32 protein-coding genes and 1 pseudogene are annotated in these 42,189 nt (G+C 60.1%); 9 read left to right on the top strand and 24 right to left on the bottom strand.

Annotation, left to right across the window (positions count from 1 at the left end):
* A pseudogene (locus VIG90_RS16075) lies at window positions 1–208 on the top strand (hypothetical protein); the annotation flags it as partial.
* Between the two features lie 674 nt (window positions 209–882).
* Here VIG90_RS16075 and VIG90_RS16070 read toward each other — a convergent pair.
* The 14 genes from VIG90_RS16070 to VIG90_RS16005 form a co-directional block, all read right to left on the bottom strand.
* Window positions 883–1,488 carry an RES family NAD+ phosphorylase gene (locus tag VIG90_RS16070; protein WP_331594534.1) on the bottom strand — a complete coding sequence of 202 codons (606 nt, stop codon included), beginning with the start codon at window positions 1,486–1,488 and terminating at the stop codon, window positions 883–885.
* The gene (locus VIG90_RS16065; RefSeq protein ID WP_331594533.1) at window positions 1,466–1,975 is read right to left on the bottom strand and encodes a hypothetical protein; all 510 of its coding nucleotides are present in this window, start codon (window positions 1,973–1,975) and stop codon (window positions 1,466–1,468) included. The genes VIG90_RS16070 and VIG90_RS16065 overlap by 23 nt, the downstream gene beginning before the upstream one ends.
* A 1,168-nt stretch (window positions 1,976–3,143) precedes the next feature.
* Window positions 3,144–3,542, bottom strand: a complete 399-nt coding sequence (vapC, locus tag VIG90_RS16060; RefSeq protein ID WP_331594532.1) for a type II toxin-antitoxin system tRNA(fMet)-specific endonuclease VapC — start codon at window positions 3,540–3,542, stop codon at window positions 3,144–3,146.
* Window positions 3,542–3,775, bottom strand: a complete 234-nt coding sequence (gene vapB, locus VIG90_RS16055; RefSeq protein WP_331594531.1) for a type II toxin-antitoxin system VapB family antitoxin — start codon at window positions 3,773–3,775, stop codon at window positions 3,542–3,544. The genes vapC and vapB overlap by 1 nt, the downstream gene beginning before the upstream one ends.
* A 236-nt stretch (window positions 3,776–4,011) precedes the next feature.
* Window positions 4,012–5,205: a TetR family transcriptional regulator gene (locus VIG90_RS16050; RefSeq protein WP_331594530.1), complete on the bottom strand. Its 1,194-nt coding sequence runs from the start codon at window positions 5,203–5,205 to the stop codon at window positions 4,012–4,014.
* Between the two features lie 140 nt (window positions 5,206–5,345).
* The gene (cofC, locus tag VIG90_RS16045) at window positions 5,346–5,996 is read right to left on the bottom strand and encodes a 2-phospho-L-lactate guanylyltransferase (RefSeq protein WP_331594529.1); all 651 of its coding nucleotides are present in this window, start codon (window positions 5,994–5,996) and stop codon (window positions 5,346–5,348) included.
* The gene (gene cofD / locus VIG90_RS16040) at window positions 5,993–6,922 is read right to left on the bottom strand and encodes a 2-phospho-L-lactate transferase (RefSeq protein ID WP_331594528.1); all 930 of its coding nucleotides are present in this window, start codon (window positions 6,920–6,922) and stop codon (window positions 5,993–5,995) included. The genes cofC and cofD overlap by 4 nt, the downstream gene beginning before the upstream one ends.
* Window positions 6,919–7,680, bottom strand: a complete 762-nt coding sequence (gene cofE / locus VIG90_RS16035) for a coenzyme F420-0:L-glutamate ligase (RefSeq protein WP_331594527.1) — start codon at window positions 7,678–7,680, stop codon at window positions 6,919–6,921. Before cofE ends, cofD begins: the two co-directional genes overlap by 4 nt.
* 103 nt (window positions 7,681–7,783) lie before the next feature.
* On the bottom strand, window positions 7,784–8,464 hold the full coding sequence (gene npdG, locus VIG90_RS16030; RefSeq protein ID WP_331594526.1) for an NADPH-dependent F420 reductase: 681 nt from the start codon (window positions 8,462–8,464) through the stop codon (window positions 7,784–7,786).
* Window positions 8,461–10,749, bottom strand: coding sequence for a 5-amino-6-(D-ribitylamino)uracil--L-tyrosine 4-hydroxyphenyl transferase CofH (gene cofH, locus VIG90_RS16025; protein ID WP_414695515.1), 2,289 nt, complete (start codon window positions 10,747–10,749; stop codon window positions 8,461–8,463). The genes npdG and cofH overlap by 4 nt, the downstream gene beginning before the upstream one ends.
* Window positions 10,750–10,811: 62 nt before the next feature.
* Window positions 10,812–11,684: an LLM class flavin-dependent oxidoreductase gene (locus VIG90_RS16020; protein WP_331594524.1), complete on the bottom strand. Its 873-nt coding sequence runs from the start codon at window positions 11,682–11,684 to the stop codon at window positions 10,812–10,814.
* Window positions 11,685–11,808: 124 nt separating this feature from the next.
* Window positions 11,809–12,837: a zinc-dependent alcohol dehydrogenase gene (locus tag VIG90_RS16015; protein WP_331594523.1), complete on the bottom strand. Its 1,029-nt coding sequence runs from the start codon at window positions 12,835–12,837 to the stop codon at window positions 11,809–11,811.
* Between the two features lie 55 nt (window positions 12,838–12,892).
* The gene (locus VIG90_RS16010; protein WP_331594522.1) at window positions 12,893–13,423 is read right to left on the bottom strand and encodes a VOC family protein; all 531 of its coding nucleotides are present in this window, start codon (window positions 13,421–13,423) and stop codon (window positions 12,893–12,895) included.
* 91 nt (window positions 13,424–13,514) lie between these two features.
* Window positions 13,515–14,984, bottom strand: coding sequence for an FAD-binding protein (locus VIG90_RS16005; RefSeq protein WP_331594521.1), 1,470 nt, complete (start codon window positions 14,982–14,984; stop codon window positions 13,515–13,517).
* A gap of 242 nt (window positions 14,985–15,226) precedes the next feature.
* On the opposite strand from VIG90_RS16005, the gene VIG90_RS16000 reads away from it, so the two are divergent.
* Window positions 15,227–15,883, top strand: coding sequence for a TetR/AcrR family transcriptional regulator (locus tag VIG90_RS16000; RefSeq protein ID WP_331594520.1), 657 nt, complete (start codon window positions 15,227–15,229; stop codon window positions 15,881–15,883).
* A 113-nt stretch (window positions 15,884–15,996) separates the two neighbouring features.
* Here the strand turns inward: VIG90_RS16000 and VIG90_RS15995 are convergent, their stop codons facing one another.
* A complete protein-coding gene (locus tag VIG90_RS15995; RefSeq protein WP_331594519.1) occupies window positions 15,997–17,166 on the bottom strand; it encodes an NADH:flavin oxidoreductase in 1,170 nt (389 codons plus the stop codon).
* A 601-nt stretch (window positions 17,167–17,767) separates the two neighbouring features.
* On the opposite strand from VIG90_RS15995, the gene VIG90_RS15990 reads away from it, so the two are divergent.
* Window positions 17,768–18,388 carry a lasso peptide biosynthesis B2 protein gene (locus VIG90_RS15990; protein ID WP_331594518.1) on the top strand — a complete coding sequence of 207 codons (621 nt, stop codon included), beginning with the start codon at window positions 17,768–17,770 and terminating at the stop codon, window positions 18,386–18,388.
* A 9-nt stretch (window positions 18,389–18,397) separates the two neighbouring features.
* A complete protein-coding gene (locus VIG90_RS15985) occupies window positions 18,398–20,212 on the top strand; it encodes an asparagine synthase-related protein (protein ID WP_331594517.1) in 1,815 nt (604 codons plus the stop codon).
* A gap of 448 nt (window positions 20,213–20,660) precedes the next feature.
* Here VIG90_RS15985 and VIG90_RS15980 read toward each other — a convergent pair whose 3' ends face one another.
* Complete coding sequence (locus VIG90_RS15980) at window positions 20,661–23,906, bottom strand: S8 family serine peptidase (RefSeq protein ID WP_331594516.1); 3,246 nt, start codon at window positions 23,904–23,906, stop codon at window positions 20,661–20,663.
* 107 nt (window positions 23,907–24,013) lie between these two features.
* Window positions 24,014–26,674, bottom strand: a complete 2,661-nt coding sequence (locus tag VIG90_RS15975; RefSeq protein WP_331594515.1) for a TonB-dependent receptor plug domain-containing protein — start codon at window positions 26,672–26,674, stop codon at window positions 24,014–24,016.
* Window positions 26,675–27,670: 996 nt separating this feature from the next.
* On the opposite strand from VIG90_RS15975, the gene VIG90_RS15970 reads away from it, so the two are divergent.
* From VIG90_RS15970 to VIG90_RS15960, 4 genes are all read left to right on the top strand, one after another.
* Entirely contained in the window at window positions 27,671–27,889 is a 219-nt protein-coding gene (locus VIG90_RS15970; protein WP_331594514.1) for a type II toxin-antitoxin system HicB family antitoxin, read from the top strand.
* Window positions 27,886–28,020: a hypothetical protein gene (locus VIG90_RS19915; protein WP_414695514.1), complete on the top strand. Its 135-nt coding sequence runs from the start codon at window positions 27,886–27,888 to the stop codon at window positions 28,018–28,020. The genes VIG90_RS15970 and VIG90_RS19915 overlap by 4 nt, the downstream gene beginning before the upstream one ends.
* Window positions 28,021–28,510: 490 nt before the next feature.
* The gene (locus VIG90_RS15965; protein ID WP_331594512.1) at window positions 28,511–28,849 is read left to right on the top strand and encodes a hypothetical protein; all 339 of its coding nucleotides are present in this window, start codon (window positions 28,511–28,513) and stop codon (window positions 28,847–28,849) included.
* Window positions 28,850–28,894: 45 nt separating this feature from the next.
* Entirely contained in the window at window positions 28,895–30,742 is a 1,848-nt protein-coding gene (locus tag VIG90_RS15960) for a type II toxin-antitoxin system HipA family toxin (protein ID WP_331594511.1), read from the top strand.
* A 219-nt stretch (window positions 30,743–30,961) separates the two neighbouring features.
* On the opposite strand, the gene VIG90_RS15955 is transcribed toward VIG90_RS15960, so the two are convergent.
* The 7 genes from VIG90_RS15955 to VIG90_RS15925 form a co-directional block, all read right to left on the bottom strand.
* Entirely contained in the window at window positions 30,962–32,443 is a 1,482-nt protein-coding gene (locus VIG90_RS15955; RefSeq protein WP_331594510.1) for a DUF3482 domain-containing protein, read from the bottom strand.
* 2 nt (window positions 32,444–32,445) lie between these two features.
* On the bottom strand, window positions 32,446–33,942 hold the full coding sequence (locus VIG90_RS15950; RefSeq protein WP_331594509.1) for a DUF2868 domain-containing protein: 1,497 nt from the start codon (window positions 33,940–33,942) through the stop codon (window positions 32,446–32,448).
* 338 nt (window positions 33,943–34,280) lie between these two features.
* Window positions 34,281–36,566 (bottom strand): TonB-dependent receptor, encoded by a 2,286-nt coding sequence (locus VIG90_RS15945; RefSeq protein ID WP_331594508.1) that lies wholly within the window; start codon window positions 36,564–36,566, stop codon window positions 34,281–34,283.
* Between the two features lie 162 nt (window positions 36,567–36,728).
* Window positions 36,729–38,459, bottom strand: a complete 1,731-nt coding sequence (locus tag VIG90_RS15940) for an N-acyl-D-amino-acid deacylase family protein (protein WP_331594507.1) — start codon at window positions 38,457–38,459, stop codon at window positions 36,729–36,731.
* Window positions 38,456–39,661: an amidohydrolase family protein gene (locus tag VIG90_RS15935; RefSeq protein WP_331594506.1), complete on the bottom strand. Its 1,206-nt coding sequence runs from the start codon at window positions 39,659–39,661 to the stop codon at window positions 38,456–38,458. The genes VIG90_RS15940 and VIG90_RS15935 overlap by 4 nt, the downstream gene beginning before the upstream one ends.
* A gap of 105 nt (window positions 39,662–39,766) precedes the next feature.
* Window positions 39,767–40,732 carry an AraC family transcriptional regulator gene (locus VIG90_RS15930; protein WP_331594505.1) on the bottom strand — a complete coding sequence of 322 codons (966 nt, stop codon included), beginning with the start codon at window positions 40,730–40,732 and terminating at the stop codon, window positions 39,767–39,769.
* Window positions 40,733–40,978: 246 nt separating this feature from the next.
* On the bottom strand, window positions 40,979–41,848 hold the full coding sequence (locus VIG90_RS15925; protein ID WP_331594504.1) for a DMT family transporter: 870 nt from the start codon (window positions 41,846–41,848) through the stop codon (window positions 40,979–40,981).
* 157 nt (window positions 41,849–42,005) lie between these two features.
* Here VIG90_RS15925 and VIG90_RS15920 point away from each other — a divergent pair.
* A partial coding sequence (locus VIG90_RS15920; protein WP_331594503.1) for a winged helix-turn-helix domain-containing protein occupies window positions 42,006–42,189 on the top strand: 184 nt, incomplete at its 3' end.

The raw sequence follows: 42,189 nt of genomic DNA, 5'->3' as shown, positions 1-42,189 counted from the left end.
CGCCAACCGCTTCGGGACCGCCTCGTTCGGGTCGATCATGGGACTGATGGTGCCGCTGCAGATCCCGCTGAATATTGCCGCGCTGCGTTATGTGGGCGAGGCCTATGACCAGGCTGGCACCTACGATACGGCGTTTCTGGTCTTTCTCGTCATTCTGCTGCTCGCCGCCCTGATCATTCTGCCGGTCCGGCGGCGTGCTGGCGACTAATCGGCCGCCCCTTCAGCGCCAAACAAAACCTCGAAGATCCTGACCGCCTCCTGGTCCAGGAAGGCGCGGCCCTCGGAGGGCGGCACGTAGCACGGCACTGATTTTTCGCAGCCTGAACAACAGGGATGGGATGGCCACAGACCTCTTGGCCAGCGCTACTTCGTGTCCGCTCGCTGCGAAGGCCTAGATCCAGTTCTCAACGCGGATGCCCGGCATCTAGACGAACTCCTTCATGTTGCTCGTCACCACGATCAGCACCTCGCTGCGCGCATGAGAGCCGATCTGCATGCCATACCCGAGTAACCAATCTCGGCGGGTAGCATCTCCGTAAACTGCCGGTGTCTGGAGGCCTTGAACCGTGTTCTACTGGAGCCGCTGAGCGAGGCGGACTTCGATCCAACTGTTGGATGTTGCCGACTAACCACTGCAGAGGCTTTCACTGTCCCTCACGTAGCGTACCAAGCCCTCAAATTTCTGTGCTGCAACTGAAGACAATCTCCTCACATGGGTCGGCCAGCGCTGGCGTGGACCATGGGCACATCATGAGCGCGACGATAAAGGCCAGAAGACGATGAGTTAGGCGGCGGCAGTGGATGAAGAACTCTGAGCTGTTCGGGATGAGCGGCAGCATAAGGTTTTTGCTCGTGGAAGATTCCACCGTCGATATTATCGATCTATCCCAGACCAACCTTGTAACGTGCAAGAAGTTTAGCCAATCGGTCGCGGTCCTGTGTCATCGGCTGCGGGGGGACCGCCGGCTCAAGGTGAGCGCTGACGTGCTCAAAGAGCGCGACGCAAATCTCCCCATTGTCGTGGTTAGAGCGGTAGGCAATGCCGTCTGGCGCTCTGGGATGGTCGTGGATGGCTTGCGACCACCGTTGTGCAACGGCATGAGGCCCACTCGTGACGGCCCCTGTCGCGCCGATCTGCGCCAAGCCGGGGCCGTGAAGGGAAACGAGGCGCAGGGGCGCGGTGACCTTCACTTCAGAGAAAGAACGGGCCTCCAGAAAAGACATGGCGACAAAGCGTGCGCCAACGCTGCGCAGGCAGGTTTCCGCGAAGGCGCCCTCAAGCGTCGTCGCAAGATAGCAGACCCCATATGACGTTGTCGGATCATCGAAGCGATTGCTGCCTGTCGAGCCGAAAAAGAGCGGGTCGAGGTCACGCCGATGGATGCGTATAAGGCGAGCACCGTTCGGAATCTCTTCAACAGGGAGGTCGCGACTGGCGAAGTCTGGTGGCGGAAGTGGGCCAGGACTAGGCGGCGCCATGTTCGCCATAAGCCGCCGCCGCCATCACCACGTCATCAATCTTGCCCTTGCGCAGTTCATCGATCGGCCGCTTATTGCCAAGCCGCTGGTCGCCCGTCAGCATGAAATTGACGCGCATCCAAGGGTCATCCACCGTGAAGGCGCCGAGCACTTCCCGAATGCCCGAGAGCAGGCCGTTTTTGCCGATCTGGAAGGCCGGGTAGACGTAACCATCTCCGACGTCGAGCCAGAACACTTGATTGCGCTCCCGCTTGCGGCCGAGACCCTGCGGCGTGATGCCCAAATGCTCCGCAAGTTGTTGTGCGGAGAGAGCGCCGCCTTCCGCCTTCAACATGTCGCGCTTCATCTCAGATCCGCGCAGGAATGCTTCAGTCAGAGCATCGGGCTTGTCGGGCTCTATTTCTGCTCCAATCGCGGCGGTTTCACGCAGAGAGCTGAACAGCACGTCTGTGTCGGTCGAGGCTCCAACGGCGGCCAGCAAACGGTCACGCGGCATCCGCTTTGCAATTCGCGCGAGGGCACGGCTGGTCCGGAGGACGAAGGCCTCAACGAGATCCTCGCTCGGTGCGGGCTCCGAACGGCGGCTGCGCGTAGATGCCGTGGACGTGGCATTACTACCGAAGTGGCTGGCGCGGCTGCGGCGGCGAGTTCCGGATGGAGCTGTGGGCGCCATAATGATGTCCCATGGAATGGTTCAGTTGTCCTATTATTTATATAACATCACAATTGAAAATTCAATTGCGATGCTCATGCCGAGGTGAGATCATCCACATTGTGTGAATCTGCCCTCGTTCTTGGATGAACCGCTGCGCCAGGAACGCCGACAAACGCCCAGGATCGCCGAACTCGTCCAAGAGAATCTCACATAACACACTGATATGACAACGAGTTGGACGTGTGCATGGCTGGCAGGATCAGTTCATCCGCCTTTGATCACAATCACCTATCGCCACGCGCTGGGAGACACGCTCAGGGGCACGCAGGCCGAAGGGTTCGCCTGCGCCTGCCTGATCCTTGGGGCTACCACCATGGTGGGGGACTCAGGCCAGCCTGCAAGGACTTCACGAGTGTCATACTGGATTTGGTCGAGAAGGGCCCGTTTCCGGCGCAAGTAACCGCCGGATTGCATATAAGCTCGCATCGACCGGGAAGGACCGCCGGCTTCTTCCCCAGCCGATCGCCAAAGCTCTCGGCGAGGCGATACTTCAGATTGGTGATGCGGAGACGAGCCGGTCGGAACAACTCGCCAACGGTTTCTCTCGCTCGAGCCTGAACATCCAGCGATCTGAGCAGGCGAGCGCGCTCGTGTTCGCATGCTCAGCCGTTCTCTCGGAAGGCGGGAAAACGCCTCCGCAAACAATTGTCCCTGGTTAATGGAATGCTGCTCCGCGTCGCCTTCGGCTGCGCTGCAATTAAGAGGGGAGCGGGCTCCGCATTGTTGGCGAGCGCTGCTTGGCTGTCCGTTGCGTTACAAGACCCTAAAGATCTCGCTGATTGCCGCCTCACCTTCTAACTCTCTGACGTTCAATGCCATGGCGATCATGGTGCCGGCCCCTTCAGCGCCAAATAAAACCTCAAAGATCCTGACCGTCTCCTGGTCCAGGAAGGCGCGGCGCCCGGAGGGCGGCAGGCAGCACTGCTTCCTGTCTGGTCGCTCCAAAAGCCTAGATCCAGTTCTCGACGCGGACGCCTGGCATTCGGACGAACTCCTTCATATTGTTCGTAACCACGATCAGTCCCTCGCTGCGGGCATGAGCACCGATCTGCATGTCATGCGGGCCGCAGGGTGTCCCGGCGCGCTCCAGTTCAGCCCGAACCTGTCCGTAATGCACCGCCGCCTTATCGCTGAAGGGCAGAACCTCCAGCCGAGCCACGAAATGTTCTATGGCGGTCAGGTTCTCGATCCGTCGGGCCGATTTCTCCGCGCCGTAGTGCAACTCGCCAAGTGTGATGCTCGATATGCAGAGCTGATCCGCCAGCGCATTGAACTTCTCCCGAACAGAAGGCGGGTAGGTTTTCATAACATAGATGCAGATGTTGGTATCAAGCATATAGGTCAGCATTAGAAAGACTCACGTTCTTCCATTGGAGGTTGTACGCGCTCGTCCATGAAATCATCACTGACACGCGGGCCATGTAGGAAGAGATCGTCCCACCGTTTGCCCTGAGGCACAATTACACGGCTTCGACCAATCTTCAGAATATCAACCTGATGCACATCCTCTGGGAATGCGACCGCCTTGGGCAGACGCACTGCCTGGCTCCGGTTGCTGATGAAAACCGTTGAACTCGTCATCGCTGCCTCCGGCTGTTCTGGGATATGCCATAGGGATATACATAACATGAGGGGGCTGTAGAAACAAGATGCTAAGGAGCTAATCGCACCGTGCGCCCGGGAAGTCAGTATGAGGAGGGAACTAGCGCTCCGCCCCTGACCAAGCGCTGCTTCACTATCCGTCCATTTCCAAGACGGTGAAGGCCTGCTGGTTCGAGCGTAACACTATAATTTTCAGATCCATGATTCTAATGCGCTCAAGTCGCGCATTCGGCACCAAACAGGGCCTCCAGAATCCTGACCGTCTCCTGGTCCAAGAAGGCGCGGCGCTCGGAGGGCGGCAGGCAGAGGGCTTCTTCTCCCAGCACCGTCGTTGCCGCCGACCATAAGATACCGTCGAGATGATCGGCAGTGGCGTGCCCATGGGCGCGAAGCCAGCGCATGCCATCGACCCCGCGCACCTGGCGCAGCGTTCTGGCAAGGCCGTCATGGCGGGCCGACCGGATGGCGGCCCGGTTGAGCTCGGTCATCGCCGCCATTTCCCAGCGCTCTTCCCCCGCCTCGTCCAGGAGGATGGAAGAGAGGAACTGATTGCGGGGCCTGTCCGCGCTGATCACGCTGTTCACTGCGACATGCTGCATCTGGAAAAAAGCATCGTCGATCAGGGCATCCTTCGAGGCATAGAAATAGGTTGTCGAGGCCAACGACAGACCCGCCTCGGCGGCAACCTTCCGATGCGTGAGCTGGCTGAGCCCCTCCTGTCCGATCACCCGGATGGCCGCCTCGACCAGCAGCCGTTTGCCCCGCGGCATCTCAGGTGCCCGAGCTTCTCTTACAAGAACGGGATCGGCGCGCACCGCATCGACCGGGCGGCGCGACAGCCGCAGCTCCAGCCGGCGCATAACGGCGGCAATAAGCGCGGTCTGTCGCAGATGCACCCGGTCCAGCAGCACAAAAGGCAGCAGCCCCTCTGCCACCATGGCCCGGACGCGCACCTGTTCTGGAGAAAGACGATGGCATTCAAGCAGCCTCTGCCAGAAGCGCTCCCGCGCCCTGATGGCTGCCATCGGCGGATCTGCTAAAGTTACTGTCTTCCGCATGGCCGCACGGTGCAGGTCCTGCTGCAAAATGACCTGCAGCCCCTGCTCGGCAATCAGGCTCGACAGCGCAGCGACGCTTAGGGCTTCTGCGGACAGCAGCCGCGTGCTTGGGTCGTCCAGCGCCTGAAGCGTCCTCTCTCGCCAAGTCTCCAGCATGCCGGCGACATGACGGTGGACGGCGCTCAAGAGGCCGCCGACCGTCTGGAAATAGTAGATGACAGCAGACGGCGCGACCTTTGCCGCGCTTGCAACGCCGCGGACGGTGATGCCCGCCAGGCCTTCTGCCGAGGCAATGCGGGTCGCACTCTCGAGGATGGCCTGCGTGGCCTCGTTGCCATCTTCCGTTTTCATCGATCCGATGCGTTTTTCTTTGCAAACCGGCATTCTGACGCCTTGGGCCAAATACACAAGTCACGGCGCCAACGGCCAAGCCAGACGGGAGTTGGAACACCGGCTGTCCCGCTTTGCGCGCAACTGGAGGCGCTGTGATATTATGCCTTTACCCCGCACTTGTCCGGCGGATCGAGGCAAGGCCGTGCGCCCTGAGTCAGAGCTATCGCACCCTGATGCTGCCGTATGAGAACCAGGTCCTCGGGCGTATCCAGATCCGTTGCAAGGCCAGCCGTTACCAGCCGTTCGGGCGAGTAGCCCAGCGCGCTGGCCGCCCTGCCAAACCGCGCAAAGCTGTCCTGCCCGAAAAGAAATGGCAGGTTGACCCCAAGGGAGAGCCCGAGCGCGTTCGTGCCGCTGCCTGCCCGATCGGGGCAGAGGACAAAACCGCTTCTGATGGTCGCTCTCACCAGATCCTGCACGTCAGATGCGGTAATCAAGGGCAGGTCCGCGAACAGGACCATGAAGTGCGCATCGGCCCGCCTGATGGCCCGCCCTCTGGCGGCCTCCAGCACGTCGATCAGTGTTTGGCCATCTTCCGCGACCCCGGCGTTTCCTGCCAGCCGGAGGACCTCAGGGCAGCGCGAATGGACCTCGAGCCGCACGTCCGGCGCGCCGGCCCGGACCGTTGCCAGCACATGCAAGAAGCAATTCCGGGCCAGGGAGGCGCGCTCCACCGCCTCCAGCATCGGCGCCAAGCGGCTCTTGCCTTCGGCAAACGGCTTGACCGGCAGGACAAGGGTGCAGGTCATGGCCTCAAGGCGCGGACAAAAACGAGCACGTCCCGGCCAAGCCGCGCCTGCCCGGCAGCATCACGCATGAGCGTGTCGGTTACATGGACCGGGATTGCGGGCAGCGCCTGCTGCGCATCCTGATTGTCGATGACGAGCGCCGTTGCAAAGTCGTCGTAGAGCCTTGCCAGTGCCGCAGGCGTCGGCTCAAGGCCGAGCTCGTGCATGATCTTGGCGGCAGGTCCCTTGACCGCCTGCCCGCCGATGAACGGCGAGACGGCAACAACCGGGCACCCGCGCTCGCGCGCCGCCTGCACTTCCGCCTCGATGCCAGGCACCCTCAGGATCGGAGCAATCGACAGCCAGGGATTGGAGGGACAGACAACAATCGCGTTGGCCTTCCGGATGGCCTCGATGACGCCCGGGGCCGCACGCGCCGCCTCGACGCCCTCGAGCCGCAGACCCTTATAGACCGGGCGGGCCTGCCTGCTGACGAAATACTCCTGGAACGGCAGCTCTCCCTCATCTGTCAAGACGATGGTGCGCACCGGATCATCGCTCATCGGCAGGACGGTGTGCGGGATCGAAAGCTGACGCGCGAATCCTTCCGTCACCTCGGACAGGGTCTGACGGCGCAGGCGCTCGGTGCGCAGGACATGGGTCGCCAGGTCCCGATCGCCGAGTAAAAACCAGTCGGGCCCGCCGAGCTTGCCAAGAGCCTCCATGAAGGCCCAGGTCTCGCCCGACTGGCCCCAGCCCCGGACAGTGTCATTAAGGCCGGCCAGAGTGTAGAGCACGCTGTCGATGTCCGGCGAGATCGCCAATCCCAGATGCTCAAAATCATCGCCCGTATTGACGACGACCGTCAGATCCCCACCGGGCAGGCACGCCGCAAGGCCTGCGGCCATGCGCGCGCCGCCGACCCCACCCGCAAGCGCTACAATCATGGGAAAAGATCCTTCTCGGCAGGGCGTACCAGGTCAGTGGCCCGGCCTGTTGGCGCCACTGTCTTCAAACCCCGCACGATGACAACGGGCGTGCCCTCATTGGCCTGGCCCATCATCAGCGACGCGGCTGCAGCCACTTCGTCGGCATAACCGAGCTCGCTGGTCTGGAGCTTGCGTCCGTAAAGGTCGTCCCGCCCACGCAGGTCAAGAAGCGTTGGCAGACCGGCGGCACCGATCGCCGTTCCCGTCGTTCCCATGCGCCAGGCTCGGCCCAGGCTGTCGATGATCAGCACACCAACATCAACACCACAAAACCGGGCAATGCTTTGGCGAATACGCTCGGCACTGGCGTCCGGATCAACCGGCAGGAGCAGGGCCTGCTCGCCGTCTTCATGGGAGATGTTGGATTGGTCGATGCCCGCATTGGCGAGGACCAGGCCGAGGCGATGACGGACGATGAGCACGCCCGGCCGCACACGCATGACAGCGCTCGCCTCTGAGAGGACGAGTTCGACCAGCCGCGGGTCCTTGGCGCACTGTTGCGCCAATTCGATGGCGCGCTGGGACGGCGTGACTTCGCTCAGACGCACCAGGCGGCCTTCGGACTTGGAGACGATCTTCTGGGCCAGGACAATGACATCGCCCGTTTGCAAGGGAAGGCCCGTCCGGTCGCAGGCCTCCCGAATTGCATGGGCAAGATCATCGCCCTGCTTGATCAGCGGGAAGTCCCTGACAGGAAGGATCGAGAGCTGTTCCATGACTTGTACTCTTTGCGACCGTGTCCCTGCACTTTAAGCGCCGCTGGTCACGACGCCAGCACTATCGCCCCCGATCGATTGCAGCCCGGTCCGCCCGCCCTGATCATACGCCCTGGGCGGGCAGGCCGCTGATGCGGATGCCTGCCCCCAGCGGCGACTTGTAGCGCTTGTTCATCCAGATGAGGACGGAGGTCAGCGCCTCGGCCGCCGCCGCATTGGCCAGCGGGCCAGCGTGATAGGCCACAAGGCCGATGGCCTCGGCCAGCTCGCAGACGGTCTGACGTGCCGCATCATCGTCCCCGAACACGAGCACGTCGCAGTCGACCTCATGGTCCAACTCGAGCAACTGATGGGCCGAGACATTCTGAAACGCAGCAACCACCCGGACATCATCGCCCAGCGCCTTCTGGAGCGCATCGACCGCCGAGCCGCCTTCGGGCAGCTGCACGCGCGCGACCTTGGGCGGGACGAGCGGGACGGTGACATCGATGACGACCTTGCCGGAGAGATAGGGGGCAACCTCGAGTGCCAGAGCCTGCTGGGCGCGGTAGGGAACGGTCAGGACGACGATCTGCCCCTGCTCTGCCGCCTCTGCATTGCTGGCGGCGGAGACTGAGCCCTTGGTCAGGGCCGCAAGCTCGGCTGCCGCGCTCTCGCCCCGGACGGGATCGCGCGAACCGATGATGATCGGATAACCGGCCCGTGCCCAGCGGGCCGCAAGGCCGCGCCCCTCCTGGCCGGCACCGCCCAGAACAGCAATGGTGGGTCGCGATGCAGTCGTCATTTGGTCGCTCCGAGTTGAAGGGGCTGAAGGCCGGCCGCTCCATAGGAACATGCCACCTGAGAGGCGAGCGGCTGGCCGTAAAGTGTGGTGCGCTGTTGAGGCGTGCGCCCGGCTGAGCGGATCACCTGGTCCATCGTCTCGGGCGTCCACTCCTGTCCATGGGACGCGCCTGCCGCCCGCGAGATGCTCTCGTTCATCAAGGTGCCGCCCAGGTCGCTGGCGCCGGCGCCAAGCGCTGCGCGAACGCCCGCCTCGCCAAGCTTGACCCAGGAGACCTGGATCTGGGGAATGACCGGGTGCAGGACGAGGCGCGCAACGGCATGCATCAGCATGACCTCACGCCAGGTCGGACCGGGCCGGGCCTGACCGCGCAGGTAGATCGGCGCCTCGGCAGCAACAAACGGCAGGGGCACGAACTCGGTAAAGCCATTGGTGCGCACCTGGAGGGCACGGATGCGCAGCAGGTGGCGGGCCCAGTGCCGCGGCTGCTCGACATGCCCGAACATAATAGTTGCGGTCGTGCGCAGGCCGACCTCATGGGCCGCCTCGATGACATCCAGCCATTGCTGGGTGTTCAGCTTGTCCGCGCACAGGATGGCCCTGATGTCATCGTCCAGGATTTCAGCGGCCGTGCCCGGCAGGGAGCCAAGACCCGCGTCCCGCAGGCGCGCAAGATAGACCGGAATAGGCAGACCGAGCGATGCCGCGCCGTGCGTGACCTCGAGCGGCGAGAAGGCGTGAACGTGGATGCCGGGCGCCCCCCGCTTGGCCGCGGCCAGAATGTCGAGGTAGGATTGACCGGTATAGCTCGGGTGGATGCCCCCTTGCATGCAGACTTCCGTAGCGCCGCGCGCCCAGGCCTCTTCGGCCCGGCGGGAAATTTCATCGAGGTCGAGCCTGTAGGCAGGGCCACGCAGCTCGGCGCTCCGCCGTCCCTTGGAGAAGGCACAGAAGCCGCAGCCATGGTGGCAGATGTTGGTATAGTTGATGTTCCGATTAACGACGTAGCGCACGGTCTCGCCGACGGTCTCGGCGCGCAGCGCATCGGCCGCCTCGAGGATGGCCGAGTAGCTGGCCCCGCGCGCCTCAAAGAGCGCCGTTGCCGCCTCCTCATCCAGCACCTCGCCTGCCCGTGTCCGGCGCAGGGCGTCGGTCACCTTCGGGTCGACAGCCGAGCCGGTCAGGATCAGCTGGGCCGGCAGCTGCCTGGCCCCGGTGCGCCAGGTGTCGTCCCGCGGGCGGCCGCTGGCATCCATCGCCTCACGCAAGGGGCGGTGAAGGGACGCATCAACCCAGCGCGCCAGATCCGCAAGGTAGGACGGGTAGGTTGCAAAGCGCTGGACAAGAGTCTTGCCGTGGGCGGCGGTCACCCGGCCCAGGCGCGCGATCTCGGGCCAGGGAGCTTCGGGGTTGACGTGATCAAGGGTCACGGGCGAGACCCCGCCCCAATCGTTGATCCCGGCCTCCAGAAGCACGCCAAAATCATCGCCCGAAAGATTGGGGGGCGCCTGAATGTTCATGCCCGGACCCAAGATGATCCGGGCGCAGGCGATGGTCCAGAGCAGCTCATCCAGGTCAGGCTCGGGCTTGCCCGCCATGGGCGTGCCGGCCTTGGCCCTGAAGTTCTGGACGATGACTTCCTGAAGATGGCCGGACTCGCGCCCGATATCGCGCAGGGCAATAAGGGTCTCGAGCCGCTCCTGGCGCGTCTCGCCGATACCAATGAGCAGGCCGCTGGTGAAGGGAATGCTGAGGCGCCCTGCCTCGCGGAGCATGACAAGGCGCACCGCCGGCGCCTTGTCGGGCGAGCCGTAGTGCACGCCGCCCTTCTGGCATAGCCGCTCGGACGTGCTCTCGAGCATGAGGCCGAGCGAGATGCTGCAGGAGCGCAGGCGCTGCATCTCCTCACGCGTGAGGACGCCCGGGTTAACGTGCGGCAGAAGGCCGGTCTCGCGGATCACCAGGCGGCACATGGCCTCCAGATACTCAACCGTGCTGGCATAGCCCATCTGGGCCAAGGCTTCGCGCGCGACGCGATGGCGATCCTCCGGGCGATCGCCCAGGGTGAACAGCGCCTCGGTGCAGCCCGCCACCTGGCCGGCGCGGGCGATCTCCAGCACCTCATCCGGCGTCAGGTAAGCCGGCCTGCCCCGCTTGGGCTGTCGCGAGAAGGTGCAATAGCTGCACACGTCGCGGCACAGGTGCGTCAAGGGAATGAAGACCTTGCGCGAATAGCTGACCAGCGTGCCGTGACCTGTATCGCGCAGGTCACGGGCACGCGCCATCAGGTGCTCCAAAGGCGCTGTCAGCAGGTCGCGGATCAGGTCATGGTCGTGCACGGCCTGGCTCAAGCAAACTTGCTTATGACGTCATCGGCGAAGCGGCGCAGATCGCTGATCTTGGTCTCCAGCGGCTGGGTATCTTCCTCGCGCGCATAAAGATTGCGGAACACGACAGCCAGGTCCGTCACGCCCATGTCCCGGTAGCGGGCGATCGCATCATAGTCGCAGTCGCCAATGGCGCTTGCAAAGATGATGTTCTTGCGGCCCGGCTGGGCAAGGTCCTGCCGGAAGGCCTGATATTTTTTAAGGAGCGGCTCCAGCACCTCGTGACCGCCGCCTGCGAACATCCAGCCGTCATTGCGGGCGGCCCGCTTCAGGGCCGCATCGCTGTGACCGCCGATGAGCACGTCGATCGGCTTGTCGGGCACCGGGTTGATCTTGACCGGCGGCAGGTCGAAATGCTTGCCGTGGAACTCGAAATATCCCCCGGCGGTCAGCCCGCGGAAGATCTCGATGCATTCGTCGAAGCGCTCCCCGCGCTTCTCCCAGGGCACGCCCATGACGGCATAGTCTTCCGGCCAGACGCTGAGACCGGCGCCGAGCGTAAAGCGGTTATTGGTCAACACCGCGATCGATGCGGCAATCTTTGCGGAATACAGCGGCGGGCGCACCGGCAGCTTCAGAACGTTGGGCGTGAAATGCAGCGTCTTCGTTGCCGCGCCCATGGCCATCGCCAGCGTGAAGGTTTCAATGAACGGCTTGTTTTCCAGAAATTCCCGACCGCCATCTTCCGTATAGGAATAGGCCGTATCGGAGGCCTTGGGGTAAATCAGGCTGTCGGGTATGACGAAGCCGAAGTAGCCGGCGTCCTCGGCGGCCTGCGCCAAGGGAATATAAAACGCGGGATTGGTCATCGACTCTGCATAGTGAAAGCGCATTGCTTCTTCCCCCACCGATTATCCGCACGAGAACTCTAGGGCAGCGTGCCCCAGGCGTAAGCTATCAGTTTCGGTAAAATGCCCGGACCTGCGTACAACAATGACCCGCCTTGCCTGGCATTCGTCAGGCAAGGGCCGGGTCGATCAGAACCTTGATCTGCGAGGGATCCTGCGTCAGCCCCTGGAAGGTTGCATCCACTTCATCAAGCGAAATGGTCCGGGTCAAAAGCTGCAAGGGTTCGATCTCGCGCTTGGCGATCAGATCGATGACCGCCTCGAAATCGCTGTCCGTCGCGGTCTGGCTGAACTGCAGGTCCAGCTCCTTCATGATGCCGATCACCGGATAAAAGCGGTCTTCTTCCATGCAGACGCCGGGGATGATGACCCGCCCTTTGATCTTGACCGCCATCATGGCGTCCTGAATCCGCCCGGGCGTGCCGACGCATTCAATAACGACCGAAGGCGCCGCACCCAACTGGCGCGCGGCCAGTTCGGCCAGCGGGCCTTTGGTCGGATCAATCACGCCCGTTGCGCCAAAATCCCGAGCGCCCTGACGGCGCACTTCGCTCGGCTCGCTCACCACGATATTGCGTGCGCCTGCCAGCCGGGCAAACAGCGTGACAGCCGCGCCGATGGGACCGCCACCCATGATCAGCACATCGTCATCCGGTCGCAACGCCGCACGGTGGACGGTATGGTAAGCGACCGTCAATGGCTCGACCATCGCGCCTTCGGCCATCGAGACGCCGCTCGGCAGGCGGTGCAGCATGTGCGCCTTGACGGCGAGATATTCCGCATAGGCGCCGGGCCGGTTTAGATCCGTGCCGACGCAAACCCCAACGCTGCACAGCCCCATATGGCCCTCGCCGCAGACCTCGCAGGTACGGCAGGAGTCATAAGGGTTGGCAGTCACGATGTCGCCGATGCCGTACGGGAGCGCAACCTCCCGGCCCTTGGCAACGATCTCGCCGGAGAATTCGTGTCCGAAGATCGTCCCCGGCGCGGCCTTGCCGAGGCTTGCCATGTGCAGATCGCTGCCGCAGATACCCGCGCGCAGGACCTTCAGCACTACCTCATCCGGCCTTGGGGTCGGATCCGGCACGGTCTCGACTGCAAGCGGGTGTGAGACGCCGCGATAGACGACAGCCTTCATAATTTTTGTCCTCCCCCAGGGATTGTTTTTCCGACGCGTCGGACGCCGCGCCGCGTCAAAGTCCGCTCAGATCGATTTCCGTGATCGGGTTACTTCCGTCCCAGATGCGCGCCAGGGCAACCCCTGCGGCATGATCCGCCCGGGATGTCTGCCCTTGAATGAGCTCGAACAGCGCACCGGGCTGGGCGCTATCGGCAAAATAGATCACGCGCACCGCGGCATTTTCGGCCCGAAATACCGGGACCAGTCCTTTGTCCTCGAATTCCTGAGCGACGGCATCCAGGTCGTCCACGATCCAGGCGACATGATGGAGACCGCACAGGGCCACCCCCTTGTCGTCCTGATAGGGCGAGGGCGAGGTGCTGGCGACCTCGATAAACTCGATCTGCTCGTGGCCGCGATAGCCGAGCGCCACGTTCATCACGACGGTCGTCGGCTGGCCCTTATATTCGCCTTCCAGGCGGACGTTGCGATAGACCGTCCACGGCCCGACGCCGAACCGCTCCGTCCAGCTCTGAACGGCGTGGTCGAGATTATCCGTGACAAAGCCGAGCTGATCGATGGGCGCGCGCGTTGAGCTGATCATAAATGGTCCTGTCCTGAAGTGGGGCGCTGGATGACAGATTGTCTGGAGGCGCGATGGGACGTCCTATCGCCGCTCTGGCAAAAGAGCACCCTCACGCCCCTTGCCTTCCAGCTGTCGCCGCATGTTGCCCTGCCCGGCGACCAAAGAACGAAGCCTCGCCAAGGCACGTGCCGGAGGCATAACCGTTGCTGTCCTGTGCGATGTTGGAGGCGCAGGCACCGGCGGCATAGAGGCCGCTGATCGGCCGGCCAGCCTCGGTCAGGACCTCGCCATCGGTCGAGACCTTGAGGCCGCCGAGCGTAAAGCCGGTGTAGACAGCCTTCCCGAAGGAAAGGTCGAAGGCGGCAAACGGGCCCTGATCCAGCGGCTTCAGCCACTTGGGGTGCTTGTGAAACTCCGGGTCCTCGCCCCTGGCTGCTGCAGCGTTATAGCCTTGCAGCGTTGCCACGAGGCGCCCCTCGGGCAGGCTGAGCCCTTTTTCCATCTCTGCAATGCTCTCGAACCCGTCGACGAGGCTCTGGTTGGTGAGAGCGGCAAAGCGCGGATAGGCGAAGATGTCCGCGTCAACGATCAGGTAGACAGTACCCTCAGGCTGTCGCGCACAGGCGATGCTCGAGCGACTGTGATAGGAATCCTCGGCGACGAAGCGCCTGCCCTCCCCATTGACGAGGATGCCCTTGAGCAAATCCTGCGGCGGATAGAAGGGCGATGTGAGGAAGGCCTCGTCCATATGCTCCGTTGCCCCGCCTGCCGCCATGCCGAGCCGGATCGAGAGGCCATCGTCATGGGGGCTTCCCTGAACGTAGGCGGAGCCAAGGATCGGGGCATACTTTGCAACCATCTCCGCGTTCTGGCCAAATCCGCCCGCACAGAGGATCACCCCGTGGAGCGCCTTGACGTAGAGCGTCTCGCCAAAACTCTTCGCCCTGATGCCGATAATCCGCTCATCCTCCCGGATGAGGGCGTCGACTTTCGTATCGACCAGGATCGCGGCACCGAGGTCCGCCGCCCTCTCGGACAGGGTGCGCAAGGCAAGCGCGCCGCCGCCTTCCTCACCATCAAAGGCAACCTTATGGCCCCGCGGTGCCGGGCGGGCCATGTCCCGATAGGGCCACACCTCCTCGTTGCCGGTCCAGATCAGGCATTCGCGGCCCGGCTGGACGACGTTCTTTTCCGGGTAGAAGCTGCGATCAAAAGGGACCCCTTGGGTCTCGAGCCAGTCAAAATGGCTGACGCTCCCCTCGCTGTAGAGCCGGATCTTGTCCAGGTTGGGGGCAGGCGACACCGCCTCCAGGTAACGCGCCATGTCCTCGGCGCTGTCTTCAAAGCCGCAGGCTTGTTGTACGGCGGTGCCGCCGCCTAGGTAAAAATGTCCTGCAGCGGCCGAAGTGCTGCCCGTGCCGCCGCTGGTCCGCTCGATCACAATGACGGAAGCGCCGGCCTGGCGGGCCTCGATCGCCGCGCAGGCGCCTGCCATGCCGAAACCGACGACGACGACCTCGGCGCTGTGCGTCCAGTGAGGTATGCCCGATGCCTCAAGGACCAGCTGCTCTTCTACCATCATCGCCCCCCCGGCTTGTGTTCCTTTAAGGGCATACTGGCAGTATGGTCTATCTTCAATCCAAAGGCGGAGCCACGGACCATACCCCCCCGATTTTGAGCGGCAGTATCGCCAGAGGCGCAGCCAGGCCCGGATCAAGGGCGCGCCGATACACTGGCTCCCCCCTTTGGCCGGTTGCAGGTCTCAGGGAATTTGAGGAAAGAAAGCGTGTGACAGCCAATCCACCAGGGGCGCAGGCAGCCTTGACGCATATTTCATCCACCAGGGTCCGCAAGGAGCGCGCAAAGGGCCGCAGCGCCTATCAGGTCAACCTGCGCCAGCAGACCCGCGCCGCCATTCTGTCCGGCGCCGCGCGCGTCTTCTCGCAGACGCCCTATGTCCATGCAACGATCGATGACCTGATCCGCGCGGCCAATATAAGCCGCGCCACGTTCTACCAGCATTTTGAGTCCAAGCTGGCGCTGGCCATCGAGATCTATGACGGCATCGGCCCCAACTGGCGAAGCCATTACGAAAAGCTGTGCGATCCTCAGGTGCGCCGCCCGGAAGGGCTGCGCCTGTGGCTCGACCAGCTGGTCCATATGTACACGGTACACGGCTACATCAGCGGCCTTGTGCTCCAGCTGGAATTGTACGAGCCCAGCTTTCGCGAGCGGCTGCACGCTGACCGGGCCGGGCTGATCCACCACCTGGGCGCGCTCAAGGTCCCAGGATTTGTCGAGACGCTGGGCGATAATCCAGAGGCCCGACTGCAGTTTGCAAGGGCCACTTTGCTGATGCGCACCATTGCTCAGGTCTGCACGGATGCCTCGGCCTATCTGGACGTTTTAGGGCCTGAGCTCACGGAACTTGAACTGAGGGCGGCAACCGAAAATCTGGCAGCCTTCATCAAATGCTAACCTGGCTTGCTGCAAGGCAGGCAGGAAAGCAGAGACCGGAGGGAACTGAGCATTCCTTGGGCTGCAAAGCGACAATATTGCGCTGGCTTTGATGAACCAGCTGGTGACCGCGTTCAGACCAAATGGCCGAGATGCTCGGTCTGATGCAGCAGCGGCTCCTCTGGATTGAGTCCGAAGATCTTAGCGCACCAGTTGGGATCGCTGAGCAGAGCGCGTCCCACCGCCACAAGATCGAATTCGCCCCGCTCCAGGCGTGCCGTAAGATTATCAAGAACAGCGCCTGTATCCGCACCGATGGGCGTGGCTTGCTCGACCGGCAAGCCGACCGAGCCCACTGCGATTGTAGCCGCACCGGTCAGTTTCTTGGCCCAGCCTGCCAGATTGAGGCCTGTCTTGCCGTCAACATCCGGGAACTCCGGCTCCCAGAACCGCCGCTGCGAGCAGTCGAGGACATCAACGCCCGCTTCTACCAGCGGGCCGAGCCACTGGCCAAGCTCTGTCGGGCTTGTCGCCAGGCGTGCCGTATAATCCTGCAGCTTCCACTGGCTGACCCGCAGGATAATGGGAAACCCCGGGCTGACCGCCGCGCGCACCGCGCGGATCAGCTCGGCTGCGAAACGAGCCCGCTCGGCAAGCGTCTTACCGCCGTAGCGGTCACTGCGCCGATTCGTCTCCTCCCAGAAAAACTGATCAATCAGATATCCATGGCCACCATGCAACTCGACCGTATCGAAGCCGAGCCGCTCCGCCGTCGCGGCGGCCCTGGCAAAGGCTGCGATGGTATCGGCAATATCCTCCTCGCTCATTTGCCTGCCCCGCGGCTGACGCGTTGAGAACAGCCCCGACGGGCTCTCGGCCTCGGGGCCGTCCTCCCAGACCTGCGCCTGGTTGGGGACGGAGCCCACATGCCAGAGCTGGGGCCCGATCCGCCCTCCGGCCGCATGCACGCTCTTAACGACGCTCGCCCAGCCCGCCAGGGGCACATCTCCATGAAAGAAAGGGATGTCGGCATGATTGCGCGCACCTGGCCGATCGATCGTTGTGCCTTCCGTCAGGATCAACCCGACATTGCCCACGGCCCGGCGCTGGTAATAGACCGCCACATTCGTCGTTGGGACGCCGCCCGGCGAGAACCGGCGCGTCATCGGCGACATGACCACACGGTTGGGAAGCGTTAGATTGCCAATCCTGAAGAGCTGACGCAAAGCATCCCACTTGCCAGAGGCGGACGTTTGCACCTGGTTTAAAGAAGCACCAGTATCCTTCGTTTTCAGCATGCGCATCCAATCGACCGTTTCTATCCAACCACCCTCGATGTGCAGCCTCTGGTATCAGCTCAAGCCCACCAACAATACGCAGTCTAGGACAGACGGGAGCCCTCGACCCCGGGAAATTTGGTCAGAAAGGCGGCGGAATTTGTCCAAACGGTCTGCCCCGACTTTGCCGAACGCCTTCTTGGCGTCAGATTATGCAGAATTCGGAATCTCCCCTTAAAAAGAAAAAATTTACCGAGAACGCGACAAGCGGAGTTAGAAAATCATATTTTGGTAAAATTCGATAGACGAAAAATGTATTTCTCATATTTGCTCTGCACTGATGCAGATAGATGATAAAATTCCCGGTAAAACCAAAAATCTTTTTATTATACTCATCCACAGGATAGACCCGCAACATAAGAGAACAAGCAATCAGAGATCACGCTTAATGATTTCAACGAACTTACCTGATCAACATGCATTGACTTTGGATAGTAGACCGACAGCCTCCCGCCCAAATCTTATTAATCAGAAAGTCGAAATGATGACTTTTCATCTCGCCGAACATGTACACACGTGTATTGCAAATGGACAAATAATTTTACTCGATACCCTTCATGATAGCTACATGGCACTGCCGCCCAATTTTACACCTCGTCTAAAAAGCTTGGTGTTTACCGGCAAAATTGATCCCAATGCACTTAATCAAAGTGCCGACGTTGATGGCGAGATTCGTGCTTTGATAAACACACTCCTCGATGAAAAAATTATTTCAGAAACTCGCCATCCAAAGCTCAGCAAGCCAAGATACTGCCCACCACCTCGGCGCGATTTGACTGATATTCTATATTACAGAACGGATCACCTTGGTCCGAAAATCATCTATGATTTTATCACTTGTCTTCTGAGGGCCCTCTTTTACGCAAAACTGCTCGGATTCTCGTCCACGCTCTCAAGGCTCACGAAACATCAGAAAAATACAACGGTCTGCACCGATGAAGAGCGTCTTTCCGAACTGGTCTATAATTTTCGCAGAATAAGACCGTATTTTTACACAGCATCGGATCATTGCTATTTTGACTGCATCGTCATCATTTTGTTCCTCCGGAAATACGGCTTTGATCCCCGCTGGATTTTCTCCGTGAAGACAGACCCATTTGAAGCACACTGCTGGGTTCAGGTCGGCGAAGTCATGGCAACCGACACTTTGGGCGCAACAGTCCCGTTCGTCCCCATACTGGTTGTCTAGGAGGCAACAATGGCACAATCATATTTTGCCGTTATTCCCAAGAGCACAGCCGACGAAGCGATCGCACATACTCTAGCTCAGGAAATTAAGCGGCGTCTGATCGAGTATCATACTATCCTGGATGCGCCCGGGCTCATTCTTCTCGTAGCGGGATCAGGCGACAAGGGCATCGATACCTATGTTCTTAATGACGGACAGGGAGTCGTCATTGGAACGCTGTTCTCCAGAGCTCAGGGACGCCCCTCGGGGCGAGTCGATCGCCAGATCGACCAAGCCGCGACCAAGGCCATTGTTAACTCAAAAGGCGCAAAACTCCTCGAGAACTATTGGGGACGGTATGCTGCATTCCTCTACGATGGCCAGACACGGCTGCCCACTGTGATCAGAGATCCAAGTGGATCTATCCCAATATTCTATTTCGAGACCAAAAATCTCATTATCTGCTTTTCTGAGATGGAGCACTTCGCAGCGCTTCGCCTGACTTCATTGACGTTTAATTACGAGCATATTGCGTTCTTCACACGCCTGCCTTTGATGGATTACCCGGATACCGGTTTCCACGAGATAAACAAGCTTGTGCCTGGACAGGGAATGACGATTGCCGACGGCAACGTCACAAAGTCCGTCTACTGGCATCCGCGGCAGTTCTGCGAGGGCGAGCAACTGAAGGACGCTCAAACTGCAACCCGGATTCTGCGCGAAACAGTCGAGGATGTCGTCCAGTCCTGGGCGGATTTGTATGATAATATTATCCACCGCCTTTCAGGCGGCCTTGATTCAACGATCGTTCTCGCCGCGTTGAAGAGCCCGTCGCCTGAGCGAAAGATAACCGCGATTTGCTACTATTCCGATGGCATCGATTCCGATGAGCGAGAACGCGCCAAAAACGCTGCAGAACATTATGACATCGAACTTTTATCCAAGAAAGATGTCGCTTCCGAAGTGGACCTGTCGCTCATAACGGAGTTCAGGGTGTCGGCCGAGCCGATTATGTCGCGGCACATTATGGCAAAGGCCACTTTCGAGCGCGATCTTGCGAGCCGATTGGACGCGGATGTTTATTTTAGTGGCGAAGGTGGGGACGGCATATTTGGTGCAGGCAGCCGGTTCTTTATCGAAGACTACATATCAAGAAATGGCTTTGACCGGGGCATTGTCAGTATTATCCAGCAGATTTCACAGGTCTCCCAAAGGTCGGTCTGGAAGATTCTAGGCAAAGCACTTAGATGCCATATTTCCGGGCACGACTGGGATATCACGTCGGATTTTTCTGATACCAACAGCGTTCATTTTGTATCCCAAGATTTCAACAAGCAGATTGATGTAAGGCAGCGCTTTGCTCATTGGCTACCTGATTTAGAAAGAATACCAGCTGCCAAGCAGCTCCATGTCGCAACCACTCGCCTGAGCACTCCTCTGCGCCGCTCCACTCATCCGAAAAACGAAATTTCCTGGTGCCATCCGCTATTATCGCAGCCCTTGCTGGAAGTCGTCTATAGAATTCCAACTTACTTGTTCTGCCATACCGGGGCCGATAGAGGACTGGCGCGGATGGCTTTTAAGGATCAAGGGCCCAAAAGAAATATATTTGCCCAATCGAAAGGTGGGATTAATAACTTTTACCAGGAAATAATACGATTAAATCATGACTTTCTCAGGGATTATATTATGAGTTCGACCCTGATCAAAGACAGGATCCTATCCAAAGAAGCCGTCGAAAAAGCATTACGTTTTTCCATCGAAGACAATATCAACCCGAATCCTCAGATTATCGACATCATGGGTGCCGTCATATATTGCAATAGGTGGAAGCATTCTATCTGAAATCAGGCTCAGATTATCTAAAGAGATTATGCCCATCCGGAAATTGAAGTTTTCGCCATGACGAAAACATCTCAACAAAACGCTTTTATAATTAAAATACCACTGATCTGAAATTTGTCGTATTTTTTCATAATCGCGAAGCCCAGTCGAATACAACATATGCAATCAGATAATACATTCCATATTGATTTGAGCTTACCGTTAACACCTTTTAATATTTTTTAGCCACCCAGCCGTGGCGTAACATATTTAGAAAGGACACTGAGAATGGTTACGAAGTTTGGCCGTGCCAGCAAGCTCACCAAAGGTTCGCCGTGGATGCGCCCTGCAATGGATCCGTTCGACGCAAGCGGCATGTATATGTAATCTTAAGTAAAACAAGGGACATGTGACCAAGCGGTCACATGTCCCTAATAGTAAGATATCGAATATCCGCTTCGATGGTTGCCTAGCAGCTCACCTGACCACCCAATGGGCGTCTTTGCAGCGGAATTGCCTCAGAGCTTGCGACGACACGCTTGTAATACTTCGGCGCTTTGACGAGCCAGTAATCCATTTTCTGAAATTGACTATCAATGAGTTCGACATAACGGCAGACTTGGTGTTTTCGTCTGACCGACGCCGGTGCAACGGCTTCTGCAAGGCTGAAATCAACTGAGTCAATCGTAGTGACTGCAGAAGCATCTGGGGACTCAGCCGACGCAAGCATAATCTCATAATTGAGCAAGGTTGGTTGGCGATGATCGAGCAGGGCGTCAACCGCGAGAAACCACCTGCCCACCGGCGGTTTAGCCATAACGAAGCCCGCCTTGCCGGATCCAGCCCCGGAAAGCCGCGCATAGCAGCGGAAAACCTTGCACTCCATCAATGTGAAAGTGAGCGGCACGTTTGACCCGCTATCATGGTCTTGCAGCCGTGCTTCCGCAACAATGCGCAGGGTATTCTCGGGTATATCAATTGGAATGAGCGCCGGCGGTATATTTTGTCCGGTAGACACCTGTCCTCGAAACCGCTGCCCTTCGATGACGCGTGCTTCAGGGGACGCAAGCTTGGATGCCACCGCGTCCCAATTCGCAGCCTCGTCCATGAGGCCGCCTGCTGGCTGAACATCACTGCTGTCATTCGACACGACAGCTTGCACTGAAAGGCTATAGGTTTTGCCCGGTTGTGCCCCGGGCAAGCTGACCCACCAAAGGCCCTGGGCCGGGAGAAAATAGGACTGCTCAACTCGCTCGATAGGTTGGGCGCCGACCTCCTCGCTTATATCGGCATGCAAAGCGGCCAAGCGTGGACTCTCGATGTACTTGTCAATGTGCAAACTGTCTTCGCCATATGGCGCATAGATCAATGGCATGCCTTCGTACTTTGGTCCACCTGACACAGAAACCTGAAGCGCTCGCGCCTTATCCGGAACATGGAAGAAAAAAAGAGGGGGGCTGTCACCAGTTGCCGTTGCCGAAAGAACCGCCCGTCGAACTGCGTCACCCTGAAGCTCTCGGCCTGCCACGACCGTCAAAGGAATTCTGGCCGCAGGAATCCTGGCCTTTGGATCGAAAAGCTCAAGAAGGGCAGAATGCACGCCCTCGGCCTGCGGAGCGATATGAACCTGGATTTCCGCCGACTTGTTCAAAGGGAGCCGAATGGTATTTTGCATCAGTTTGAAGGCCGAGCTACGTTCACCGACGAAGCGCAAGAGATATGTCTCTTCCCCTTGCCGACCAGAGGTGCGCCGAAGCTGGATGGAGCGAGTGTGGGTCGCGCCAGGCGTCCACCCCGCGATCTCATATAGGCCCTCCCCCCGATTGGGCCGGGCGAAATACGGACTGAACGGCGTAGCAACCGGAGCATCAACAGAGACAATCGCAGGCTTGGTGCGAAGGCTCTTCTGCAGATAGTCCCATGCTGCCACGACGTCTAACACGCCGTTTCCTTCTTCGTACGGCGCAAAACCATCAATATGCCGCGCCGAGTTCAGAAGAGCGGCGCGGATATCGGACGCTTTTACGTCCAGACCCGCCTGCCTGGCGGCACTCCAAAGAAGCGCCCCTGCACCGGCCGCAACCGGCGCCGCCATTGACGTGCCGCCCGGACAATCAAGCCGGGGGAAAGGAAGAATATTAGGACAGCCATATAGATCAGTCTGCACATATTCCAGGCTAGGAGTGATGAGGCTGCTCGGCGCAAGCAAGTCCGGTTTAAGTCGGCCATCTTCTGTCGGGCCAGTTGCAGAAGGAAAGCGGTGCGGAACAGGATTGCGTTCGCCGGTCATGAATGACTGCACCCGCGGGGAATGATATTGCCCAACGGTAATAACCATCTGTGCACTTTGAAACTGGCGCACGGTATTGGGACCATTGGTTGTCGTGTTGCCAGCCGATGCAAATATGAGCTTGTCCAGTTTCAGAACGATGCGGTCGGCAATGACCGAAATCACACTCTCCTTCCAGTCGATAATGTCCTTTGGCCCAGTCTGGATGGTGATGATATCAACGTCTTTCTGCCTGGCTGCCTGGATAAGCCCTTCGATAAGCGATGCTGTTCGATAGAGATCAATATTCGTCAAATGCAGCCTAGCTGCCGGGGCTACGCCAGATAGTGAACTGCCGAAATACCGGTGGCCGGCTGCCGCCAAGGCAACCGAGACTGTATGATTATACGGTACCGATACGACAACGCCTTCGTCATCACGACTGGGGATGATAAGAACCGGCGCCTCGGCGATGTAACCCTCCGGCTGCGCATAGGTCATGTCTTCGAACCGAGTGTATTCTCTCGCGCACTCTTCGTCGGAAAGGTCGAGATCCGCATTGAGATCAAGATAATAACAACCTGTTTTGGCATCATGAACTAACAGAACGAAGCGATTACCCGAAGAGTCCTGGAGCGATGAAGCACCAGTCATTATGGGAGCGAAATATTTTCCGACGCGATATGACCCTTGACGTGGGACCTTAATTTCATAGGTTTCGAACTTCATTATACGACCGCTGGTTAACGCAGTGTCTGTCAGGCGGACAAAATTCTTCTCCAAGCGACCACCAGGATTTTCATACAGTTCCTGCAAGGGGGCGTCAGGATCAAAGGCAAAAGCGGTGTCAATCCCGGTAATTTTCTCAACAAAGTTGCCATTGATATCAAGCGCATGCTTAAGCTCTGGCATGAACGGATCGACAACTCCCTCGACAATGGCGATCGTTGTGCCACGACCATCAAAGGTCGGGTTGGCCTTCTTGAAGCTGACTATTCTGGACTCTTCAAAGCCATTTGGATCGCTGTCGGCGCGTAAATTTTTTAGATAATTCCGAAAATCAACTTTTCTGTTGGAATGGTCACTGGCCGTTTGTATCGATGCCTTCGCTGCCCGGTCGCTTGCAAGAAGGTATTGCCCGCCTTCGGTCGCTGCAGCGAGCACAGCATCATGCGCTGCGAGTCTGATCATATCCTTTGTTGGCGCGCGCACGCGCAAATAGCCAACTGGCTCGAAGTTGTAGCGAATGGCAACACCATTCTTCTTTAGATAGTCTACATACTCTAAATGTCGGCCATCTTTAGTGGCCATTATCAAAACTGTATACTCACTACCCGAAGCAATATTCCGGGCCAGTATCTGGCGGTCCAGAGGAGATAGAACGGCTGCATTCAATGAGGAGGACAGGAATAGTGAGGCGATCAGAAAGAGGGCGAGAGATTTCATTGCTATTCTCCAGGGATACGCGCTCGGATTTTCTGTAATGGCCACACGTGGGCATTGGTGAATTGTCAGAAGCTGACTCTCGCGGCCTTCAGAAAAGGCATCTGGAATTACCAGCGCTTGACAATGTTGAATGAAATGAAGCGCCCGGTAGCGTCGGCATTAGTTGGATCAAAGCCGATTTTTTGATCGGCGTTTTCATAAAATGGCGGATCGTTCTCGAAGATATTGTTTACATTAAGACGGACGGAAGTGTTTCTCAGCAGTCCAAAGGTGACTTTCTCGCTTATTTCATAGGCAATTGTCAGGTCAATCGTCGTCCACGAATTAATTTTTCTATCATGGACCGGATCTTTATAACTGTCGGTGTAATTGATGTCGGTTGACAGCAGTAGCCCGTTTTTGAGCTGCCATGAGACAGTACCTCTCGCGCGCAGGTCGACCAGGTTACCAGGCGTATCCAGGAAGCTGCGCTTTGGTGTCGTGCTCGATAACTGTTTCTCATAATCCAGAAGATATGTGGCGGAGAGGGACACTGCCAATATGCCTGCCTCTTCAAGATCCGCCGAGTATGTGGCTTGAGCATCAATGCCGGACACAGATATTTCACTGATATTCCGGAGGCGCCAGTCGTATGCGGCCGCAACTTGCCCTGGAGCGGTACAGTCGCCCGGCGATATAAACCAGTTTTGCGGATCTACCAGATTGCAATATGATTGGACCTGATCGAGCGACGGGTTGCGGACAACCAAACCAGATAGCGCTGGGTCTGCCAAGACGAGGGTCGGGAACGGCAGGCGGTCGACGAGATTGTCGAAATTAATTGAAAAATAGTTCGCCTTTAGCCTTAGCTCCGGCAACTGCTGAGGTGCGATTTCCGCTCCGATTGTCCAGGTATCTGCAGTTTCGTTGCGAAGATCACGTTCAGCGCCGTTGACGACCAGAAGGCGCGTCTGCCCGCTTGGTGACAGAGGGTCCGCAACCGGGATGGCCGAGAGCGAGGCCGTAGCAGTCAGTGCGTTCAGGCTTGGAGAGCGGAACGATGTGCCATAGCTGCCATTAATTCTTAGACCTGAGAAAGGCTCCCAGACTAAACCGATGCGTGGATCGGTAGACGTCTGCCGGTCACGGCTCTGTTCTTGTGGCTCGCGACTGCGGTCCTTATGGCGTTCATGACGTGCAGAAACCGATAGCTCTAACCGGCGAAATCCAGCTATATCGTTGGAGGGGCTAACGAGGGGGATGAACAGCTCACCGAATATTGCAAGAACCTCTCTGCTAAGATCGGCATTCAAGCTTTCCGAAAAGCGGTTATCGGTTTCGTAATGATAGTCACGGTAATCGATGCCGAAAGCTGCGCGCAGTGTATTGCCCCAGATCTGTGCGACATCTCCGTCGGAAGTTATATTGGCCTGGAGAACGTCGGCATCGATAATGATCCTGTCTTTCCTAAACAGTCCCGATATCAGTGCAGGCGAGTTGCTGGTACCGCTGCCAAAGGGGTTCAGCGCGGGCTGTGAAGGGCTACCGATAAGGGCGGTTGTCAACGCTGCATAATCAATCTGATCAATTATTGTCCTGCTCTTGTCGCGGCTATAACTGACGTAAGCTTGGGTTTGCCACTGCGAGCCCATGTCGATGTTAAGCCCGGAACTGCCGCTATAACTCTCTGATGCGCCGCTTACCTCGACTGGACCATGTTCTTTGGTGAAAGAGTAGGCGACGAAAACAGGGGCCCCGTTTCCGTTGGCGTCAACGTAATAAGGGTTTCCAGGCGTGACCGTGAGCAGCGCCCAGGGTGGCGCGCTATGGGAAGAGAAGCGCCGGTGTCCATATCTTCCCTCGGCAAACAGTGCTATCGCGGGAGTTAGTTCCTGACGGAGATAGGCGAAAACACTATGCCGGCGCTGCTCCGGAAGCATGTCGATATACTGGTTTTCATCGGTAAAGTTAGTCTGCTCCGGACCCAAAAGCTGTCCAGGAGTTAGGTTACGTCCGTCCTGGCCCGGAGGAATTGCAAAGAGCACGGCCGATGTCAAAGGATTGATTATATTGCCCGGCTGTCCATAAATTAATCTATAGTCCTTTCCTCCCTGGCTCCGCAGGTCTTGCGTACGGGTAAATGGGCGATCATCCGCGGGCAACCTGTCTCTGTGATAAAATTCGTAGGAGAGGAATAGGCTACCGCTACCCCATCGCTGGCCGCCAGATTGGCCGAATTGATATTCCTGAACCGATGCTTCCGTTGCAAAGCCGTAGCGAGCACGCGCCTCAAATCCCTCATAATCTTTTCTTAAGATAAAGTTTACCACGCCTGCGACCGCATCGGAGCCGTATACCGCCGACGCCCCGTCAGGAAGGACTTCAACGCGTTCAAGTGCGGATATTGGAATAAAGGAAATGTCCGCAACGCCACCGTCTTGCCCGACAGCTGGAACGCGGCGACCGTTGATGAGGACAAGCGTGGCCAGATTGCCAAGGCCACGTAGGTTGATTGTCGTGCCATAGCCAACATTCTGACTGGATGCGGGGTTCTGTTGGCGCTCGCCTGTGGCGCCGCCTCCGAAGTTCTGGAGTATATCCTCTGACAGATCGCGAGCGTTCGCGTACCCTTGCCGATCGATTTCTTCCCGATCAATCGTGATAAGATTGCTGCCAACGGGTGCATCCAGGCCGCGAATATGGGAGCCGGTCACCACAATGGTGTCGGGTTCTTTCGAGTTACGAACGCCAGTCTCGCCAGCGGGTGGCTCAGTGTCCCACGGCTCCATACTTGCTTTCCGCGCTCCGCCCGAGGACGGGCTGACAGTGGCAGCCTCCAGAGCCGGTGTAGAATTCTGGTCAGGGTCAGCTTTTTCGGATGTCGTAGTATGTCCCGGATCCCCGCGCCTGAGAGTTGGCGGCGCTTGCACTGAAGCAGAGGCGCGCGCAAAGGCAGACGGCGCTATGCACGGGACGATCACTATGGCGGTTGAGGCAATGAGAGCTGCTTTAAACAGCATATGCGGGCTGTTTATCATTTTTGTTACCCCCGGTTATGTTCTCAGGAACGCCGTACCGTGACATCGCGAATTATTGGATCTGCAGCGGCCCTGACCAGGGCTCGCGTCCTTTTTCTCAAATCGTAAGTGAACTGAGCCGTGCACTCTTCCTGGTATCAGACCAGACGGCATTGATATGGTGGAAACCGCTGAATTACCGCCCTGTCTGACGTCCAATTTTCGAGATTGACGTTTACGCAGAGGCAGCGAACACAACTTAGAAAGAATGTCATCTATCGGGAGCTGATGCCATACTGATGACGAACAGAAATCAATGCAAACAGAAGATTAATATCTCAACGCTTTTTTTTAAAAACCGTTCTCGTCTGACCGCTGGCATGCGATGAGACCTTGAGGATGTAACACAATTCTTCTTCCTGCAAAACAGCCCCAGCGGTGACTTGGATTAATTATTACTGATACATCCTGCATTATGTTTGTCACGATTTTATTATTCAGATGAATTATTCAAATTCATAATATTGTCTTCCACTTATATGAATTAAATCGCTCGGCATAACAGGCAAATCCACCTATAATTATTCTGCGCGACCGCAAAGGCGACTGTGAAAGACGCTTGGCAGCCCCGGTCTGGCATGCTGTTTTCTGCTAGGCCGCGTCGGCCTTGAGGCTTTATGGATCTGTCCGCCCTCAAGGGGGCCTGCCATGGCGAGTACAAGCGGCCTGCGATGCAAAGGAATATCTGATCAAGTTAGGAGTAAGACCATGAACACGATGATCTACAAGGGGTACATGGCACGCGTCGAATTTTATGCCGAAGATGAGATCCTTGTGGGGCATGTTGCTGGCATCAATGACCTGGTGAGTTTCCACGCCGAGAACTCGCACGAGCTTAAGGCTGCATTCCAGGAGGCGGTTGACGATTACCTGGAGACGTGCGCCAAGGCTGGCAAGGCCCCGAGAAACCCTACTCCGGCAAGATGATGCTGGGTATTGACCCCAAGGTGCACGCCCGCGCCGAGTTAGCCGCTCAGTTGGCTGGCATGGGCATGAACCGTTGGGACGATCCGTTACTGAGGGAGGCGGCAGACAGGGCCGCCGCACGGGCCTTTTAGGTGTGCCCCAGGAATTCCACGCCAAGCGCACTGAATTCCGACTAGTGGCTGTCAACGACGTCGATGGCCACGCTTTATACGTAAGAGCATCTCGCGGATGGCCTGCGGCTTTCAGGGCGATATCGGCCACCTTATCAGGCTTACGGCCACATTGCCCGGATAAACGTGGCGAACGGTCTGTCAGCCTTTATCGCTGAGCAACAGGATGACCCAGTTTAAGAACAACAGCTGCACACACTGCTTGCCGGCAATCAGGACTGCAGGGCATCGGCGGCAAGATCTGCAGCAAGGCCCGTAGTCGCCCCTAACACCAGGCCATCAAGTGCTGCCGCGCGCATTGCACGGATGAGCTCGGCCGCGAACCGGGTCCGCTCGGCAAGCGTCTTGCTGCCATAGCGGTCACTGCGCCGGTTCGTCTCCTCCCAAAAAACTGGTCAATCAGAAAACGGTCAAGTATCGCCCGATCGCGGCCTCGGTCACGGAGGCCGGCATGATCGGGCCTTTACCGATCGGCCGACAGAAGGGCGGCGGCCAGCTGCGGCTCGATGCACTGCGGTTTCTTGGCGCAACCGGGACGCCCTGTATCGTAGCGGATAACGACGGATCCTTTACCCACAACAAGCGGATGAACCGTCTCGCCACGATCCAGGAGTATTATGATCGCGCGTGCGCTCGATCGTGGGGTGCCCGAGGAGAAGCTCCCGCGCTCAATGTCAACGTGAAGGTCATCCGGCAGCACCAGCATCTGCTAGCCGGGACCGGTCCGGATCGCTTTGTATGGTCCGGAATTATCCCGCATCTCAGATGCGCGATAATTCTTGCCTTTTGAGATCGAGAATGGAATTATCGCGCATCTGAGATGCGGGATAATTGCATGGCGATCCATCTGGTTGGCGAAACGATCGATGCCAAGCGAGCGCATCAACGCGCGCAGGCGGGCGAGCTCATCCAGCTCGTGCGGGGCATCTATGTCGACCAAGATGTCGATGCCGACGCCGCCATCCTAGGCCATGCGGTACGCATTGCTCATTATCTTTACCCGAGCGCCTATCTCTCGTCGGCGAGCGCGGCACTCCTCGCGCCGACGCCGGATGGGCGGCTTTTCATTAGTGGCCGCCGCAATCAACGGACCCGGTTGCGCAGCTTGGAGATCGTTCAGAACCAGGCGCCACCGCATCCCTCGACGGCCGCGGCTGTGGTTGGAGATGACTTGGGCGAACTGCGCATCAACGTCTCCTCGCCACGCCAGCGCTTCCTAGAAGCCTTTCGCCTGCGCAGCGAACATGCCAGCGCAATCACAGCGGAGATGCGCCTGCAGATGGCCGCGCGTCTCGTTGAGGAGTACGGCACGCCCAAGGAGGCCGCCGATGCGGCCTGGGCGCTGGCGCGCGAGAATGGCTGGTATCGCGAGGGCGCAGGCGCCGAGCGCTTTCTTCTCGCGCAGCCAAGTACGGCCAAAGCACCAGCCAACAAGGCTGCGCTCGACCTGCTAATCGCCTGGCATGGCGAACCGCTTGGTCACCTAACCCATGACGGCTTTGAATGGCGCTGGAAGCCGGCCAGGCGTTCAGGACCAGCACTAGTCCGAGAAACCACGCCGGGCAAACTCCCGGCCTTTGTCGAATCGTTGCTGCCGGAAGGCTGGCTGGCCCAAGTGCTCCAAGAGCGCGACGAGCGCGAGGCGCTCAAGCGGGGGCGGCGCTATATGTCCAATATCACCGTGGTCGAGGCCCGCGACGAACTCGCAGCCCTGCCAGCGGATATTCTGACGACAAGATTGGACGGCTTCCTCAAGGGGGGGCGCTTCACCGGCCGCTATGCAGGGCCAGCGCGCGGCGCGATCGAGGAGAGTTTCGAGCAGAACCTCGCGCGAATCTTCGCCCGCGCCGAGACGCCGCGCCTATCGGGCGTTCAGATCAAGGCGCCGATGCACCTCGCAGCCGATGGCACTCTCTTACCGGCCGTTGACCTGCCATTCACCCATATCCTGAAGCCTGCCGGAGCGGCCGGCTTCGAGATGCTGCCGATCGTCGAATGGCTCTGCCTGGAGCTGGGCCGCGCCGTCGGCTTTGCAACGCCGGATGTCGCGCTGACCCCGATGCCGGACAGCATGTCGCCCGCGCTTATCGTTGAGCGCTTCGATATTCGCCAAGGACCGGACGATAAGCGCCGGCTTGCGCTCGAGGATTTCTGCTCGGTCCTCGATCTGCCGGCGTCGGCGAAATATAACGGCACGATCGAGCGCATGGCGCGCGGGTTGCGGCCGCTTTCGACGGATCCAGTCGCTGACCTCGACATTCTGTTCCGCCGCGCGGTCTTCGCCTGGCTGATCGCCGATGGCGACATGCACCTCAAGAACCTTGCACTTCTCAAGATCGCCGAGCCAGATGCGAAGGCCTTCACCTCGGTTCGTTTCGCGCCGCTTTATGATGCAGTCACGACGCGGGTCTTTCCAGGCCTGGGGGGCGATCGCATGGCGCTCAAGCTCAACGGCAAGGATGATCGGCTGGCGCGCCGAGACTTCATGGCGCTGGCGCGCACGATCGGCTTGCCCCAGGGCGATGCGGACACAGCCATTGCCGAGGTGACCGGCCGTCTTGCGAACGCCGTCGAGATCGTCCGGCTGCCGGGCTTCGCGGCCGAGGCTACAGCTAGCGTCCAGGACCAGGTATTGACGCTTGCAAGCGAGCGCTGCGCCTTGCTCGCCGACGATGCCGGCTAGGTCATAGCTCGAGCCGGATCTGAAGTTCGGCTAGGTATTCTGCACTCATATCCGCTAAGCCTATGGTCTACACGCTCAGGCCGATACCGAGTGCCTCATCAGGCTCGCGACCGCATAGCCCGGCTAAACGTCGTGAACCGTTTGTCAGTTTCTATCGCTGAGAAACAGCATAACCCAACTTAAGAGCAGCAACTGCATGCACTGCTCTCGGGCCTATTGTCAGGTTTGCGCGGCAGCCGTACCTGGATAAAGCCTGGACAGTACGCGGCTGGTCACGGCGGACAAAAGCGCCTGCAAGGGGGCAATATGCTCGGCGGCTGGCATTTCTTTTCCGCTCGCATAAATCCTGCCGATCTCGGGCTGGCTATCCTCGAGTTCACGCCTGACCATATCCAGCCAGAAGGCAGGATATTCCCCTTCTTCCCAGTTGCCGCGGCCGCGCCCGAAATGAGCAACTGCCAGGTAGCGCAGAATGGCGGCGCCGATGATTTCCGTGAAGAACGCCTCCGACCAACGCACACTGGCCCCGTCAGCGCCTGTCGCCATATTGACGCCGCGGGCAAGCCCCCCTGCCCCCAGCGCGCCGATGATGGCGCCGACGATCAGGCCCCCACCCAGGGTCAGGCCGCCGGCGGCAAGATCAGCAGCAAGACCGGTGGCCGCCCCTGACACCAGGCCACCAAGTGCTGCCGCTGCCCCTTCGGGCGTTTTCTCGCGATGGGAATAATGCTGCGCCACGCGCTCCAGAATGCGGTGGCTCGCCTTGCCGGAGAGGTTGTGAAGGCGGATCAGGGCATCCGTTGAGGCCCGATTGCTTGCCTCGAGCCGCTCTGCCAGTTTTCCCATCGCCTCACGGACTTCGGGCCGCTCGCGCCCCTTCGAGAACAGCATCTCGCCGAGCCGGCGGTGCCAGCTGGCGTCGCCCACCGCCTCTTGGTCGGTTGCTGCATCTGCTAAGGCCCGTGCAAGAACGGCCATAGAGTCTTCAAAGCGGGCCCGGTTGAGCTCGGACCAGCGCGCGATCAGCCCGGTCATCGCCGGGCGCTTCTCATCGGGCAGCAGCGGGGCAATCGTCTCAAGGAGAATGCCCTCCTGGACCCAGCAGCGTGCAAAGGCATCCAGCGGGAGGACGCCGGCCAGGTTCACGGTCCCCTCGACGGCCTGCCGCCAGCGCTCGATTTCCTCAGCAGCTCCAGCTCGGGGAGGCCCCATCTGATTGAGCAACAGCACGACCGGCTTGCCGATCCACGACAGCACTTCCATCTCCAGCGGCACATAGGCCGCCGCTGCCGGATCTTCACCGGCATTGACAAGGTAGAGAATGACATCGGCCTGCTCGCGGGCATTCCGGACGGCCTGCTGACTTGCCCACAGCGGGCGTTCGCGCCAGCGGTCCCACACCTGACTCAGCAGCCAGCCCAGGGGGTTGCCCGCAAGGCGCAGGCGCTTAAGCAGCCGCGCCGTATCTCCGAACCCGGGCGTGTCCCACAACATCAAGGTATCTTCGCCAGCCTGCACAAGGACGTACCCGGACGCCAGTTCGGTCACATGGGCTGCATCGCGCACCTCGCCGATGTCGCGGCCGAGCAGCGTGCGCGCGAGCGTCGTCTTGCCCACATTCGTGTGGGAGATCAGGCTGAGATTGACGACAGTGCCTGTGCCGGCGACCTCGGCAAGAAACTCAGGACTATGCTCCGGCATGTTCAAACCTCCAGCCCCGGGTCCTGAATGAGCGCGGCCTCGAGGCGCTGCGCGGCATTCTCTTCCATGCCTGCCAAATCCATGACCAGGGGTGCAATGCCTGCTCCGGCCAGAACGCTCTCCCACGCCTCGCGGCGGGCGGCAACGCGCTGCTCAAGGTTGCCCTGGCCTGCAAACTGGCGGCGAAAGCCGCTCTCGTCGAGGATCGCAGCCAGCACGGTCCCGTTGCGGTCGCCCGCAAGCCGCTCCCGCAGGGCATGGGCAAGCCGGCCATGGTTCTCGGCCTCGGGCGTTGCTGAAAGGGCAAACAGGAGAAGGTGATAATCGTCGTCAGGCCGCAACGTTGCCTGCCCCAGCCAGTGATCTTCCGCCCCATAGCTCACCGGCTCATCAAAGTAGAGCCGCACCCTGTCGCCCAGGGCTTCGGTTACAAGCGCCTTCAGCCGCTCCTTGACCTCCGGGGCCGGCTGATAGGCATAGGAGGTCACCCGCACCGCCAGGGGCGTTCCATCGGCGCTGCGAACCAGGCGGCGAATATAGAAATCCTCGCGACCCGGCAGCGGAAACCAGGCCGTAAGCCGATACGCCCGGATAGCCTGCCAGCCGGCCAGCAGCAGGCGCGGGATGACAACAATGCCAAGGGCCGTTGCGGTGAACAGGTGGATCCAGGGCGCCGCATCGCCGCCGTTGCCGACGCCCTTCGCCCAGCGCAGCGCGGCGATGCCTGCGACCGGCGGGATGGCAATGCCGGTCGCAAGGCTTGCCGGGCCAAGCAGGCTTGACAGCAGCGCATGGACCTCGGCCGGCCCTAAAAAGGTGCTCTCCCAGCCTGCGCGATATTCAACGGCCAGCGCCCGGACGTAGAGCGAGGCGATCAGTCCCAAAGCAAAGAAGGCGGCCCCCAGATGGAGCGTGCGCGTAGCCCGGGCCACCGCCAGTGGAGCCGACGCCTCCCCCCAGTCTCGGGCAAAGCGTGCGAGCGCGCGCGCCATAGGCGTCGAGCGATCTTTATGGCGCTGACCAAAGCCCGCGAGCCAGGTCAGCAGCCGGGTCAGTCCCGGGGGACGAGGCCGGCTCTTGCGCTTCTTAAGCGGCCATAATGCCAGCCAGAGATAAACAGCGATATTCCAGAGGACGGTGCCGATGAAGGGAGCGGCGATCAGGTCCAGCCTGCGCCCGTTGCCAAGCTCGTTGACGAGCATGCCTGCGATGAGGGCTGCCAGTGGCACGGCCCAGCCGATCCAGCGCGGCCAACGGCTCAAGGCAAGTGCACGTCCGATCGCCGGGAACCGGGTCGTGGCCCGCGTGGCCGCGACGGCCGCGCGGCGCGCCAAGTAGATGCCCTCGGTCTTTCGATTGCCTTTCGTCAGGGAAGAGCGCGCCGCCAGGTCAGCCTGCCTGCGGTCTTCCTCCGTCAGCAGATTGCCACTGCGATCTTCAAGCTCGATCGCACGGACAAGCAGGACGCAGCGCGCATCGTCTTCTCTCAATTCGGGCACCTTCCCTTATCTGCTCGCCATTTCAAAACGCTCACAGCCTCAAAGGGAAAGCGCGACGATCCTCTCAAATGTAGCGGTCCATCCGGCAATTGACCAGCGGCGCGGCCGGCAGGCCTGGCAGCTCCCATTCTGGGCGAACCAGGCTGGAAGGCGCAGGAGCGCAGTCAAGGTCTCTACCTGACGCTGGATGCGGTGCCCCGCTCCTGTCCGCGGCCCGCCGAGCAGGCTTCACGGCATGGGCGAACTAACCGTTTGCAAGGGCGGACCTGCCGGTCCGCCCTTGCCAAGGTCTTTGATAAGGCCCGCATGAGCCGGTGCGTATAGCACCAATCGCTGCATCAGAAGCTGTAGTTCAGCTGCAGCCCGACCGTGCGGGGCTGGCCATAGGTATAGCCTTGTCCCGTGTAGCCGGTCAGGGCATTGCCAACCGGCACGATGTTCGCCCAGTACTTGTTGTCCAAGAGATTGCGCGCCCAGAGGCTAACCGACCAGGGATCGCCCCCGTCGCGCTCGATGGTCCATGTCAGGCGGGCGTCAACCACCCCGTAGGACGGGATGGCGGCGTTCTGGCGCCCGGGCACGGCCGGTCCGACGCCGCCGGTGACAAAAGCGCGGTCCTTCCAGCTCCAGCTGACAAAGAGGTCGAGGCTATCCTCGCCAAGGCGGGCAAGCGTTGCATCGAGCGAGGCGGAGAAGCTGTGTTCGGGCGCGTAGGTGAAAGCAAAATAGTCCGCCAGGTTGTCACCGACCCGGTAGGGCGATTCAGGGTTAGTCGCAGGGTCGAGCACGCCTCCGGGCTCTGCCAGAACCGACTTCAGCTTGGGCTTGAGCCATGTCCAGGACCCGCTGATGCGAAGGTTATCAGAAAGGGCCGCGGTCAGTTCTGCTTCCAGACCCGCCATGCGGCCCTTGCCCGCATTCACGGTCTGGGAAATCGAGGTTGCCCCGATCTTGGGCTGCATCTCGATCTGGATGTCATCGTAATCCATCCAGAATGCCGCCAGATTGATGCGCAGCCTCCGGTCAAACAGGTCGGATTTGAGGCCGGCTTCATAGTTGACCAGCGTCTCGGGGCGGAACGGCGCGTCAAAAATCAGCGCGCCCTCGTCCGAGCCCCCTGCCCTGTAGCCGGTCGAGATCTTGAGATAGCCATTGATGTCATCTGCAAAGGCGTAGCTGATCGTAGCGGATGGATTGAACTTGCTGAACTTCTGGCGATTTTCAAGGCCAAGGTCGGACGTCTCGGAAATGACAGTGCCGCTGGCAAGACTGATGGTCTGTCTCTCATCCCGCTGCGCCCGGCGCCGATCCCAAGTGTAGCGGGCCCCGGCAATGAACGACAGGCGGCCCTCCAGGATATCCGGTGTCCACTCAAGCTGGCTGAAGGCCGCGACCGAGCGGGAGTTGACCCACGTTGTCCGATCCCGGCTGATGGAAAGCGGGCTTGTGCCCTTCTGCCCGGTAATGGTGAGGACATTGGAAAAGTGCCTCGCCTTTTCCTGGAAGAAATAAAGGCCCAGCACATAGTCGAGTGTCTCGCCGACCGAGCCGACCAGCTGGAATTCCTGGGAGTACTGACGGCTCTTGATAGTGTCCGAGGGGCGTACGTTGGTGACCTGGTTGACCGCCGGCGTGCTCCAGATTTCATGATAATCCTGCACGGAATTCGCATTTAAATACCGGTAGCCGGACAGGGAGCGCAGCGTCAGGGCATCGCTGGCCTCAAGCTCGATCGCCAGGCGATGGCCGTGGTAGCGTGTCGTCGTCTCGGGCAGATCGATGCCCCGGTAGGCCCGGCCCCGGGACGAGGCATAGCCCGGCAGGAAACCCTCAAGCACATCGTTATTGTAGTAAAGCGCCGTGCTGTCGACCCGGCCAAGGTCATAGGCATAGTCAACTGTGGTCCGCTCACCCGGCGTCCAGCGCACGGCAAGCTCGCCGCCCACCTGCTCCATGCCGCCAAAGTCTGCCCCGCCGCTGTTCTTGGTCCAGCCCTGCCGGTTGGAGGCCAGGAGCGTAAGCTTGGCCGCAAAATCGCCTATGGCGGGCAGATCGATATTGGTCAGCGCGCGCAGCGTATCGAGCGTGCCAGCCTGGAGACTTCCGCGAACGCCCGCCTCTCCGGTCGGCTTGCGGGTGATGATGTTGACGGCGCCTCCCGTCGTGTTGCGCCCATAAAGGGTCCCTTGCGGGCCGCGCAGAATTTCCACGCGTTCGATGTCCGCCATGTCGATGGTGGCGCTCTGCGGTCGGGAGAGGTAAAATCCATCCAAATAAAGACCAACCGCGCCATCCTTGGTGATCTGGTATGGGTTGGTGGTTCCCATGCCGCGTATGAACATCATCACCGTGGTCGGCGAATTGGGATAGGGCGACGTATAAAGGCTGGGTGTGGACGTCGCGAGATCAGCGATGGAGGCGACACCGAGTTTCTGAAGCGCGCTGGTGTCGAGTGCGGACATCGCAATCGGCGTCTCCTGCAGGTTCTCTGCCCGCTTCTGGGCGGTGACGACGATATCATCCAGGCCTGCAGAAGGTGTTCCCTGCGCCAGCGCAGCGCCGCCGGTGAGGACGGGCTGCAGGGCCATCAAGGACAAGCTGGCAAGAAACCGAAATGTGCTCATGAGAGTCTCCCCACGCGCACGCACGGCAGCGGCAGGAGATTACGGCTCTCCTCCATCGCGCTGCACGCAGTGCGTCCTTCTATGAATGAGTGTCAGCAGGGCCGCCCGGCCCGCGCCGCCGCCATGCCCCCGGATCCGGGGACGGCAACGGCGATGGCCGGGTTACGAAGCCGGGGGGCTGATCCGGTTCGCGCGGATGAGGCGCCCCGGCAGCATGCCGGTCCCCTCCCCGTTGCGGCGTGTGACAACACCGCTGACGATGGTTGCCCGGTAGCCTTCCGCATCCTGCAGCACGCGCCGCCCGCCCGCTGGCAGATCCCAGGTCACCCGCGGGATGCCAAGCGACAGCTTGTCATAATCGATGACATTTATATCGGCCTTGTACCCGGGCCTGATGCGCCCCCGGTCGACAAGACCGAAGACCTCAGCCGGTTTTGAGGTCAGGCCCCGCACCACTTCGCTCAGTGGCAGGCGCGGACCGATGGTGCGCTCGCGCGTCCAGTACTGCAGCATGAATGTGGGCAGGCTTGCATCGCACAGGAAGCCCAGATGAGCGCCTCCGTCACCCAAACCATAGATGGTATGAGGATGCACCAGCATCTGCCGGGCAACCTCCAGGTTGCCCTCGGCAATGTTCACGCTCGGCAGCAGCAGCACGCCCTGGCAGTCATCCTCCAGCATCACATCATAAGCCTCCGCCTCGGGGCTGGTGCCACGGGCAGCCGCCAGCGCCGTCATGGAGCGGGAGGGATGCGGCTCATAATCCGGCCGGCGCCCAAGCGCATACATGGCGCTGAACGTGCGGATATGGTTCGCTGCGACATGCTCGGATGGGTCGGGCATCTCCCCGATGATGGCGCCCCGAACCTCGGGGTCATGCAGGGCAGCGCGCCGCTCCACCACAGGCAGCTCGGCGACCCGCTTGAAGGTCGGAGTGAACGAAAATGGGTTGAGCCCCAGCTCGAACCCGAGCAGCATACCGATCGGCCGGCCGCTGACCTGGCCGCGAATGGCAAGACCATCGGCCTGGCAGGCCTCGATCCAGTTCAGGATCTCCCGCCATTTACCCGGCACATGATGATACTGCATCAACGAGACGGAAAGAGGCAGGCCCGTCGTCTCGGCCACCCGCCTGAGCATGGCCAGCTCGGTGGCCGGATCATCAAAGTCCGAGACCACCTGCAGCGCGCCGCCACCTCCAGCCTTCACCCCTTGCGCAATGGCGGCCAGTTCCTCCTCGCCAGCCCGCAGTGTGGGAATATTGGTGCCATCGCTCGAGCGGTGATTGAGCGTTCGGGATGTTGAAAATCCCAGAGCGCCGGCTGCGATCGCGTCCCGGGCATGCCGGGCCATGGCGTGCCGGTCCTGCTCTGTTGCCACCTCGCGCTCGGCCGCCCGCTGTCCCATGACGTAGACCCGCAGCGCCGCATGCGGCACCTGGGCGGCCACGTCCATGTCGAACGTCCGGTCGGATAGAAAATCGAGGTAGTCGGTAAAGCTCTCCCAGGCCCAGGGCAGGCCCGCGCTCAGAACCGGCTCGGGCAGGTCTTCAACCCCCTCCATGAGACGCACCAGCCGCTCTCGGTCCTCAGGCCGGCACGGGGCAAAGCCGATGCCGCAATTGCCCATGATGGATGTGGTCACACCATGGCAGGACGAAGGCGCCAGATGATGCTCCCACGTCACCTGGCCGTCGTAGTGGGTGTGGACATCAATGAACCCTGGCGTGACGAGAAGACCCCTGGCATCGATCTCCTCGACGCCCGTGCCTGCAAGACGGGGCTCAACGGCAGTGATGATCTCGTTGCGAATACCGATGTCCGCAACCCTCAGATCATCGCTGGTGCCGTCCGCCACCATGCCTTGGCGAACAACAAGATCAAAGGCGCTCATGGGCGGGCGACCTTGTACAATGCGGCGGCATTGTCGCGCAGGATCCAGCTCTTCTGCTCGTCGGTCAGGTGCGTCGTCTGCACCTTCAGCAGATCCCGGCTCCAGGGCCAGGTGGAGTCGCTGTGCGGGAAATCGTTGGCCCACATCAGGCGGCGCGGGTTCATCATGTCCACCATCCGGAACGCCGTCCAGTCGTCCTGGAAGGTCAGGTAGACATTCTCCGAGACGTATTCGCTGGGCAGGCGCTGCATGTCGCCCACCTTCATCCAGAAGCGGTGGCGCTTGTAGCCGTGGTCCATGCGGTAGAGGAAATGCGGCAGCCAGCCAGCATCCGCCTCGACACAGACCACTTTCAGATCCGGGTGCCGCTCGAAAATGCGGCCCCAGACGAAGATGCCGATGATATCCTGAATGGACTTGAGCAGGGCCTGGCTGGCATTTTGCGCGGGCCCTCGGTGGGTGCTGGCACGCTCGCCGGCCTTGCCGACGCTGTTCGGGCCATCCGAGCGGCTGGTCAGGATATGGAAGCTGAGCGGCAAGTCCAGCTCGACGGCCGCCCGCCACAGCGGGTCAAAACTCGGGTGATCATAGTCTTCCTCGGTGCCTGGGTTGCCCGGCATCATCACACCGCGAAAGCCCATTTCCTTGAGCTGGCGAAAATCTTCTATGGCCTCGCTGATCGAGCGCACCGCAGTCTGGCCAAGACCCAGCAGCCGGTCGGGCGCCGGAGCCATGAATTCCTCGCTCATCCAGCGATTGTAGGCCCACATGCAGGCCTGCTTGTAGTCCGTGTCATAATGGTTGCAAAGCACCATGCCGACGGACGGGTAGATAACCTCGGCCACGATCCCGTCCTGGTCCTGATCCTGGATCCGTGCCTTGCCGTCCCAGCCGCCGCGGTGCAGATCCGCAAATTTGGTCTCACCCTTGCGGATATCGCGCGGATTTTTCCCGGCAGCCGCCACGATGCCCATCGGCACGGCGCCCGGCATGCCATCGATCACGAAGCTGTCGCCGCCGTCACTCTCCTCGAGCACGCGCGGCGCACGGTCACGGTATTTGGGATCAATATAGTCGACATAGCAGTGCGGCGGCTCGGTGACATGTGAATCCGCCGAGATCAGGCCGGTTGGAATGGTGTTGGTCGCAACAGCCTCGGCGTTGCTGTCGATCATCTCGAGGATCGGGTTGCCGGTATTCACGAGACATCTCCCCATGTTCTTTTGCTTCTCAAGCAACTGTATGAGTGCGATGGCCCTCGAGACCATGACTGATCGTCCGGAAACGTTTGCCCAGAATCCGGTCCGTTAATTCAGGAAGGCGTCCCAGTGCGTGCCGGTGCTGAATTCGCTCCCCTGCTGACGGTTCTGTTTTCTGAAATGAAGCGGGCTTTGACCGCAGTGGCGACGAAACGCGCGCGTGAAAGCGGCGGGCGATTCAAAACCGCATTGCCAGCTGATCTGCGCGATGGGCTCGCTGGTTGTTATCAGCAACTCCTCGGCCTTGCGCATTCGCCGCTCTGCCACATACCGCATGGGGGAAAGCCCGACCTCGCGATCAAACGCTTCCATAAAGGACGACCGGGCCAGCCCTGCCAGCCGAGCCAGCTTGTCGACCGACCAGTCTGCCTGAGGCCGCAGGTCGATCATGTGGACAACGGAGCGGATGGAGCTGGCAAGGGGCAGGTCAGCCGCCCCTGTCTCTCCGGTCGACCTGCTGTTGGCAAAATGGATCAGCGCCTGTGCAAGCAGGTAGTGGCCCAGAAGCTCGATGAGCACATCCGGTACGGTATGGCGCGGGGACTGGATCAGGGACTCGATGACCGCACTGACGTTCACATCCGCCTCGGTCTGATACCCGAACGCCCCGGGCAGGGCCGCAAAAATAGGATGCGGGTTTGCAATGTCGAACCCGCAGACAAGCATGCTGGCCGTCGGCCGGCCTTTGCCGGCGCGGATGACCGGAACAATGGTGTCATCATGACGACGGGTAAAATGACCCGTGCGTGATGCCGTCTGCACATCGGCCGCCTCGTCTGCCAGAATGCACGGCGTCTTGCGGCTGAGAAGAAGACACTGCCCGGGTGTCGTCAGGGTCAGGTGATGGCGCCCGGCAAGAAAGAGACGACACCTGCCGGTCAGATGAAAGACCAGGAGCAGTGGATAGTTATTGGCAATATGAAGTGCTCCTGCATCGAACAGGCGGATGTTGCCAAGCGCGCCTGCGGTCAAACCTGCCCCCCGCAAGGTGCCCGAGAGTTTGTTGAGCGCCATCGTGCCTCACCTCCGCTGCCATCTGCGAGGCGTGATCATATCTGGCTGGCCGGCCAGGCGAACTCCCCGCTTCCATAGCGTTCGGGCATAGGGCTGCGATATTGCCGAAAATACCGGGGGGCAGGGTCTGCCGTTTGCCGATCTCACGGCCGCGCCGCCTCCGATTGAGCCAAAAGCCCCTTGCAGATCCTGAAATGAAAGGCCGTGCCGACGGTCAGTAGCCGCCGGGATACCGGCTGTCCCGCTTCAGGCGAATTTCCGGGCAAAAGCCACGCAAGCAACGCAGAGACCGGTCGCGCCGATCATGGCCCAGGCGATCGGCTCGCCGAGCAGCAGTCCGGCAAGCGCCAGGCCGAAAAACGGCTGGAGCAGTTGCAGCTGACCGACGCTCGCTATGCCGCCTGCTGCCAGGCCGCGATACCAGAAGACAAAGCCGATCAGCATGGAGAAGACCGACACATAGGCGAGCCCCAGCCAGGGCAGACCGCCGGTTGACTCCCAGGACGGCGGGCGCGTCGCCAGTGCCACGAGCAGCATGGGCGGCAGAGCAAGCACCAGCGCCCATGAGATGACCTGCCATCCCCCGAGACGGCGAGAGAGTTTGGCCCCCTCCGCATAGCCCAGGCCGCAGACCACAATTGATGCGATCATCAAAAGGTCGCCTGCCAGCGATGCTGGCCCGCCATAAGAGAGCGCAAAACCAACGACCGTTGCGCTGCCGAGGCAGGAGAACAACCAGAACAGCGGCTTCGGCCGTTCGCCGCCGCGCAGCACCCCGAAGAGGGCCGTCGTGAGCGGGAGCAGACCGATGAACACGATCGAGTGAGCCGAGGTGATCGATTGCAGCGCCAGCGCCGTCAGCAGGGGAAACCCGATGACAACGCAACAGGCGATAACACTCAGCGAGACGAGATCCTGACGCTGCGGGCGGGCTTGCCGCCAGAGCATGAGAAGCGCAGCACCCAGCAGCGCCGCAATCACGGCCCGGGCTGATGTTAAGAACAGCGGTGAGAAGCCTTGAACGGCGACACGCGTTGCCGGCAGCGAGCCGCTGAAAATAAGAACGCCGAGCAAGCCGTTGCCCCACCCTTCAATCGATTTTCTGATCTGGTTCATGATACCTCGCCTTTCAGGCCCGGATTAGACGATCCGGGCTGGTCTCATCAGTTACAGATCAGTACAATTTGGCCGAACTGTACTGGTGAGAGGGTCCATACACTTGGGCGAGTTTCGAAAAACGGACGCTTTGACGGGAGCACGGACCAGCGATGTCATGAGAGCAATCCGCGCCAAGGTGGCAAGCCGGGCGCTGGCTCCGGGCGATCGGCTCCCATCCATCCGCGGCTTTGCCCAAACCATGGGGGTCTCGCCCTCGACGGTCGTTGAGGCCTATGACCGGCTCGTGGCGGAAGGGCTCATTCGCGCCCGGCCAGGTTCGGGCTTTTATGTCTGCGCCT

It is taken from the genome of Pedomonas sp. (genome assembly GCF_036515995.1).
Taxonomy (GTDB): domain Bacteria; phylum Pseudomonadota; class Alphaproteobacteria; order Sphingomonadales; family Sphingomonadaceae; genus Pedomonas.
This window is presented reverse-complemented; position numbering and strand designations above follow the sequence as displayed.

Bases quoted from the DNA above. Each gene is read 5' to 3' on its own strand.
- VIG90_RS16070 (WP_331594534.1), bottom strand. From the start codon at position 1,488: ATGGCGAACATGGCGCCGCCTAGTCCTGGCCCACTTCCGCCACCAGAC.
- VIG90_RS16065 (WP_331594533.1), bottom strand. From the start codon at position 1,975: ATGCCGCGTGACCGTTTGCTGGCCGCCGTTGGAGCCTCGACCGACACA.
- vapC (WP_331594532.1), bottom strand. From the start codon at position 3,542: ATGCTGACCTATATGCTTGATACCAACATCTGCATCTATGTTATGAAA.
- vapB (WP_331594531.1), bottom strand. From the start codon at position 3,775: ATGACGAGTTCAACGGTTTTCATCAGCAACCGGAGCCAGGCAGTGCGT.
- VIG90_RS16050 (WP_331594530.1), bottom strand. From the start codon at position 5,205: ATGAAAACGGAAGATGGCAACGAGGCCACGCAGGCCATCCTCGAGAGT.
- cofC (WP_331594529.1), bottom strand. From the start codon at position 5,996: ATGACCTGCACCCTTGTCCTGCCGGTCAAGCCGTTTGCCGAAGGCAAG.
- cofD (WP_331594528.1), bottom strand. From the start codon at position 6,922: ATGATTGTAGCGCTTGCGGGTGGGGTCGGCGGCGCGCGCATGGCCGCA.
- cofE (WP_331594527.1), bottom strand. From the start codon at position 7,680: ATGGAACAGCTCTCGATCCTTCCTGTCAGGGACTTCCCGCTGATCAAG.
- npdG (WP_331594526.1), bottom strand. From the start codon at position 8,464: ATGACGACTGCATCGCGACCCACCATTGCTGTTCTGGGCGGTGCCGGC.
- cofH (WP_414695515.1), bottom strand. From the start codon at position 10,749: ATGGCGCGTGCCCGTGACCTGCGCGATACAGGTCACGGCACGCTGGTC.
- VIG90_RS16020 (WP_331594524.1), bottom strand. From the start codon at position 11,684: ATGCGCTTTCACTATGCAGAGTCGATGACCAATCCCGCGTTTTATATT.
- VIG90_RS16015 (WP_331594523.1), bottom strand. From the start codon at position 12,837: ATGAAGGCTGTCGTCTATCGCGGCGTCTCACACCCGCTTGCAGTCGAG.
- VIG90_RS16010 (WP_331594522.1), bottom strand. From the start codon at position 13,423: ATGATCAGCTCAACGCGCGCGCCCATCGATCAGCTCGGCTTTGTCACG.
- VIG90_RS16005 (WP_331594521.1), bottom strand. From the start codon at position 14,984: ATGGTAGAAGAGCAGCTGGTCCTTGAGGCATCGGGCATACCTCACTGG.
- VIG90_RS15995 (WP_331594519.1), bottom strand. From the start codon at position 17,166: ATGCGCATGCTGAAAACGAAGGATACTGGTGCTTCTTTAAACCAGGTG.
- VIG90_RS15990 (WP_331594518.1), top strand. From the start codon at position 17,768: ATGGCACTGCCGCCCAATTTTACACCTCGTCTAAAAAGCTTGGTGTTT.
- VIG90_RS15985 (WP_331594517.1), top strand. From the start codon at position 18,398: ATGGCACAATCATATTTTGCCGTTATTCCCAAGAGCACAGCCGACGAA.
- VIG90_RS15980 (WP_331594516.1), bottom strand. From the start codon at position 23,906: ATGAAATCTCTCGCCCTCTTTCTGATCGCCTCACTATTCCTGTCCTCC.
- VIG90_RS15975 (WP_331594515.1), bottom strand. From the start codon at position 26,674: ATGGAGCCGTGGGACACTGAGCCACCCGCTGGCGAGACTGGCGTTCGT.
- VIG90_RS15970 (WP_331594514.1), top strand. From the start codon at position 27,671: ATGAACACGATGATCTACAAGGGGTACATGGCACGCGTCGAATTTTAT.
- VIG90_RS19915 (WP_414695514.1), top strand. From the start codon at position 27,886: ATGATGCTGGGTATTGACCCCAAGGTGCACGCCCGCGCCGAGTTAGCC.
- VIG90_RS15965 (WP_331594512.1), top strand. From the start codon at position 28,511: ATGATCGGGCCTTTACCGATCGGCCGACAGAAGGGCGGCGGCCAGCTG.
- VIG90_RS15960 (WP_331594511.1), top strand. From the start codon at position 28,895: ATGGCGATCCATCTGGTTGGCGAAACGATCGATGCCAAGCGAGCGCAT.
- VIG90_RS15955 (WP_331594510.1), bottom strand. From the start codon at position 32,443: ATGCCGGAGCATAGTCCTGAGTTTCTTGCCGAGGTCGCCGGCACAGGC.
- VIG90_RS15945 (WP_331594508.1), bottom strand. From the start codon at position 36,566: ATGAGCACATTTCGGTTTCTTGCCAGCTTGTCCTTGATGGCCCTGCAG.
- VIG90_RS15940 (WP_331594507.1), bottom strand. From the start codon at position 38,459: ATGAGCGCCTTTGATCTTGTTGTTCGCCAAGGCATGGTGGCGGACGGC.
- VIG90_RS15930 (WP_331594505.1), bottom strand. From the start codon at position 40,732: ATGGCGCTCAACAAACTCTCGGGCACCTTGCGGGGGGCAGGTTTGACC.
- VIG90_RS15925 (WP_331594504.1), bottom strand. From the start codon at position 41,848: ATGAACCAGATCAGAAAATCGATTGAAGGGTGGGGCAACGGCTTGCTC.